Origin of the sequence: Cupriavidus sp. CuC1 (genome assembly GCF_044627735.1) — a bacterium.
Taxonomy (GTDB): domain Bacteria; phylum Pseudomonadota; class Gammaproteobacteria; order Burkholderiales; family Burkholderiaceae; genus Cupriavidus; species Cupriavidus ulmosensis.
In genome coordinates this window covers 53956-101141 of sequence record NZ_JBIUHC010000016.1, presented here as the reverse complement: position 1 = coordinate 101141, position 47186 = coordinate 53956, and the positions used below count along the sequence as shown (strand labels likewise).

Sequence of the window (47186 nt, the reverse complement as noted above, 5' to 3'; positions counted from 1 at the left end):
CTCAGAGCACGCCTTTCGGACGCCAGGCTAGCAACGAAATTCGCGTCAAATTGTGTTCTCGACGTGCGGAATGTAAGACAGGGCGGCCAGCGACAGCAATAACGAAAGATCGGAGCGTTTCATTTCCTGGCACCTCATGGGGATGACAGGGGCAGGATAAGACGGCAAACTGGTACTAGAAAAGAACCAGAAACAAGGAAGTTTATGGATCCAGAGTTCGCCTTCCCGATCCGCTTGCCGGCACCCGGCTCGCGCCATTTGCTGCGCAGCCTGCACGGCCAGCTCAAGGGGGCGATCCTGGACGGGCGCCTGCGCCCCGGCCTGCGCCTGCCTGCCACGCGTGCGCTGGCCCAGGCTTGCGGCGTGTCGCGCAACACGGTGGTGGCCGCCTACGACCTGCTGCTGAGCGAGGGCTATGTGGTGGCGCGCGATCGTGGCGGCACCTATGTGGCGGGGCTGCTGCCCGCGCGAGAGCCCGCCCCGCAGCATGGCGCGCCCGAGGCCGACCGCCGGCTGGCCGCGTTCTGGCGCGCGCCGCCCTTGCCGCCACGGGAAGCTTCGCCGATGGTGCCGCGCTTTGATTTTCGCGTGGGCGTGCCGGGCCTGTCGGCATTCCGGGCGGACCTGTGGGGGCGCCTGACGGCGCGCACCATGCGGGCGATGGTGCACGCGCCGGTGGCCTATGCCGATCCGCAGGGGCAGCCTGGGTTGCGCGAGGCCATTGCCAGCCACGTCTCGTTTGCACGCGCGGTCGCATGCCAGGCTGGCGACGTGGTGGTCACGGCGGGCGCGCAGCAGGCCTTCGACCTGCTGGCCCGCGTGCTGGTGACGCCAGGGCGCACCGTGGTGGCGGTGGAGGACCCGGGCTACCCGCCGGCCCGCGCCGCCTTTGCTGCCGCCGGCGCCAGGATCGTGCCGGTGCCGGTGGACGCGCAAGGTCTGGTGGTGGAACGGCTGCCCGCCGATGCGCGGGTGATCTACGTCACGCCATCGCACCAGTTCCCCCTCGGCCATGCCATGTCGGCGGCGCGGCGCGCGGCCTTGCTCGCCTTCGCGCAGGCGCACGGCGCGGTCATCGTCGAGGACGATTACGACGGCGAGTTTCGCCACGGCGAGCGCCCGCTCGACGCCTTGCAGACGCTCGACCGCGCCGAATCCGTGTGCTACGTCGGGACCTTCTCCAAAAGCCTGTTTCCGACGCTGCGGCTAGGCTTCGTGGTAGCCCCCCGCTGGGCGCGGCAGGCGCTTACGCTGGCCAAGCAATGCAGCGACTGGCATTGCGCTGCCACCGCGCAGGATACGCTCGCCGCCTTCATCGCCGAAGGGCACCTGACGCGCCACGTGCGCAAGATGCGCCGGCTCTACGGCGCGCGCCGCCAGCTTCTGCTGGATACGCTGCGCGCGGATTTCAGCGGCCGGCTCGATCCGGTGCCCTGCGCCGCGGGCCTGCACCTGGCCGCGCTGTGCGTTGACCATGCCGATCCCGAGCCGCTGGCGCAGCGCGCGAGGGCGCAGGGCATTGGCGTCTGGGCCACGCAGGAGTACTACCTCGGCCCGCTGGATCGCGCGGGCTTGCTGTTCGGCTTCGGCGCGATAGACGAGGCGGGCATCGCGGCGGGGCTGAAGGCGCTGCGCAAGCTTTGGTGAGCACCTAAGCTGTCAATGCTCGGCTCGCGAGCCTCTCACGGCGTGAGCATGACCAGCGCCGATGGGGCTAACGCCGCAGTGATTGCGGCGTCTTCTTCGCTCGCGCTCCAAGGGCGCCGGACGCGGCGGCCTGCAGGATGCGACGGAAGGTGGGGCATTCCATGTGGCTCGGTGCGGGGCAGGCAGCGGCGTGCCGCAGGCCGTCGCGCATGGCGCTCAGTTTGCGGATCGTCTTGTCTAGCTCTTCTGCCTTGGCCGCGAGCATCTGCCGGTCGATGCGCGGCTGCCCCTGCGGCGCGAACATGAGCGCAATCTCATCGAGCGAGAACCCGGCGGCGCGCCCCAGCGCGATCAGCGCCAGCCGTTCCAGCACGCCGGAATCGAACAGGCGGCGCAGCCCTCGCCTGCCGGTAGAGGCAATCAGCCCCTTTTCCTCATAGAACCGCAGCGTCGATGCGGGAACGCCGGATTGTTGCGCCACTTCGGCTATGTCCAGGCTTTTCACCCTCTTGACCTCAAGTCGACTTGAACTGGCACAGTGTAGCTTCCGCTCCCTGGGGGCAGCAAAGGAAAACGATCATGGATGTCACGCAACGGACCGAAAGCGAGCAGGCGGTGCTTTGGCGGGGCCGCTCTGGAAGCGCCTGGGTCGAGGCCCAGGCGCTGCTCGACCACATGTTCAAGCCGTTCGAAGACCTGCTTGTCGATGCGGTCCGCACCGGCTCCGGGCTACGGGTGCTCGACGTCGGCTGCGGTACGGGCAGCACGACGCTCGCCGTGGCGCGGCGGCTCGGCGCGACGGGCCTTTGCATCGGCGCCGACATCTCGGATCCTATGATCGCCGCCGCCCGGGCACGCGCAAAACGGGAAGACACCACGGCAAGCTTCCTCCACGCCGACGTGCAGAACCACGCTTTCGAGCGCGCGAGCTTCGACTTGATCGTTTCGCGCTTCGGCGTCATGTTCTTCGACAACCCGGTCCGGGCCTTCGCGAACCTGCTGCGTGCCGCAAGGGACGAGGCCGAACTCCGGTGCATCGCCTGGCGCGGTGCCGCGGAAAACCCGTTCATGACGGCGGCCGAGCGCGCCGCGGCACCGCTGCTGCCGAACCTTCCCGCGCGCCGGCCAGACGCGCCGGGGCAGTTCTCCTTCGCAGACCGGCATCGCGTTTCTTCCTTGCTGGAGAACAGCGGCTGGGCCGAGATCGACATCCGGCCGATCGATGTCGACTGCACCCTGCCAGAGAAGGAGCTGCTCGGCTACCTCACGCGACTCGGTCCCGTTGGCCTGATCCTGCAAGAGGCGGACGAGCGCACGCGCACGCGAGTCAGCGAAGCTGTCCGTAGCGCCTTCGATCCCTACGTGCACGGCACCGAGGTTCGCTACACCGCTGCCTGCTGGATGGTCAGCGCCCGGGCGCCGTCTGCGGCGGCCGCGTCGAAGGAGGCAGGCCGTGTCTGATGCAGTGGACTTGGTGATGTGCGTGCTCCTGATCGGGGCGGGTGCGACCGCCGTGATGGATATCTGGGCCGCTGCCCGTAAGCGGCTGTTCGGCATTGCGTCATTGGACTATGCCCTGGTAGGCCGCTGGCTCGCCTATCTGGTGCGCGGGCGCTTTCGCCACGACCCCATTGGCGCTTCGCCGCCCGTACAGGGCGAACGCGTGACCGGCTGGATCGCCCACTATCTGATCGGTATTGCTTTCGCGGCCGTGCTGCTCGCTTTCCGGGGCCTGGACTGGGTCAGTCATCCGACGCTCGGCCCCGCACTGATCGTCGGCATCTGCAGCGTGGCGGCTCCCTTCTTTTTGATGCAGCCAGGCATGGGCGCCGGCGTCGCCGCCAGCCGCACTCCGCGTCCCGCCGCCGCGCGCTTTCATAGTCTTGTCACGCACGGGATATTCGGCCTGGGCCTTTACGGGGCCGGCTGGGTGACAAGCTGGTTGGCCACGTTTCAATGGCGGAGCTTCTGGTAGCGGCGCCAAGCGCGTTTTTTCCCCCAATCCTTACGCTCTCCCCCCCAAAAGCGATTCAGCGGTTTATTCGCTCAATCCATCGAAACTATCCATTTACCTTATATTGCCGCGCTCCCTACACTTTGTGCCAACGCCCCCCTTAGCAGGGCGTACGACAAGAGAGGAGCAAGTATGGAGACCACCTTGGCGCGCCGCATGGCGGCGCTGGCGCTAGCTTTGCCGTTGATCGCCTGCGGCGGCAACGATGACAGCCCAAGCACGGGCGCCCCCGCGGCGTCCACGCCGGCGGCCACCCCGGGCATGACGCTGACCATCACCGCACGGGAAGACATGCCCGGCACCTACGGCAACGTGGGCGCCTATGAAAAACTCACCGGCACGCTAAAGGGCGAGGTCGACCCCGCCGATGCGCACAACGCCATCATCCAGGACCTGGCGCTGGCGCCGGTGAATGGCCGCGGGCTGGTCGAGTACACCACAGAGTTCGTCATGCTCAAGCCCAAGGACATGAGCAAGGCCGGCGGCGTGCTGCGTTACGACGCGCCCAATCGCGGCAATATCCTGACCATGCCGAATCCCACCGCGGTGCCGGGGGATTCGCTCTACTTCGAGCGCGGCTATGTGCTGCTGTACTCGGCCTGGCAGGGCGACGTGCCGAAGAGCTCGGCGGCACGGCTCACGCTGGCGGTGCCGGTGGCAAAGAACAAGGACGGCAGCAGCATTACCGGCCCGTACGCCGCGGAGCTGATCCCGAGTGTTGCCAGCCCGTCGATGAGCTTGCCGGGCGGTGTGTTCAACAGCACGATGATTCCCTATGCGCCGGCCAGTCTCGACAACACCCTGCCGGGCTACACGCTGACGCGGCGCGTGAACGAAACCGACCCGCGCGTGTCGATTCCCGCAACGGACTGGAAGTTTGCCACCTGCGATAACGCGGGCAATCCGTTCCCGGGCAAGTCCGACGCCGCCAACATCTGCCTAAAAGGCGGTTTCGTGCCGGGCTACCTCTACGAGATCACCTACGTGGCGAAAGACCCGAAGGTGATGGGCGTGGGCCTGGCGGCGCTGCGCGACACCATCACGTTCTTCCGGCATCAGGCCGCGGATTCGGCGGGCACGCCTAATCCGGTGGCGGGCGCGGTGCGCTTTGCCATCGGGCAGGGCACCTCGCAATCGGGCAACGCGATGAAGACTTTCCTGCATCTTGGCTTTAACCAGGCGCTGGATGGCAGCAAGGTGTTCGACGGCATCTACGCGCATGTGGCCGCGCGCCAGACCAACATCAACACGCGCTTCGCCGTGCCCGGCGGCGGCGGTGGCTTGCGCACCGACCATCGCGCCTTTGGGCAGACCGCGCCGCGCGGGCTGGCCGCCGACTACCAGGACCCGCTGGCGGGCCGCAGCGGCGGCGTCATGCAGCGCTGCACCGCTACGCAGACTTGCCCGAAGTTCTTCCTCGGCCTGTCGGGCACGGAGTTCTGGCAACTGCAGGGCTCGCCGGTGCTGACCGATCCCTACGGCTTTGCCGACCTGAAGCAGCCTGACAACGCGCGTATCTACTACTACGCCAGCACGCAGCATGGCGGCAAGTCGCCACTGATCAGCTACGCGCCTGCGTCCACGGTGTACCCGGCGGGTTCCATGGTCGATTTTGCCGATACCTTCCGGGCGCTGTTCGTCGCGCTGGAAGACTGGGTGGCTCGCGATGTCGCGCCGCCGGCCAGCCAGGTTCCGGCCATCGCCGATGGCACGCTGGTGCGGCCCGATCAGCTGGCCTTTCCCGTCACCAAGGGCATTACCTGGGCCGGTGCGGGCACCAATGCCGCGATTCCCACGCTGCAGTACCTGGCGCGCTACAACGGCTTCCCGCTGCTCGACTACGGTCCGACATATCGCCCGCAGGATGAGTCCGGCATCCCGACCTTGCTGCCGCCGTCGTATATGGGACGGGACTACGCCATCATGGTGCCGCAGGTGGATGCGCAGACCGGGCTGACCAAGGCCGGCATCCACTCCGTTGACGTGGACGCGCCGGTGGGCACCAGCCTGGAGTTCAACTACGTGGCAGCGCCGGGCATTGTGGATCTGGTCAACCTGAGCGGCAGCTACATTCCCTTCCACAAGACCGAGGCCGCGCGCATTGCGGCTGGCGATACGCGGCCTTCGCTGGAGTCGCTCTACACCGACCAGGCCGGCTATGTGGCCAAGGTGCAAAGCGTGGCCGCCGGGCTGGTGGCCAAGCGCTTCTTGCTGCAGGCGGATGCTGATCGGCGCGTGGCCAGCGCGCAGGCCAATCCTGTGTTGCCCTGAGCGATGTGTCCGTGATGCGGCGGGCGGGGCAGTGTCACCCCGCCCGGCCCGCAAGGCCCGCCGTGGCTCCGGTGCCTTGCCAGCCGGGATCCGCGGCGAAGCGCTCCGCGAGGAAATCCAGCATGGTGCGCAGGATCGCCGGCATTTGCCGGCGCGATGCGTATACGCCATGGATGCCCAGCGCCTGCGGCTGCCACCCGGGCAGCAGGGCCACCAGTTGCCCGCTGCGCAGCAGCGGCGCGGCAGAGTAGAGTGGCTGCATGGCAATGCCGGCGCCAGCCACCACGGCGGCCAGCAGCACCGTCGATTCATTGGCGCTGAGGTTGCCCTGCACCGGCACTGACAGCGTTTCCCCCGCGCGCTCCAGTTGCCATAGGCTCTTGCCGAAGTACGAGTAGGTCAGGCAGTTGTGCATGGCGAGGTCCTGCGCTTTGCGCGGCATGCCGTGGGCGGCGAGATAGGCGGGCGCGGCGCAGATCACCGAGGCGCAACTCGCCAGCGGGCGCGCAATCAGGTTGGGATCGAGATCGTTGGTGATGCGGATCGCCAGGTCGATGCGTGCCTCCACCAGGTTGACCGCCTGGCTGCCGATATGCAGGTCGACGGCGGTTTCCGGATAACGCTTCAGGTAGGCCGTCACTGCTGCGGCCAGCACGGACTCGGCCAGCGATTGCGCGCAACTGATGCGCAGCATGCCGCGCGGCATGCCCGCGCGCTCATGCTCGGGCCGCGCCATCTGAGCGGCAATCTCCAGCATCTGGCGGCAGCGCGCCAGCGTTTGCTCCCCGGCGGGCGTCAGGCTCAGGCTGCGCGTGGAGCGGTGCAGCAGGCGCTGCTCGGCCCAGGTTTCCATCTGCGCGAGATAGCGGGTGACCATGGCGCGCGACATGTCCAGCACCTCGGCGGCTGCCGTCATGCTGCCGCGCTCGGCAATGGCTACGAAGACTTCGGCGGCGGTGATGCGGTCCATGGGATGGCGGGTGATGTTGGCGTATCTTGTTGCCCTATTTGATCGATTGGCGCAACAAAGATGTTTATTCTATGGGGTTTTTGTACCGGCCTGCGCAAATTAAGCTGGCGGTCTCCTTGATTTCCAGCACCGTGAGACTCCCAATGCGCTCCAGCCTGACCCTGAACCGTTTCCTGCGCGGCCTGGCCGCCGCCTTGTGCCTGGGCATCGTCGCCAGCACGCCCGCAGTGGCCGCATCCGCGCTCAAGCTGGACGTCTACAACCCCGGCGCCAAGAGCATTTTCCCGGTCTCGTCCGAACTCGTTACCGGCGCGCACGACGCGGTGCTGATCGACGCGCAGTTCCAGCGCAACGACGCCGAAGCCCTGGTTGCGCGCATCCGTGCCAGCGGCAAGCACCTCACCACCATCTACATCAGCCACAGCGATCCGGATTTCTACTTCGGGCTGGACGTGCTCAAGGCCGCATTCCCGGCGGCCAGGATCGTCGCCACGCCGCAAACGGTGGCGGCCATCCAGGCGTCCATGGCGGGCAAGCAGGCTTACTGGGCTCCGATCCTGAAGGACAATGCGCCCAAGGCGCTGGTGCTGCCCGAGCCGCTGGCCGGCAATACCATCGAGCTCGAAGGCAACAAGCTGGAAGTGCTGGGCCTGGACGGCCCGGCGCCGGAACGCACGGTAGTGTGGATTCCGTCGCTCAAGACGGTAGCCGGCGGCGTGGTGGTCTTTGGCAAGAGCCACGTCTGGGTGGCCGATACGCAGACACCGGCTTCGCGCCAGCACTGGATCGCCATGCTCGATCGCATCGAGGCAAGGAAGCCGGCGCGGGTCGTGCCGGGGCATTATCTGGGCGATGCGCCGCAGACGCTGGCGTCGGTGCGCTTCACGCGGGATTACCTGCGCACGATCGAGCAAGAGGCGGCGCGCGCGCCGGATGCCAAGGCGCTGAGCGCGGCGATGCAGAAACGCTATCCGCAACTGGGCGGCCTGGACTCGCTCGAGCTGAGCGCCAAGGTCATCAAGGGCGAGATGCAATGGCCTGCAAAATGACGGCTTTGTGCCAGAGCGCGGTTCGCGATGCGCATAACGCCAGCCACAAATCCCAGGAAGCACTGATCATGTCCGGTCTCACCCTGCATTACATCTATGACCCGCTGTGCGGCTGGTGCTACGGCGCCGCGCCACTGGTGCGCGCCGCGCGCGCCGTGCCCGGCCTGGCGCTCGCGCTGTACGGCGGTGGCATGCTCACGGGCGCCAACCGCCGCCGCATCACGGCGCAATGGCGCGACTACGTGATGCCGCACGACCGCCGCATTGCCGCGCTCACCGGCCAGCCGTTCGGCGAGCGGTATTTCGAAGGCTTGCTGCGCGACGAAAGCGCGGTGATGGACTCCGCACCGCCCACCACCGCGATCCTGGCCGCGCAGGCGCTGGGCGGTGTGGAGGCCGCCGCGGATCTGCTGGCGCGCCTGCAGCATGCGCACTATGTGGACGGGCTGCGCATTGCCGATGCGCAGGTACTCGCCGATATAGCCGGGCAGGCCGGGCTGGATCCGCAGCGCTTTGCCGACCTTTGCCTGGACATTGGCGGTGACAAGACGCAGGCGCATATGGCCGCCAGCCGTACGCTGCTGAACCGGCTGGGCGGGCACGGCTTCCCCACGTTTGCGCTGCAAAGCGGCGCCGATCGCTTCGCCGTGCTCGACGTGGGCCCGTTCCTTGGCGATGCGGGGGCCTGGCAGGAGAGCCTGGCGTGCGCGGTTGCGCAGCAGGGCGGGAGCATGGAAGCGGATAGTGTGGGTAGTGCGGGAGGCCCGGCTTGCGACGCGCAGGGTTGCGCTTTGCCAGCGCGAGGGTAAACTTCGCGCCCGCGTTGCCGTTATACCAATCGACGTCCCGGCACACAGGCCGCGCCGGTTCCGTCGATAGTCGTGCGCGCGCAGCTTGTCCTTTCACCCGGACGAGCACTGCACGAGACGGCATCGGCTCTACACCCGTACCCTCCATGCCTCACATCCAAGGCCCTCCCGGCGAGACCGAACTTTTTCGCGCGCTTGTACTCGGCGTGACCGATTACGCGATCTACGCGCTGGATCCCGCCGGGAGCGTGAGCAGTTGGAACCCCGGCGCGCAGCGCGCCAAGGGATACACCCGGGATGAAATCCTGGGCGCGCATTTCTCGTGCTTCTACACGCCTGAGGATCGCGCCGCGGGGCTGCCCGAGCAGGCTTTGCTGCAAGCGCGCGAGGCGGGCCGCTTCGTGGCGCAAGGCTGCTGGCGCTTGCGCAAGGATGGTTCCCGCTTCTGGGCCCACGTGCTGATCACGCCGATCTTCGATGGCAAGGGCAAGCAGCTTGGCTATGCCAAGGTCACGCGCGACATGACGCAGCAAAAGGCCGACGCCGAGCGCATTGCCGAGGTGACACGCACGCTGGACCTGGCGCTGGAGAACATGTTGCAGGGGCTGTGCCTGTTCGATTCGCATGGCGCGATCCTCCTGACCAATCGCCGCATGGAAGAGATCTTCCGCGGCGCGGGCGCAGCGCTGGCGCCAGGCGCGGATTTTCTGGCCCTGTGCCGTACCATGGCTGGCGTGCGCGAGAGCGAAATCGCGGCGCCGAGCGCGCCGGCCGGCCGCCTTGGCGGCGATGCGCAGGCCGAGGCGGGCCAGCCCGACGGCCGCGCCGAGCAATACGCGCAGGCGCTCTGCGAACGGCACCGCGAGATCCTGCGCCGCCACAAGCACTGGCGTAGCGTGGAAGCGCTGCCCGATGGGCGCGCCATTGCACTGTCGCACAGCACCATGGCCGACGGCTCCTGGGTGACCACCTGCGAGGATGTCACCGAGCAACGCCGCATCGAAGCCAAGATCCAGCACATGGCGCGCCACGACGGGCTCACCGGCCTGCCCAACCGCAGCTATTTCAACGACTACCTGGACGAGGAACTGCAGCGCGCGCGCAAGCAGGGCTGCCGGGTGGCCACGCTCGGCATCGACCTGGACCGCTTCAAGGAAATCAACGACCTGCATGGGCATGCGGCCGGCGACACCGTGCTGCGGGCGGTGTCCCAGCGCATCGCCAGCCAGCTGGAGCCGGGCGAGTTCATCGCCCGCATCGGCGGCGATGAGTTCATTGCCGTGAAGCGTTTCGAGCGGCAGGCCGAGCTGAGCGACTTCAGCGCGCGCCTGGTGACTTGCCTGAGCGAGCCGGTGCGGCTCGAAGGCTTCGAGCTGACCACGGGCGCAAGCATCGGGATTGCGATCTATCCCGGCGACGGCACGCATCGCGACCAACTGGTCAGCAATACCGACCGGGCGATGTACCGCGCCAAGGGCAGCTTGTCCGAATCGATCTGCTTCTACGAAAGCCGGATGGACGAAGCCGAGCGCGAGCGGCGCGCGCTGGCCGGTGAGCTGTGGACCGCCATTGCCGCCAACCAGTTCGTGCTGGACTACCAGGTGCAGACCGCCATCGCCAGTGGCGAAGCCATCGGTTGCGAGGTGCTGCTGCGCTGGCAGCATCCCGAGCGCGGGCTGATCGCGCCCGACAACTTCATCCCCCTGGCCGAAGAGTGCGGCGCCATCCTGCCGATCGGCGAGTGGGTGCTGCGCACCGCATGCCAGGAAGCCGCGCAGTGGACATTCCCGCGCAAGATCTCGGTCAACCTGTCCCCGGTGCAGATCACCCACGGCAACCTGGTCACGCTGGTGGCGCATGTGCTGGAGGAAACCGGGCTGGCGGCGGGACGGCTGGAGCTCGAAATCACCGAGTCGGCCATCATCGGCGACAAGGAGCGGGCGCTGGACATATTGCGCCGCATCAAGGCGCTGGGCGTGACCATCGCCATCGATGACTTCGGCACGGGCTACTCCTCGCTCGACACCTTGCGCTCCTTCCCGTTCGACAAGATCAAGCTGGACCGTACCTTTATCGCGGAGATCTCCGACAGCCAGCAGGCCAAGGCCATCATCCGCGCCATCCTGGCGCTGGGCCAGAGCCTGGCGATCCCGGTGCTGGCCGAAGGCGTGGAGACCGACGAACAGCTCAGCCTGCTGCAGGCCGAAGGCTGCGACGAAGCGCAGGGATTCCTGCTGGGGCGCCCGCAGGCGCTCGAGCATTTCCGTCGCGCCCACGCCGTGCTCGGGCCGCGACTGGTGACGCCGACACCGGAACCCTAGGCGGCGCATCCGGCGCATCCGGCGCGTGCCGGGAGTATGTGCCTTTAGCGCGGCCCCGACCAGGCGCGGCGCCTTTGCGCGGCGGTGGAACTCGCCCGCCAGCCAGCCACTCTCATTTGTTGTCGGCAGACTCCCGCGTTGCCGCAAGGGTAAGAAAAGGGAGGGGCAGTGGCACCACGCATCACCATCGGAGGCGGCGGCCCGGCCGGCCAGCCCCACGTACGCGAGGTGGGCGACCCCACCGGCGGCCAGAAACTCGTCCCGCACCGCTTGCCCGGCTGCGCGCACGCCGATCCGCTCACGCCCGCCGATCGCTACCAGGAGTTGTTCGTGGCGGTGCAGATGGGCCGCATTTTTCCCGACAGCAAGACCTTCACCGACGCCATGCCGCGCCAGGATCCGGCAACCATCCTGGCCGCCTACCGCGCTCGCGCCGGTGAGACCGGCTTTGACCTTGCCGCCTTCGTGCACGAGCATTTCGTGCTGCCTGAGGTGCCGCGCAGCTGCTACGAGTCCGACCCCAACCAGCCTCTGGCCGACCATATCGACGGGCTGTGGGCGGTGCTGACCCGGCATCCGGCGCAGCACCCGCCGCAATGCTCGCTATTGCCGCTGCCGCATGCCTACGTGGTGCCGGGCGGGCGCTTCTCCGAGCTCTACTACTGGGATTCGTACTTCACCATGCTGGGCCTGGCCGCCAGCGGGCAGGGCGGCTTGCTGCGCGGCATGGCGGACAACTTCTCCTACCTGCTCGACACCTATGGCGTGATTCCCAACGGTACCCGCAGCTACTACCTGAGCCGCTCGCAGCCGCCGGTGTTCGCGCTGATGGTGGAGCTGTTCGAGGACCACGGCGTGCAGCCCGAACTGGCCTTCTTGCCGCAGTTGCGCAAGGAGTACGCCTTCTGGATGCGGGGCGCCGACCACCTGGCGCCGGGGCACGCGTGCCGGCGGGTGGTCAGGCTGGCCGATGGCAGCCTGCTGAACCGGTACTGGGACGAGCGCGACACCCCGCGCGAGGAAGCCTTTATCGAAGATATCGGCACGGCCGCATTGTCGGGGCGGCCAGCCTCCGAGGTATTTCGCGACCTGCGCGCCGCGGCCGAATCGGGCTGGGACTTCAGCTCGCGCTGGCAGGAGCCCGGCGGCGGGCTGGAGAGCATTCGCACCACAGCGATCCTGCCGGTGGATCTCAATTGCCTGCTGTTCAAGCTGGAGCGCAAGCTCGCCGAACTGGCGCAGGCCGCCGGCGATGCCGACGCACCGGCCTTTGGCCAGCGCGCGCAGGCGCGCCGGGAGGCCATCGACCGCCTCATGTGGCGCGAGGCCGAGGGCGCCTACTTCGATTTCGACTGGCAACGGGACCATGCCCGCGCCAACCTGACGGCGGCCACCGTGGTGCCGCTCTACGTAGGCGCTGCCACCCCCGCGCAGGCGGCGCGGGTGGCGCAAACCGCGGCAGCGCGGCTGCTGCAGCCCGGCGGCATTGCCACCACGGAACACGTCAGCGGTGAGCAATGGGACCAGCCCAACGGCTGGGCGCCGCTGCAATGGCTGGCGATCGGCGGGTTTGCGCATTGCGGGCAAGCCGCGCTTGCGCACGAAATCGCGCATCGCTGGCTATTGACCGTTGCCAGCCTTTACGAGCGTGAATACAAGCTGGTGGAGAAGTACGCCCTGCATCCCGCAGAAGACGGCGCGGTAGGCGGCGCGGGCGGGGAGTATCCGCTGCAGGACGGCTTTGGCTGGACCAACGGCGTGGTGCGCAGGCTGCTGCAGCGGCACCCCACGCATGCGGCGTGCCGCTGCCGCGCCGGTGTGAAATCCGTGAAGTTGTGAGGTTGTGAAGTCGTGAAGTTGTGACGGCGCGGTTTCAGCGTTGGCGCAGGCCGGATGCCCCCAGCCATCGCGCTAGCGTGGCGGCCAGCCAGGCCGGATCGTCGTGCGGCAAATCGTGCCCTGCCCAGGGATGGCGGCGGTGCTGCGCGCCCCATGCCTCGGCCAGGCGCGCAGAGCACACCGGGTCGACCAGATGATCCGCCGCAGAAGACAGTACCAGTGTCGGGCAGGCCGGCGGCGCACCCGGTGCGCGATAGCGCGCCGCGGCCCATAGCTGGCGCAGGGCATTGGCCCGGCTCACCGGCGCGCTGCCGCGGATCGCGCACCATTGCGCCACATCCGTCGCGAAGGCCGCGCTGGCGTTGCAGGTCAGCCGGTAGATGATGCGCTCGCAGTAAGGGGCGTTGTGCCAGCGCAGTGCCATGCCCAGCAGTGCCGGCCAGTTGCGCGGCGGCAGCCGCTCGGCCACGCTGCAAAAGGGCCGCATGCTGGTGTTGACCAGCACCAGCGCGCCGATCTCTTCCGGGTGCCGCTGCGCCCACTCCGCCGCCACCATGGCGCCCAGCGACATCGCCAGCAGCCGGTACGGCCGCGCCAGCCCCTGCCTGGCGGCACGCTCGCGCAGGAATGCCACCATGGCAGCCACGCCGGCCGGCGCGTGCGCCGCCGCCTCCACGCCATTGCCAGGCAGGTCCAGCATGGCGACGGGCCCGATACCGGCGCTGGCCTGCAGCACCCCCGGCAAGACGCCCCAGTGGCGGGTCTCGCGCGTCAGGCCGCGCAGCAGGATCCAGTCGCTCATCCAGGCGGCCCCCAGGCCCACTGGGCGTTGGCGCGGTCAAGCAGTTCCTGGCGGCGTTCCCCGCTTGGCAGCCAGCGCTCGGGCGCGTAGGCCACGCGGGCCAGGAAATCCAGCAGGTTGGCATGCCGGCGCAGCACGCGCGCGGTGCGATGCGCCTTGACCGGGTTGAAGAAGCCCTGGCGGGAGAACAACTGGCGGGGGTTCTTCTTGATCCACAGCCAGGAGCCCAGCTCCAGCGTCATCGGCAGGAAGATGTTGCCGGGTGGCGTGTGGTCGTAGGCCCAGTCCCACAGGTCGCCGTGCAGCAGGTACTGGCGGCTCTGCGGCTCGAAGGCATAGCCGTGGTGTGGATGCGCCTGCTCGAACATGGTCTTGAGGGCAAACATCTCGGCCAGGTGCGGCATGGGCGCGGCGGTGCGCGCGTAGGGAAACCAGATGCTGTCGCCCCAGCCGTAGCCCGAGTGGCAATCCAGTGCGAAGCTCAAGGGCCGGCACTGCAACTGCTGCTCCACCACTTGCAGCATGGCTGTGCTTTCCACCTCCATGGGCGCGCCGCGCTTGCCGCGGTACCACGGCAGCCACGCCCCCACGCGCTGGCCGCCGGCCAGCAGCGGCACCCGGCCAACCGCATCCTGCGGTGCGTTGCGCATCAGGTCCACGCCATTGGGATTGGCGCGGGTTGAGGCCCACATGCCGCCCGGGTTGACAATCGGCATGAACAGCAGCCGCACGGATTGCAGCTGGCGCTCCAGCAGTTCGTCCCACTCCAGGCGCCACAGCAGCATGCGCATATAGTCGAGCAGCAGATGCGTGCCGATGCGCTCCAGGCCATGGATGCCGGCAAAGAAGCCGATGGCGGGCGCGCGCGGATTGTTCGACCCGATGCTGGCGGTGTAGAGGGGAAAGCGCTGGCCGCCCGCTCGCACCTCGCCGACGCGGCAGGCATCCAGGCGGCTGGCGCCGGCTTCCAGGATGCTCTCCAGTTGCTGCATTTCAGCGAAACTGCCTGCGTTGGGTGGCTGCGCCATGGGCGAGGGCGGCTCCTTGGGGGGGGCGATGCGATGGTCGATTGTCGGGTCGTCAACGTCAATATAGGCGCTGGCGGCCGGTCAGGTTACAAAAGCGTGCCCGCCATCGTCCCCCAGTTTTGTGAAAGCCCCATGACTGGCGCCGGACGTCAGGCCGTGGTCAGCGCCGGCGCCGGCTCGGCCGAAGCAAACAGCATCAGCAGCGGCCAGCCGCGCGTGTCCGCCAGTGCGCGCAGCGCGGCATCCGGGTTGATGGCCACGGGGTGGCTCACGGCTTCGAGCAGCGGAATATCGTTGCGCGAGTCGCTATAGAACACGGTGCGCTCGAACTGCTCCCAAGCCATGCCGAGCGATTCCAGCCACTGCGCCACGCGCGCGATCTTGCCGGCCCCGAAGCTCGGCACGCCTTCGACCGCGCCAGTGAAATTGCCCGAACCGTCGCGCCCGGCCTCTACCGCCAGCAGGTGCGCCACGCCCAGTGCCTCGGCGATCGGCTCGGTGACGAAGCGGCAGGTGGCGGTGACGATGCAGCAAAGATCGCCGGCGTCCTGGTGCGTGGCCAGCAGCGCGCGCGCCTCGGGGCGGATGGCCGGCGCGATCACGTCGCGCATGAAGCCGCTGCGCAAGGTCTCCAGCCGCGCGCGCGGATGGCGCGCCAGCAGGCCCAGGGCAAAGCCGGCATGGCGGTAGAAGTCCAGGCGCCCGGCGGTGTATTCTGCCAGCCACAGCGCGTTGTTGGCCTCGACTTCGCCGGCATCCGCCGCGCCGGCCTGCACCAGGTAGCGTGCCCATTCATATTCGCTATCCAGCGGTAGCAAGGTGTGGTCGAGGTCAAACAAGGCAAGGCAGGACATGCGCCGTCTCCGGTCGGAAAAGCGGCAAGGATGCCCACCGGCAATGACCCACGGATGAAGCGCGGCGCAAGAATCCCGATACGGCTATCAGGGATTTTTGCTGGCGTTGCCGGCGTTGTCGGCGTTGCAGATACCGCCTACGCCGCCTTGCGCGGCGCGAGGCATTCCAGGAAGGCGCCGATCAGGCGCGTATGCGTGCGGCCCTGCAGGCAATAGAGGTATTCGTGCAGCACTGGCGGCTGGCAGGCAAACGGCACCACGCACAGCGCCGGGTCGCGCGGCACTTCGCCCAGCGGCACCACGCTCGCGCCTAGCCCCTGGCGGATGGCTTCGTAGATGGCTTCGCGGCTGCCGATCACGGTGCTGGCCGGCAACGGCAGGCCGGCGTCGTCCAGCGCGGTCTCGGTGGCCTTGCGGGTCATCGAGCCGTGCTCGCGGATCAGCAGGTGGCAGGTTGCCAGCTGCGCCAGGCTGACGCTGGGCGCTCGCGCCAGCGGGTGGGCGGGGTTGACCACCAGCACCATCGGGTCGGAGGCCAGGGTGATGCGGGCCAGGCGATCGTCATCGACGGCGTGCGACGACACCGCCACGTCGATGCGGTATTCGATCAGCGCATCCAGCATCTGCTGCGAGTTGCCGATATCGATGCTGATCTCGATGGCGGGATAGCGCTCGCGAAACGCGGCCACGCTCCTCAGGATGTAATAGGGCCCGGTAGCGCCGATGCGCAGATGGCCGAGATGCAGGTTGCCGGCATTGCGCAGCAGGAAGTCCGCGCTGCCTTCGTGCTGCATCAACTGCTCCACCACCGGCATCAGGGCCACGCCGACGTCGCTCAGGTCGACCCGGCCAGCGCGCCGGTAGAACAGCTCCACGCCATAGTTCTCTTCCAGCTGGCGGATGCGGCCGGTGACCGTGGGCTGGCTTACGCGCAGCTGCTTGGCGGCAGTGGTGATGCTGCCCTGCCGTGCCACTTCATAGAACGTCGTCAGCAGGTCGCCGAGCATGGGGGGATTTCCGTGGGGATTACGCAAGCGCGCCAGTCTAGCGGCGATTTATGACAGTTCCTCGCCGCGCGGCCACGGACGCGGCGGCGCGGCGAAGAAGCAGGGATAGCAGGCAAGCCCGGGCCGGCGAGCGCGGCCCGGGCCGCGTTCAGGGCACGGCCCGGGCGGGCTTGCCCTGGGCGGGGTCCGAGACCGAGTCGGCGCCCGTCTCCAGCCGGCCGGCAAAGCGGCGCCGGAAGCTGCCCTGGGTGGTGGTCACGACGAAGTCGTACCAGTTGCCCTGCAGGCCCAAGGGCCAGTGCTGGTCGAGCTGCTTGCCAGCCGGGATGTCGAAGGTCCAGGGGCCGTCGGCGCGATAGGCGGCGGGCGTGACGGTGAAGGTGCAGGCGTTGCTGCCGGTATTGATCATGGTCAGGTAGACCGCGGCATTGGCGATGTCGTAGCACACCCGGATTTCCGGCGCGGTGCCGCCGGCTGCCGTCACGGTGCTGACGTCGCCCTGGAAGCCGCGATGGAAGCCGTTCGGGCCCAGCACCCAAAGGTCGTACTTGCCGTTGTCAGCGGTGAAGACGTCCCAGCTATCGTTGACCTGCTTGCCCGGCTCGACCGCATAGCGGCGCGGCACGCGGTCCAGGTGCAGGCGGTCGTACACGTGGAAGACCGCGGCGGCCGTGCCGGTGTTGCTCAACAGTAGCCACATGGCCTTGGCGCCCGGATCCTCGCGCCCGCTCACGTGCAGCTCGTAAGGCAGCGCGCGCGACGGCCGCGTGCCCGCAGGCTGGGCGGCGGGGTTGGCGGTCTGGAAGGCGACGGTCGGCAGCGCTACCTGTGCCTTGCCCTCCTGCGCCGTGCGCACGGTGTCGGCAGCGGCCTTGGTGCGATTGGGGATCACAGGCAGGGCCGCGCTGTTCGGGCTGACAAAGTTGAACGCCGACAGCATGTCGCCGCAGATGGCGCGGCGGTACGGGCTGATATTGGTCTCGGCGACGCCAAAGCGTGCCTCCAGGAAACGCAGCACCGAGGTGTGGTCGAACACCTGGGAGTTGACCCAGCCGCCGCGGCTCCACGGCGAGACCACGTACATCGGCACGCGCGGGCCGGGGCCATAGGGATGCATGTCGGTGTGGTATTCGCCGTCGGTGGCGACGGTGGACTTGCCGGCGAGCACGCCGCCGTCATAGGCCGGCGCGCACGGCGGCGGCACATGGTCGAAGAAGCCGTCGTTCTCGTCGAAGTTGATCAGGAGCACGGTCTTGCTCCAGACGTCCGGATTGGCCGTCAGCGCATTGAGCACTTCCTGCGTGTACCAGGCACCTTGCACCGGGCTGGACGGCCCCGGGTGCTCGGAGTAGGTGGCCGGCGCCACGATCCACGAGACCTGCGGCAGGCTGCCGGCCGCGATGTCATCCTTCAGCGCTTGCAGGAAGCCGCCGTCCGGCATGGTGTTGCCGATGCCCTTGATGAGCGGGTTGATGACGTCGTCGGCAATGGTGTAGGCCGGGTAGGGGCTGCCGTTGGACGTATTGCCTCGCGCCTCGTTGGCCTTGCGGTACTGCACGAAGCCGGCCAGCGGATTATCGGTGAAGTTGTCCGGCATGTTCTGGTACAGCTTCCAGCTCACGCCGGCCGCCTGCAGGCGTTCCGGATAGGTGGTCCAGCGGTAGCCGCTGGTGGAGGCGCCCATGGAGTCGCCGCTGTTGTCGATCACGGGGCCGCCGTTGGCGCCGGTGGGGTCGTTGGTGCCGGTCCAGTGGAACAGGCGGTTGGTGTTGGTGCCGCCATGGAAGCCGCAGTGGTAGGCGTCGCATAGCGTGAAGGCATTGGCGAGTGCGAACTGGAAGTCCAGCTCGGCCTCGGTGTAGTAGCCCATCGACTGCGTCTGCTTGGCAATCGGCCACTTGCTCATGCGACCCAGGTCCCACGCGTTCTGCGCATCGGGGTAGCTGTGCGGCGTGCCGCTGACGCGCTGCGCATTGCCGGCGCTGCTGTCGAGGTGGTACGGCTGCACGATGCGGTTGGTGAAGGTCTGCTGCCAGACGTTGAGGCCGCCGGCCAGCGGGATCGTAAAGCGATCGCTAAAGCCGCGCACGCCCTGCAGCGTGCCGAAGTAATTGTCGAAGGAGCGGTTTTCCTGCATCAGGATCACCACGTGCTCCACATCGCGGATGGTGCCGGTGGCGTTGTTGGCGGGAATCGCCAGCGCGCGGCGGATCGACGGCGGGAAGGCGGCGAGCGCCGCGGTGGCGGCAGCGCTGCCGCCGGCCATCTTGAGGAATTTGCGTCTGCTGTGAAGGCTCATCTTGGTTTTTTGCTGGACTGTCCGGTTCGTGCGGGGCGTTGGGCATGCCCTGCGGTGCGCTACTGTTAGCGACTGTTCGTTATGGCGCGCAGCGCAACTGCGGCGTGACTGCGGGCGGCTGCCCGGGCTGCGCCGGATCGGCGGGCTTGCTGTCGTTGGAGTCGCCGCCGCAGGCCGCCAGCGTGGCGCACAGCGCCAGTGCCGCCAGCCAGCCCGGCCGCGCGAAGAAAGAGATCGAAGGCTTCATGGTCACGTTTGCTCTCGGGGGAAGTGGGTATCAGGGGTTGAGCGTGGACAGCGGCTGGCGCGAGCCGGCGATGGTCTGCAGTTCGGCCAGGCTGAGCTGGCGCGTCCACATGGCCAGGTCGTTGAACTCCATCACGCCCTTGAGCGCGCCGGAGTTGTTCGGCACATAGGCATGCGTGGCATCGTCGTTGATGCCCCAGACCTTGGTGGCCAGGCCATTGAGCTTGGTCACGTCGGTGTTGGCGATGGCCTTGTTCTCGGTCTTCTGCAGGCCGAGCACCGGGTCGATGATGTAGGCGCTGAAGGTCTTGGCCGTGGCGTTGACCGACAAGGCCACGTAGGCCCACTGGTTGGCGCTGAACTTCATGCCCTGGATGTCATCGCGCTTGCCGGAACCACTGCCCATGTTGAAGCGGATCTCGCAGCTGCTGAACAGGCCAAGGGCAATGCCCGGGTTGGCGCCCGAGACATAGTTCTTGTTCGACAGGATCGGCTCGCCCGTGCCATTGCCCTGGTTGCAGTCGGACCTGAACCAGAAGCCGATGGTGAACTGCGGGCTGAGCGCGATATCGGCGCCGCTCTGCGTGAGCTGGTAGGCATCGATCACCGAGTTGACCTTCAGCGACTTGCCGCCGAAGTTGTCGCTGCCAAGCGAGCCGCCGTCGGTGCCGGCTACCCACGGGCCGATGGTGGTGGTGCCTTTGGTGTCCACCGCCGGCAGGGTCTCGAAGCTGTAGTAGGCCGCGAGGTTGTTGCGCAGCGTGTCGGCCAGCACGATCGGCTTGACGTAGTTGATCTGCGCCAGCAGCGAGGTGGGCATGCTGTTGCGCACCAGCGTGTAGTTGAAGCGGTACACGCCGCTGGCGGGCGCGGTGATCGTCTTGTCCTCATAGGTGGACGTGCCGCTCGGCAGCGTGGCGATTTGCACGCCGTCGCGCAGCAGCGTCATGTCGCCGGTGGCGGTGGTGGGGTTTTGCCATGACAGCACCACCGAGGTGTTGGTGCTGCCCACCACCGACTGCATGGCGCGCACGCCCGCATTGCCGGTCAGGGCCGAGCCGTCGATCTGGTACGCGGCGGCGGGCAGGGCCACGCCCACGTACGCGAGCACGGTCGGCAGCAGGTCGGCCTCGGTCGGCAGTGCTGCCAAGGTATCTGCCGTGGTGGGCGCCGCCGGCAGGTTGCTGGCCACCGCCGCGTTGAAGGGCTTGTTGAGCGCGATGAAGGTGGTGCGGTTTTGCACCGTCGGCAGCGTGGTGGTCGAGCCGGTTGCGTCCAGGCCGTGGCTGGTGGTCACGGCTACCAGCCAGTCTTCGCCGGCGTTGGCCTGGCGGCGCGCCTGCACGGCGGCCAGCAGCTTGCCGAGCGCCTGGTCGAAGCCGGACAGCGCGGTGGCGTAGTAGCCGCCGTTCTGGAAGCCTTGGGCGGCTGCGGCCCGGTCGGGTGCGCTGAACTGGGTGAAGACCACGTCGTAGCCGGACTGCACCAGCTTCACGCCTTCTTGCGTCACGCAGTTGTCGTCAGCGGTACAGTCGCGCATCGAATCGAGATTGCCCGCGGCCACGTCAGCCTTGAGCAATGCCGGCAGCACGGGCGCGCTGGTAGCGACGCCGCGGCGCAGCCGGCTCGAGCCGGCGCTGGCGCGCAAGTACTGGAACAGGCTCGGCGTGCGCAGGCCGGCGGCCGCGGCTACGTCGTCGCTGACACCGTGGCGGTTCGCCCAGTTGCCGGCGAGGACCGTGGCCCAGCTCGGGCCGGCAAGCGGAACCTGCTCGGTGGTGGTGCCGAGCTTGCCGCCGGTCGACGCCGGCGTGATCGAGAGCGTGGCCAGGTTGGGCAACGTGCCCTGGGCGATGCCGTTCTGCAACTGGCTATAGGTCGCCCCATCCACGCCGACGAGCATCACTTTCTTGCTGGTAACGGCGCTGCCGCCCGTGTTGTTCTGATCGGGGGCAACCACTGCCGGCGAGTCGCTGCCGCCACCGCCGCATGCCGCTACCGTGCCCGCCAGGGCCAGGCCACATGCCATGCGTGCCCGCTGATTCCATGCCATATCCGGTTCCTCTTTTCTGTTGTCCAAAGCGGCGCGCCGCTCCGGCGGCGCGTCCGATCACGCTCCCCGTGACGCGTTGGCAGAGTAAGAAAAGGGGTTGTCATGCGGGTGACAGGGAGGCAAAGAATGCTGATGCGCCTATTTGCATTCTTGATGGGACAGGCACGCGAAAGGCATATGCCCTGCCGGGATGGCAGGCTGGCGGACGAAGAATGCGAGGATTACGCGGCTTCAGGAATGACCGCGGAAGACGACGAAAGGCGAGGAAGCTGCGGGGGAAACCAGGAGGAAGCGAGGAGTATGGCGGGGATCAAGCGTGCTGCGTTGCCCTGGCCATGGTGACGGGGGCAACGCAGCGGCGGCGAGCGCCGCGGACGTCAGGCCTTGGCCGCTTGCGGGGCCGTGGCGCTGGCCTGAGTGCTCGGGCGACGGACCATCAACGCCAGCAGCGCAGCCGCCACGCACGCCGCGCCGGCGGCGTACAGCGCCGGGGTGTAGGTCAGTAGCAGGGTGCGCGTCAGGCCCGCGCCAAACGCGGCGGTGGCGGCACCGACCTGGTGGGCGGCAAAGATCCAGCCGAACACCATTGGCGCGCGCTCCTTGCCGAACACCGAGCCCGCCAGCTTGACCGTGGGCGGCACCGTGGCGATCCAGTCCAGGCCATAGAACATGGCAAAGATGGACAAGCCGTACAGCGTGAAGGTGGAGTGCGGCAGCCAGAACAGCGACAGGCCGCGCAGGCCGTAGTACCAGAACAGCAGCTTGCGGCAGTCATAGCGGTCCGAGAGCCAGCCCGAGAGAATGGTGCCGACGAAGTCGAACGCGCCCATCATCGCCAGCGCGCCGGCGGCCGGCACGGCGGCCATGCCGAAGTCCGCGCACAGCGAGATGAAGTGCGTCTGGATCAAGCCATTGGTGCTCAGCCCGCAGATAAAGAAGGTGCCGGCCAGGATCCAGAAGGTCTGGTTGCGGGCGGCGTCGCGCAACACCACGAAGGGGCCGCGCAGGGTCAGCGGCGCGGGTGCGCTGGGCGGTGCCGGTGCGGCGTGAACGTGCACGGGCACCTCGCCAAACGCAGCCAGGCCCACGTCGGCGGGGCGGTTGCGCATGAAGCAGAACACCAGCACGGCCAGCAATGCGCATGCGAGCAGTACCGGCAGCACGGCGGTGCGCCAGCCCATATGCTCGATCAGCCAGGCGGCCACGGGCAGGAACGCCAGCTGGCCGGTTGCCGAGCTGGCGGTCAGGATGCCGATCACCAGCCCGCGGCGCGCGCTGAACCAGCGGCTGGCGACCACGGCCGCGAGCACCAGCGCGGTCAGGCCGGAGCCGACGCCGAGCATCAGGCCCCAGGCAATGAACAACTGCCACAGCTCGGTGGCCACGGTGGCCAGCGCCATGCCGCCGGCAATCAGCGCCAGCGCGGCCCACACCACGTTGCGCACGCCGAAACGCTCCATCAGGATCGCCGAGAACGGGGCCATCAGGCCGAACAGCGCAAAGCGAAACGCGAGGATGGATGAGATCTGGTCGGTGTCCCAGCCCATCTCGCGCGTCAGCGGCTTGAGAAAGGCGCCGGGCAGGCCGAGCGCGGCCGAGGTGGTCAGCATCACGCAGAAGGTGATGGCGGCGATCAGCCACGCGTAGTGGATGCCGCGCCGATCGAGTCGGCTGGAAAGCGCTTGAGCGAACATGGGTGGAGTTCCGGGGGGGGCGTTGGTTTGTCGTGGGGCGTCGTCGGCCGTTCTTGTTACTGCGAATTCGGGCCCAGCAGCATGTCGCGCGCCGCGGCCAGGATGTCTTCGGAAAGGGCATCGCCCTCGGTGGCCCGTGCCAGCGTCATGGCGCCCACCAGCGTGGCCAGTTGCCCCAGCGCCAGCTTGCGGCGCTCGGCCGGGTCGGCGTGCTCGACCGTCTTCATCCAGTCCTCCACCATGACCTTGAAGCCGTCGATGTAGACCTGGCGCACTGGCTTGTCCGCCGGCTCGCGGGCAACGTCGCCGGCGAGTGCCGCCGCCGCGCAGCCGTCGCCGGGGCTGCTGCAATGCTCGGCGGTGAGGTAGGGCTCCACCAGGCTGGCGCGCATCGCCCGCTTGTCGCCTTCGGCGCGCTCGATGCGGCGCGACCAGCGCCTCGCGGATTCCTCGAAGGCGCGCTTGCTTGCCAGCGCGGCCAGTGCGTCTTTGGACGAGAAGTGCCCATAGAAGCCGCCGTGCGTGAGGCCGGCGCCGGCCATCAGCTCTGCCACGCTCACGCCGTTCAGGCCGCGTTCGCGGAACAGCCTGGAGGAGGCCTGCTCGATGGCTTCCCTGTGCTTGTCTGCCTGCTCTCGTGATGCGCGCGCCATATCGGACTCTCTTGCTGAAACTTTGCTTGACCGGATTTTAGATGACAGCCATAATTTATTCAATAGATGTTGAGCATCATTTAAGCGGGCGGCGCTAAAGCATCACCGATGCAGGTGGCGTTGCCCATCTTTCCGCTCTCTTCAGGAGAATCAGTCATGCAGAACTTGTTCGATCTCACCGGCCGCGTTGCCGTCCTCACCGGCTCCACCAAGGGCATGGGCCTGGAAATGGCCCGTGCGCTGGGCGCCTCCGGCGCCGCTCTCGTGGTTTCCGGCCGTGACCAGGCCACTTCCGAGGCGGTTGCCGCCGCGCTCGAAGGCGAGGGCTTCGAGGCCAAGGGCATCGCTTGCGATATCGGCAACGTGGAGAGCATCCAGGCGTTTGCCAGGCAAGCTTTGGACGCCTACGGCCGCGTGGACGCGCTGGTGCTGAACGCGGCGGGCAGCGGCACGGCTGGCTCGTTGCTGAGCCAGGGCCCGGAGGTGTTCGAGCAGGCCATGGCGGGCAATGTGCGGGGCAACCTCGTGCTGGTCAATGCGCTGGCGCCGCAGATGATCGAGCGTGGAGATGGCGCGGTCATCTTCATGTCGAGCATCGCCGCCAAGCGCGGCTCTGCCATGCTCGGCATGTACAGCATCACCAAGGCCGCGACAGATGGCGCGGTGCGCAGCCTGGCGCTGGAACTCGGGCCGAAGGGGATCAACGTGAATGCGATCAACCCCGGGCCGGTGCGCACGGAATTCTCGCGAGAGGCGCTATGGGGTAACCCGGAACAGGAGGCGCGCCTGGCCGCCGCGATTCCGATGCGGCGGATTGGCGAGGCGAAGGATGTGGCGGGGCTGGCGGTGTTGCTGGCGTCGCCCGCCGGGCGGTTTATCCACGGCCAGAGCATCGGCGTGGATGGTGGTTTGTCGGCGTAAGGCAGGGGCAGGGGTAGGGGTAGGGGTAGGGGGGGGTCAATGGCCTTCCCGCCCTGCTGCCCTTTGCGGGACAAACAAAATGTAAAGTAAAGAAAAATGAGATCACCTCGAGCTCGCCCGCGCCCGGCCAGCCTCTCAGCTATGCATGCCGGCCAGCCGCATCAGCAAGCGCAGCGCCAGCGCCGCGACACCTAGCGCGGCCACGCTGGCCACCCAGATCAGTACCATCCAGCCGACCCGCTTCAGCCACGGCCTGGGCGGATCATCGGAGGGGCGCCGGCGGTGTTCCGTCGCAGCCATCAGTGATACCCCTCACCACGTTTCACCTTGCCCCGGAACACGTAATACGCCCACACCGTGTACATCAGGATGAAGGGAATGATGAACAGCGCGCCCACCAGCGCAAAGCCCTGGCTCTGCGGCGGCGAGGACGCGGCCCAGATCGAGATATCCGGCGGCACGATATTCGGCCACACACTGATCGCCAGCCCGCTATAGCCCAGGAACACCAGCGCCAGCGTGTACATGAACGGCGCGAGGTGCGCATGCTGCTGCAAGGAGCGGATCAGCCGGTACATGGCAAACGCCACCAGCAGCGGCACTGGAGAGAACCAGAAAAGGTTGGGCAGGCTGAACCAGCGCTCGGCGATGCGCGGCTGCGACAGCGGCGTCCAGATGCTGATCGCCAGGATCACCGCCAGCAGCACCCAGGCCAGCTTGCCGGTGAGTTCCAGCATGCGCTCATGCAGCTTGCCCTCGGTTTTCACGATCAGCCAGGTGCTGCCCAGCACGGCGTATGCCACCACCACGCCAACGCCGCAGAACAGCGGGAAGGGCTGCAGCCAGTCCAGCGGCCCGCCCGAAAAGGTGCGCCCGGTCACCTTGATGCCGTCGATGTATGCGCCCAGCGAAACGCCCTGGAAGAACGCCGCCACCAGCGAGCCGCAGATAAACGCCTTGTCCCATACGTGGCGCTCGCGGTCATTGGCCTTGAAGCGGAACTCGAACGCCACGCCGCGAAAGATCAGCCCCAGCAGCATGAGGATCAGCGGCAGGTAGAGCGCGCTGAGCACCACCGAGTAGGCCAGCGGAAACGCGGCCAGCAGGCCAGCGCCGCCCAGCACCAGCCAGGTCTCGTTGCCGTCCCACACGGGGGCCACCGTGTTCATCATCACGTCGCGGTCATGACGGTCCGGCACGAAGGGATACAGCATGCCGATGCCCAGGTCGAAACCGTCCATCACCACGTACATCATCACGCCAAAGAAGATGATGACGGCCCAGATCAGAGAGAGGTCGATGCCCATGATGATCAGCTCCTGCTGTCGGCCAGGCGGTTAGCGGAGGCGACCGCATTCGGTACGTCGCCGGGATCGTCCACGGCGGACAATGGCCTCGCGGGCGTGCCCTCCACGGCGTGGCCGCCGTCGGGTTCCGGATCGCCCTCATGCTCGACCGGGCCCTTGCGTACCAGCCGCATCATGTAGGCGATGCCCACGCCGAAGACGAAGAAATAAGCCACCACGAAGAGCGCAAGCGAGAACGCCAGCTCAGGCACGCCGTGCGGCGAGACCGCGTCGGCGGTGCGCATTACGCCGTAGACCACCCACGGCTGGCGCCCGATCTCGGTGGTGAACCAGCCGGCCAGGATCGCGACCAGCCCGGTCGGGCCCATCCATAGCGCCATGCGCAGGAACGCGCGTGAGTGGAACAGCTTGCCGCCCCGGCGCAGCAGCAGGCTCCAGAGGCCGAGCAGGATCATCAGCGTGCCCAGCCCCACCATCACGCGAAAGCTCCAGAAGATGATGGTGGAGTTCGGGCGGTCTTCCGGCGCGAACTCCTTCAGGCCCTGGATCTGGCCATCGAGGCTATGGGTGAGGATGAGGCTGCCCAGGCGCGGAATTTCCACCGCGAAGCGGGTTTCCTCGCGCGCCATGTCGGGCCAGCCGAACACGATCAGCGGCAGCGCCTCGTCGCCGCGATTTTCCCAGTGGCCTTCAAGCGCGGCGATCTTGGCCGGCTGGTGCTTGAGCGTGTTGATGCCATGCATGTCGCCAATGACGGCCTGGATCGGCGCCACGATCAGCAGCATCCACATCGCCATCGACAGCATCTTGCGGATGGCCGGGTTGTCGCGCCGGCGCAGCAGGTGCCAGGCGGCGGAGGCGCCCACGAACAGCGCGGTGGCGAGGAAGGCCGCCACGCTCATATGCACGAGGCGGTACGGGAACGACGGGTTGAGGATGACAGCCAGCCAGTCCACCGGCACCACGCGGCCATCGACGATCTCGAAGCCCTGCGGGGTTTGCATCCAGCTATTGGAGGCCAGGATCCACGTGGCCGAGATCAGCGTGCCTAGCGCCACCATCAACGTGGCGAAGAAATGCAGGCCGGGGCCGACCCGGCTCCAGCCGAACAGCATCACGCCCAGGAAGCCGGCCTCCAGGAAGAACGCGGTCAGCACCTCGTAGGCCAGCAAGGGGCCGGTCACGCTGCCGGCGAAGTCCGAGAAGAAGCTCCAGTTGGTGCCGAACTGGTACGCCATGACCAGCCCCGACACCACGCCCATGCCGAAGTTGACGGCAAAGATCTTGGACCAGAAGTGATAAAGGTCGCGGTATACCGTGTTTTGCGTGCGCAACCAGCAACCTTCCAGCACGGCCAGGTAGCTCGCCATGCCGATGGTGATGGCCGGGAAAATGATATGGAAGGAAATCGTGAAGCCGAACTGGATCCGTGCCAGGTCGAGCGCGCTCAAACCAAACATGTCGTGACCTCCGGGATGCGCGTCGCTGTGGCGCAGGTCATCAGATTAGACCACTGTGCGAGCGTATTGGGCGGCTCTTTTTTTTGGGGAAGTGGCGGTGCCGGCAGGTGGCGGTGTACGCCAGCCGTGGCAGAACTTGACCGGGCGGGCAGGGTTGAAGCGGGGATGTCCATGAGCATTGCCGGAAGATTGGGCACGGCGGCCCGGTCGGGCGATTCGCATTGTGTGCGTTTCGCGCCGGGCGCATGCCATGGACACCATGCTACCGGCAGGAGGCGGAAGATAACAGAAGCAACCGCCGACAAAAAGACCGTATCAGTTTTGTCGGCCGGACGTTGGTGGCTAGACCGCAGACACCGACGACGCCTGCCCCGGCGCCTTGCCACCCAGCGCCGGCGGCGCGGTGACGATGGACTTCAGCCCAGGCTGGGCCGCGCGCAACTGATCCAGGCGCGGCAGCGGCCGGCGCAGCGCCTCCGACCCCGCAAAGGCTTGCTCCATGGCATGCGCCACGCCCAGCGTGTGGTGATCGGCGCGGAAGCGTCCCACCACCTGCAGGCCGAACGGCATGCCGGCATGGTCCAGGCCGCAGGGCAGGCTGATGGCGGGGTGGGTGGTCAGCGTGACCACATAGGTGGGGGCCAGCCAGCGGTAGTAGTTCTCCTGCTTTTCGCCGTTGATGGTCTCGGCGTAGAGGCTGGTCCAGGGGAACGGCGAGACCGGCGTGGTCGGCGACAGGATCACGTCATAGTCTTCAAAGGCGGCCTGGAAGCGGCCCAGGATGCGGGTCTGCTCGGCCTGCGCCCAGGCGCTGTCGCTCAGCGACATGGCCGCGCCCATCTCGTAGTTGGCGCGCGTGTTCGGGCCCAGGCTCTGCGGATCGCGCTGGTAGGCCTCGTGCATGCCGGCGACAAAGCTCTCGGCGCGCAGCACGTCGAAGCAGCGGTGCGCCTCGCCCAGGTCGAACTGGATTTCGTCGCAACGGCGGAACAGGTGCCGCATGGCGGCGATCTTGTCGCGAAAGACCTGCCGGATCTGGTTGTCGACCGCGCACACGCCGAAATCCTCGGTCCAGCCCACCCGCAGCGTGCCCAGGTCGACATTGGCCGGCAGCAGGAACGACATCGGGTCGAGCGCATAGGTGAGCGGGTCGCTGGCCGACACGCCGGCCGAGGCCGCCAGCTGCAGGCAGGCATCGGCCACGGTGCGGCCCATCGGGCCGACCACGGAGATTGGCGTCCAGCCCAGCAGCTTGCGCGAGCTGGGCACGACGCCGGGCGACGGGCGGAAGCCCACCACGCCGCATTTGGCGGCGGGGATGCGCAACGAGCCGCCGGTGTCCGAGCCGGTGCAGACCGGCAGCATGTCGGTCGCCAGCGCGGCAGCGGAGCCGCCCGAGGATCCCCCTGCGTTCAGGTTGGGGTTGAAGGGGTTGCCGGTGGCGCCCCACACCGCGTTGCGAGAATTGGCGCCCGCGCCCATCTCCGGGATGTTGGTCTTGCCGGTGACGATGGCGCCGGCCGCGCGCAGGCGGGCTACCAGCACGTTGTCGGCGCTGGGCACGTTGTCGCGGTACAGAGGCGAGCCGTAGGTGGTGAGCAGGCCTGCCGTGGCTTCCAGGTCCTTCACGCCCAGCGGCAGGCCGTGCAGCAGGCCCAGCGGCGCGCCGTCGAGCACGGCGCGCTCGGCCGCGCGGGCTTCTTCGCGGGCGCGGTCATAGCAGGTGGCGGTGATGGCGTTGATGAAGGGGTTGACCGCCTCGATGCGGGCGATGCACGCCTCCAGCAATTCGACGGGCGAGATCTCCTTGCTGCCGATCATGCGGCGCAGCGCCACGGCGGATTGGGCTAGCAGGTTATCGGTCTGGGTCATGGTGAAATTCTCTGGCATTGTGGTGAAAGCGGCGCGCCGGCATGGCAGGCGAGGCGCCATTGCAGTCGGATTGGCTACATCGCGCGGCTAGCGGCTCAGCCCGCGCGCCGACACCGGCCACAGGCAGGCCACGGCCTGCCCGCGCACCCCCACGATCTCGTCGTACAGGTTGAGGGTGGGGTCGCAATGGCCCGGCACCAGCAGCACCTGGCTGCCGAGGTCCGGCAGGCCGGCCGCGCCGGTTCCGGGGAGCGGCTCGACAATGCCGTGCTCGTCGTTGGCCGCCACATAGGCCAGCGCGCGGTCCTGGCCGTGGGCGCCCCACACCAGCGGCAGGCCGGAGTCCACCGCCATCGATTTCAGGCCCGCATCCAGCACGACGCGAGGCGAAGGCTGCGTTGCCGCCGCCACGCTCATCACGGTGGTGGCGATAAACAAACTGTGCTCGAAGCGCAGCGCGCCGCTGTATTCGTTGCGGCCGTAGTCGGCGTCCATGAAGACATAGGAGCCGGGCTGGATTTCCGTATAGACGCCGCTGCGCAGGTCGAACTCCACGCTGCCGCTGCCGCCGCCGGTCACCGTGGCACAAGCCACGCCAGCCTCGGCCAGTTCGGCGACGATGGCGGCGGTACGCGCCGCGGCATCGGCCGCTGCCTGCCGGCGCGCAGCGTAGTCGCGCACGTGCTGGATGCCGCCGTGATACGCCTGCAAGCCGCGGAACTCGAGTTGCTGGTGCGCGCCGATGGCTTGAACCAGGCGCAGCGCGGCAGCCGCGTCGGCCACGCCGCAGCGTCCCTGGCCCACGTCGATTTCCACGAACACGCCAATGCGGCTGCGGGCTTGCCCGGCGGCCGCTGCCAGCGCGTCGACCTGTCGCGCATCATCCACGCAAACGCTCATCCGTGCATGCAGCGCCAGGCGGGCCAGCAGCGCGGCCTTGGCCGCACCGGCAATCTCGTTGCTGATATGGATGTCCTTGACCCCGGCCTGCACGAACGGCAGCGCCTCGCTGACCTTCTGGCAGCAGATGCCGACCGCGCCGCGCGCGATCTGCGCCAGTGCAATCTCCGGGCACTTGTGCGCCTTGGCATGCGGGCGCAGTTGCATGCCCGCCTTGTCGGCGGCTTGCTGCATCTGCGCCAGGTTGCGCTCGAAGGCGTCGAGGTCGAGCATCAGCGCCGGCGTGTCGATGGCGGCGGCGGGTTGGCCGACGACGGCACAGGCGCCGAGCCGCAGGGTGGCTGAAGTGGAATCAGGGAGCGTCATGTGTCGGACTGTCTCGGGTTGTCTCGGATCGTTCTGGATGGCATGGCGCCGCCTCGGGGGCGGCTGTGCTTGCGATGATGTGGGCTGGAGGCGGGCGCTGTCAAACCAGGCCCGCCTCGGGCCGTTTGCCTGCGTTCAGTCCGCCGTGATATTGGCGCGCTGCGCAATGGCGCGCATGCGCGGCAGCTCCTTGGTGATCAGCGCGGTCACCTCCGCGCCCGTGCCGTAGGACGGTTCGAAGCCATTGTCCAGCAGCTTCTTGCGCGTGTCCGGATCGGCCATGGTCTCGGCCAGCGCCTTTTCCAGCTTGGCCTTCACCTCGGGCGGCAGGCCGCGCGGTGCTACCACGGCCAGCCAGGTATCCATATCCGTACCCGGGTACCCGCTTTCCGCCACGGTGGGCACGTCGGGCAGCAGGGACGAACGCTTGGCGGTGGTGACCGCGATGGCCTTGACCTTGCCGGCGCGGATCTGCGGCACGGCCGCCGAGACGGTATCCACCGAGAACGGGATCTGGCCGCCGATCAGGTCGGTCATGGCCGGCGAGCTGCCACGGTAGGGCACGTGCAGCATCTTGATGCCGAGATCGTTCAGCAGCATCTCGCCGGCGAACTGCGCGGTGGTGCCCGTGCCGAACGAGCCGTAGGAGAACTTGCCGGGCGTAGCCTTCACCGCCGCGGCGAGCTGCTTGAGGTTGTTGATGGGCACATCGCGGTTGGCCAGCAGGATCAGGCCGGTGCGCCCGGTCAGCCCGATCGGCTCGAAGCTTTTGAGCGGGTCGTAGGGCAGCTTGGGATGGATCGCCGGATTGACCGTGAACGTGGTGCCCGAGCTGACCAGCAGCGTATAGCCATCCGGCGCGGCCTTGGCCACCATGCCGGCGCCCACAATGGTGCCGGCGCCCGGCCGGTTGTCGATCACCACGGTCTGGCCCAGGTGGTCGCCGAGCTTCTTCGCCAGCAGCCGGCCAATGACATCGGTGGCGCCGCCGGGCGGGAAGGGGATCACCATCTGGATCGGGTGCGTGGGGTAGGCCTGGGCCAGCGCACTGCCGGCAGGCACCGCCAGGCAACAGGCGGCCAGGCATGCAAGCTTGAAGGTGTGGACGGGTTTCATGCTGACTCTCCTGCGTTCGACGATGAGGGGGATGGCTGAAAGCGGTGAGCGGATCAGATTGCGCGCGCCGCCGCCTTGTCCAGAAAGCCTTGGTACTCCGCCTGCGGCACGAACAGCCCGCCGGTGGTCCATACCAGGTGCGTGGCTTGCGGCATGGCGGCTTCGAGCTGGTGACGGGCCAGGTAATCGCGCCCCGCCGCGCTTTCGCACAGCATGCGCGGCCCGCTGAAGCCGGCAGCAGCCGAGGGCTCGATGCGCAGTCGTTCCGTGCGCCATGCCAGGGCCAGGTGTTCGAACAAGGTATCGTCCGCCACCGTGAACACGCCGGACAGCAGCGGGCGCATGACGGCAGCGGCCAGCTCTGAGGCGCGCGGCACGGCTAGCCCATCGGCCTCCGTGCGGTTGCTCAGGCCATAGTCATAGACGGACGGATTGCCAACGCCTGCCATCATCTGCACCAGGAAGCAGGGCGACTGGGTCGGCTCGGCAAACACGCAGTGCACGTGCGGCCCGAACAGTTGCCGCATGCCGAAGGTGATGCCGGCCGGCGCGCCGCCCACGCCGCAAGGCAGGTAGACGAAGAGCGGGTGCGCGGCATCGACGTGGATCCCATGGGCGGCGAGTTGCTGGCGCAGGTGCAGCGCCGCGGCGCTATAGCCCAGCAGCAGCGACAGCGAGCGCTCGTCGTCCACAAAGTAGGTGAACTCGTCGCGCTGCGCCTGGCGGCGGCCGGCGGCAACGGCTTCCTCGTAGTCGCCGGCGTGCTCCACCACCTCCACGCCACGGTTGCGCAGCCGCGCCTTCTTCCATGCCTTGGCATCCGACGACATATGCACGGCCGCGCGAAAACCCAGCGCCGAGGCCATCACGCCAATGCTCAGGCCAAGGTTGCCGGTGGAGCCCACCGCCACCTGGTAGCGCGCGAACAAGGCGCGGGCCGCGGGCTCCCTCAGTGCCAGGTAATGCGCCGGCCCGTTGCGGCCGGGGCCGAGCAGGCCGTGGCGCAGCGCCAGGCTCTCGGCAAATTCCAGCACCTCGTGGATGCCGCCGCGCGCCTTGATGGAGCCCGCGACCGGCAGGCTGTGGTCGGCCTTGACCCAGAGCCGGCCCTGGCTCTGCGCCAGCCCAAGGGCCGCCTGCATGGACGGCACGGCCACCAGGGGCGACTCGATGACGCCATGCGTCTCGGCCAACTCGGGAAACAGCGCCGGCAGCAGCGGGGCAAAGCGGGCAAAGCGCGCCTGTGCGGCCTCGATATCAGCTAGACTAATGCTGCGCTCGCCAGCGGCCTGGGCGGGTGGGGGCGTGCCGGCGCGCGCCGGATTGCACCAGAGCAACGGCGTGGCTGCCGCCAGGCTGGCGCGCAATGCTGCTGCATTTTCCGGGTTGGCGGCGGGTGATGCGTTCATGGCAGAAGGCTGGTTCATCGGAAAAGGATAGGCTGCTGCGGGTTCCAGGGTGTCTGCATTGTTGGCCCGCACGGCACAGCTGGCAATCCATTTATATTTAGCGGGGCATTAGTGTGACTAATGGCAATCTGGGGGTGGATATGGGTATCGGCGGCCACTTATGAGTACCTTGTTATCGTCCTCCTTGCTGAGCTGGCTGCGATGCTTCGAGGCGTCGGCGCGCCATTGCAACTTCACCCACGCGGCCACGGAACTGTGCGTGACACAGGGCGCGGTCAGCCAGCAGGTGAAGCAGCTGGAGCAGTGGCTGGACCGGCCCTTGTTCCTGCGCACACCGCGCGCACTGGTGCTGACGCCCGAAGGCGAGCGGTTGCGCTTTGTGCTGCGCGAATCCTTTCAGGCCATCGAAAGCACGCTCACCCAGCTACGCAAGCCGCGCGAAGCCGGCCCCATTGCGCTGAGCTGCGCACCATCGTTTGCCATGCGCTGGCTGACCCCGCGGCTGGGCGATTTTTTCCGTGATCACCCCGAGGTGGGGCTGCGCGTCTACGGCGAATTCCACGCGCTGGACTGCACCCGGATGGTGCGTGATGGCATCGACGCGGCCGTGCGCTTCGACCTGGGCGGCTATGACGACCTCAAGGCCCGGCTGTTCCTGGACGAATGGCTGCTGCCGGTGGCGAGCCCCGCCTTCCTGGCCGCACATCCCGGTTTGCGCACGCCCAAGGACCTGAAGGGCGCCTGGCTGCTGCACGATGTGAGCCCGTGGGACGGCGCGCAAGCGTTCGAGGAATGGCGCCACTGGCTGCAGGCGGCGGGGGTGGAGGCGGACGTGGGCGAACTGGACGCGGGGCAGCGCTTCAACCTGTCGCAGCTGGCCGTGGGCGCTGCGCTGGCCGGGCAAGGGGTCGCGATGGGGCGCTCGGCGCTGGTGCTGGAAGATATCGAGGCCGGCCGCCTGGTCGACCTGTTCGGCATCCATGCGCGCTCGCAGGCGTCTTATTTCTTCGTCTGCGCGCATGGGCAGACGCCGCATATCGCCATGGTGGAGGACTGGCTGGCGGCCGAGGGCGCGCGCTTCGACGCGGCACGGGCCAAGGTGCTCGACGTGCAGGCACGCGGCGTGAAGGCCGCCGGAAGGTGACAAACCGTTCAATCCCCGGCATAGTTTGCGGCTTTCGCGCGGTATGGCGTGGTATAGCGCGGCATAGCGTGGCTTTCGGGCATTCGCGTTACCGATGGAATTTCCTGTCCTGATCCTGGCGCTGGGCGCCATCGTGGCCGGCTTCGTGCAAGGCTTGTCCGGGTTTGCCTTCGGCATGGTGGCCATGTCCTTCTGGGTCTGGACGGTGGAGCCGCGCCTGGCCGCGACGATGGCCGTGTTCGGCTCGCTGACCGGGCAGGTGGTGGCGGCGGTGACGGTGCGGCGCAGCTTTTCGCCTCGGCAGTTGCTGCCCTTCGTGGCCGGCGGCATCCTGGGCATTCCTATTGGCGTGGCGATCCTGCCGGCGCTCAACCCCAGCGTGTTCAAGGCTTGCCTGGGCGGGCTGCTGGTCATCTGGTGCCCGCTCATGCTGATGTCCAGGCAACTGCCGCATATCCGGGCCGGCGGACGCGTGGCCGACGGCGTGATCGGTGCGGCCGGCGGCATCATGGGTGGCATCGGCGGCTTTACCGGCGTCATCCCCACGCTGTGGTGCACCCTGCGCGGGCTGCCCAGGGACGAGCAGCGCGCCATCATCCAGAACTTCAACCTGGCCACGTTGGCCGTGACCATGGCCACCTATGTCGGCACCGGCATCGTCACGCGCGACATGCTGCCCATGTTCCTGGTGGTGGGGCCGGCCATGCTGGTGCCCAGCATCCTGGGCGCGCGGCTGTACATCGGCATCAGTGACATCGCATTTCGCAGGATCGTGCTGAGCCTGCTGACCGCATCCGGCGTGGCACTGCTGTCTGCCTCGCTGCCGAAGCTGCTGGGGACGTTGCACTGATAGTCCTTAGCCTGCGCGCGGTGCGGCTCAGGTGTGAAAGGTCTCAGTCTGCGTTTCCGCCTCAGCCTGCACCGGCGCATCGACGCTGCTGCGCTCGAACTCCGCGATCACCTGCGCCCCGAGCAGCAGCAAGGTGGCGGCAATCTCCAGGCTCAGCAGCACGACGATCGCGGTGGTCAGCGACCCATACACCACGCTCACCTGCGACAGCGTGGCGAAGTACCAGACCAGCAAGTGGCGCGAGATCTCCCACAGCAGCGCGGCGCTCACCGCGCCGATCAGCGCATGGCGCAGCGACAGCCGGCCCACCGGCATCACCAGGTAGATGGAGGTCAACAGCAGGATCTCCCCCGCCAGCCCGAGCAGGTAGAGCAGGGTGCCGGAGATCCGGTCCAGCGACAGGTCATGCCCCAGCACTTCCACATGCCGCTCGCCAAACGCCTGCAGGCTGCCCGAGACCACCGTGACCAGCAACAGTCCGATGCTGAGCACGACGATATAGCAGTACGGCAGCACCGCCGACACCAGGAAGTGCCGGCGGCGTATCGCCACCCGGTGCACAAAGATCACCGACATGGCGTTCTCCAGCACCGTGAACGCCAGCGAGCTGAAAAAGATCATGCTCACCAGCAGCACCCAGCCGATCACCCCGCGGTTTGCCAGGAAGTTGGCCAGTTCGCCGACCAGCGCGCGGGATTGCCCCGGCACCAGCCACTCCAGGTAGCGCGACAAGGTGGCCAGTAGCAACTCCGGCTCGATCACATGGGACAGCGCGATCACCATCAGGATCAGCAGCGGCACGATCGACAGCAAGGCGTAGTACGCCACGGCCCCAGCCAGCAGCAAGCCCTGGTTGGCACGGAAATGCCGGAGAGTGCGCAGCACGAAGCGCCATGGGTGCCTCAGCACCAGTCGGGCGCGCGCATCGAGTATCTGCATGGCAGAGGATGGGTCAGTTCGTCATTGCAGGGACGGCGGGAGAAAGTGCGGGCCACGACGCGTTGCGGGTCGGGAAGTCCCTTTCACGGCGCATCCGTGTTCTCTCAATGTGGTGCATCGCGAGCCGCGCGGCAAGCCGTGGTTGTCCTACACAGGCTTGCGTCATTCTCCGACAGAAATGCAGGCAGGCAAGGCTATGCTTGCATGAAGCATGGCGCGCGCTGCGCGCATATGCTTCCCTCGCCGGCACCCACGCGGCACTCACACGACCATCACGCGACCATCACGACAGGAACCGCAATCCCATGGCTGATCTGAACGCCGGCCCCGCTGCGGCCAGCCAGTCGTCTGTCCCCGCGGATGCCATTGGTGGCGTCGGCGAAGGCCGAAAAGCGCCCTCAGCCAGCCAGCCGCCGGCGCCTGAAGCCGTAGCTGCGGGCGCTCCGGCGGCCCAGCCGGCCGCGGCCGCAACCGTTCCCGACCCGGGCAGGCGCGGCGAACTGGCACTGACCATCCTCGCGGTGCTCGCTTCGCTCTACACGCTGCACCTGGCTAGCGCTTTCGTGATCCCCGTGGTGCTGGCGGTGGTCGTTGCCTATATGCTCGATCCGCTGGTCACGGTGCTGTGCGGCCGCCGCATCCCGCGCGTGCTCGGCGCCTCGCTGGTGCTGCTGGCGTTGCTGGCCGGCGTGGTCTGCTGTGCCTACCTGCTGCAGGATCAGGTAGCCGGCCTGATCGACCGTTTGCCGGAAGTGGCCACCAAGCTGTCGCGCTCCGTAGGCGCCTTGCTCAGCGGAGACGACTCGATGGTGCAAAAGATCCGGCGCGCCGCCACGGTACTGAGCGGCACCGGGCAAGGGCCGCCCGTGCGCGGCTCCCGGATCGTGGTGGAGCGCGCCGGGGATTCGCTCAACAATATCCTGCTGGCCGGTTCCGTGGGCGTCTTTGCCGTCGCCGGCCAGGTGGCGGTGGTGTTGTTCCTCGCCTTCTTCATGCTGGTGTCCGGCGACATGTTCAAGCGCAAGTTTATCAAGATGGCGGGTACCACGCTGTCGCAGAAGAAGATCAGCGTGCACATGCTCGATGAAATCAACCGGCAGATCCAGCGTTACATGGTGATGCTGCTGGTCACCAACGCGATGGTTGGCTTGTTGACCTGGTTCCTGCTGAAATGGCTGCACGTGGACAACGCCGGCACCTGGGCCCTGGCCGCTGCCGCCTTGCACCTGGTGCCTTACTTCGGCGCGGTGCTCATTGCCGTTTGCATCGGCCTGGCTGCCTTCATGCAGTCGGGCGACTTTGCCCTGGCGGCAATGGCGGCAGGCGGCTCGTTGCTGGTCGCCACGCTGATCGGCGCGCTGGTGACCACCTGGATGACGGGGCGCATGGCCAAGATGAACGCCGTCGCGGTGTTCGTCGTGCTGCTGCTCTTCACCTGGCTATGGGGCACCTGGGGCGTGCTGCTGGCCATTCCCATTGCCGTGATCGCCAAAGTGGTGGCGGACCATGTGGAGGGGCTGGAAGTGCTGGCGGAGTTTCTGGGCGAGTGAGGGTGGCTCAATCCGCAGCCGCAAAACGCGTCACCACCGCCGCCACCTCGGGCGGAACCGTGTCCGCCGCGCAAGCCAGCAGATGCAGCGTCTGTCCCGTGCGCAGCGTCAATGTCGCATCTCGCTCGCCGAAGCGCAGCTTGCCTTCGGCAAACACGCGCTCCTGGCAGTCGCCCTGGCTCATTGACACAAACTGCAACGGCAGCGCTTGCCGCGGGCTATTGCCCGTGTTACCCGTATTGTCCGCGGCTACCCACAGCCACTGGTATTTACGCGAGCGCGGCGCGTCGGCGGGCAGGCCGAGGCGCTTGATTTCCAGCACCGTGCCTGCGGCTGCGGTGAAAGCGAAGAGAACCTCGTAGGCAGGCGATGCTGGCTGGGTTTGCGTCATGGCTTGCTGAATATCCGCAGGAAACAGGAGCGCGATTCTACCCGCAGCCGAGAACGCCCGCGTCGCGCACGCCATGCATATCGATAGGCGAACACCTTCATTCCATGCCCAAAGCCGCGGCGCTAACATCGCTGGCAAGCGAGCCGGCATCACAAGTGCCGGTCGCGCCTTGATAACAGCGGCCAGCTTGCGCGCCGCCGCGCATCGGCGTGGCGCGCGAAGCGCCGCAACCATGAGTGTGGAGCCTGCATGCAACGCCGTAGTCTATTCAAATCCATCACCCTGGCCGCCGCCATGATCGTGCTGCCGGCCGCGCACGCCGCTGACCAGGTGGTGCGCCTTGGCACCATGAGCGGCCCCGACGCGCAGATCTGGGAGGTTGTGCGGACCGTGGCCAAGCGCAGTGGCCTGGACGTGAAGATCATCGAATTCAACGACTATGCCCAGCCGAATGCCGCGCTGGATGCCGGGGACCTGGACGCCAACGGCTTCCAGCACCAACCTTTCCTTGACAGCCAGATCGAGGCGCGGCGCTACAAGATCGCCAATGTTGGCTTGACGTACGTGGCGCCGATGGGCTTTTACGCGAAGAAGCTCAAGTCGCTGAAAGACCTGCCGGACGGCGCCAGGGTGGGCATCCAGAACGATCCGTCCAATGGCAACCGCGCGCTGCTGTTGTTGCAGAAAGAGGGCCTGATCACGTTGCGCGATGGCGCCGGCAAGAACGGCAAGAACGCCACGCCGCTCGATATCAAGGCCAATCCCCGCAAGCTGAAGATCGTGGAACTGGACTCGGCCATCCTGCCGCGCTCGCTCGATGACCTGGCCGTGGCTTCCATCAATACCGACTACGCGGTCAAGGCGGGCCTCAGCCCGACCAAGGATGCGATTGCCACCGAAGACCTGCGCGGCCCCTATGCCAACCTGATCGCGGTGCGCACGCAGGACAAGGACAGGCCGTGGGTCAAGCCGCTGGTGGCGGCCTACCAGTCGCAGGAAGTGCGCGACTTCCTGGCCACGCAGTTCAAGGGCGCGATCCTGCCGGCGTTCTGACCGACCGCGCTTTGGAGGATAGCGCTGGCTATGCGGCCAGCGCTTCCTCGACAAACAGCAACCGGTCATTGCCCCAGAACAGTTCGTCACCGACGAAGAAGCTTGGGGCACCGAACACGCCGCGTGCTACCGCGGCCTCGGTGGCCCGCTTCAGGGCATCTTTCACCGCTGGGTCATCGATCATCCCCAGCACCTGGCGCGCGTCGAACCCGGCGGCCGTCAGCACGGCGCCAATCTCGGCGGGGTCGTTCAGGTTGCGCTGCTGTTCCCACATGGCGGCGAATATCGCTTCCACATAGCGGTGGAACGCGGCCTCGTCCTGCAACTGGAAGCCGACGGCGGCGCGCATCAGCGCCAGCGTGTTGACCGGGAAATGCGGATTCTGCTGCAGGTTTGCACCGTACCGGCGCGACCAGCGCGCGGAGTCGGTCTTCGACCAGCGGCCCTTGGCGGGGATCTCCGCGGGGCTGTGGTTGCCGGTGGCCTTGAACACGCCGCCTAACAGGATGGGCCGCCATACGATCTGCGCGCCGGTGCGCTGCGCCACGCGCGGCAATTCCTTGTAGGCCAGGTAGGAATAGGGGCTGCCGAAGTCGAAATAAAACTCCACTTGCCTGCTCATGTCGTTGTCTCCGCTTGGTATCGTGACGCGTTCTCGATGCTGCTTTTCGTTCATGCCCTGCGCGCTTACCAAGGCTCGATCCACGGACGGATGTCCAGCTCGTGCGTCCATGCGTCGCGCGGCTGCTGGTGCAGCATCCAGTAGGTATCGGCGATGTGCTCCGGATTGACGATGCCGTCGTCCTGCTTGGTGGCGTAGCGGTCGGGGAAGTTCGAGCGGATAAAGTCGGTGTCGATGGCAGCGTCCACCACCAGGTGCGCCACGTGGATATTCTTCGGCCCCAGCTCCCGCGCCATGCTCTGGGCCAGCGCGCGCAGGGCATGCTTGGCCCCCGCGAAGGCGCTCATGCCATCGCGCCCGCGCAGGCTGGCGGTAGCGCCGGTGAAGAAGATCGAGCCGTGGCCGCGCGGCAGCATCACGCGGGCGGCCTCGCGCCCCATCAGGAAGCCGCCGAAGCAGGCCATCTCCCAGACCTTGAAGTACACGCGGGATGTGGTTTCCAGCACCGAGAACCGCACATTGGCGCCGATATTGAAGATCGCTACCTCCAGCGGCGCGATCTCGCGCTCGATGCGCTCGATCAGCGCCACTGTCTCGTCCTCCTTGCGGGCATCGCAGGCAAAGCCGTAGGCCTCGCCACCCTCGGCCCGGATCTGCTCGACCAGCGGCGCGAGCTTGTCGGCACTGCGGCGCGTCACGCAGGCGATATAGCCCTCGCGAGCAAAACGGCGCGCAATGGCGCCGCCCGTGGCGTCGCCGGCACCCACCACAAGGATGGCTTTCTTGTTGGACATGGCTTGTCTCCAGTCTTGGAATGATCCGCCCGGCGTGGCCGGACGGGCTTTCTGCGCTCTTGCCCACGCTGGCCGCTTTCCTCCGGAGCCGATCCGGCGTAAGCTGAACGATCGTTTAGCAAACGAACGTTATGGTATGTATGCAGGTCGCGTCAAGCGGCATCTGCCCCAGGACAATCTCAGGAACTGCAATGCGTTATTCCGCCACTCACAAAGCTGCCACCCGCGAGCGGGTGCTGGAGGCCAGCGGCGCGCTGGTCAAGCGCGAGGGCTTTGCGTCGACGGGCGTTGACCAGCTGATGGGCGCCGCCGGCCTGACCGGCGGGGCGTTCTACAGCCATTTCGATTCCAAGCAGGCATTGCTGCGCGAGGTGATCGAGCGCGAGCTACAGCGCAGCCGGGAGCTATTGCTGCCCGACGGGCAGGGAGACGACGGCGCCTGGCTGGCAAGGATGCTGGATTGCTACCTCACCATGGGGCATGTGCGGCATCCGGAAACAGGCTGCCCGTTGCCCAGCCTGGGCGCGGAGATCGCCCGGGCCGATGCCCACACGCGCCAGGCCTGCGAGGACGGCATGGTGGCCATGCAGCGGGAGCTGGCGGTACGGCTGGGGAGCGGTGAAGCGGCCTGGGGCGTCATCTCCCAGTGCGTTGGGGCGTTGATGCTGGCGCGCACGGTGGCCAACCAGGATGTGGCCAGGGAGATACTGGCGGGGGCACGGGCGATGCTGGAGCAGGCTGGCGGTCTTGCGGGTGACTTGGGGATGTAGCGCAATGGCGTTTGCTTTAACATGCCATCTGCATGCGACGGGACATTCGGGCACATTCGGGCACATTCGGGCACATTCAGGCACATTCAGGCACATTCAGACAGGACCCCCACCGATGAGGAACGTATTCCTGATTCCCCTTGTTTCGGCATTGCTTGCCTTTGGCAGCGCAGCCCGTGCCCAGGTCGATGACCAGTCGAAGCCGCAGGCGCTGATCCAGACCGTGACGCAGCAGTTGCTGCGCGAAGTGCGCACCCGCGCGGTCGCGCCAGGCGATATCCCGCGCATTACCACGATCGTGAACAAGGACATCCTCCCGTACACCGATCTGAACCGCACCGCGCAACTCGCCATGGGCCGCTACTGGCGCACCGCAACGCCGGCACAGCAGCAGCAAGTGGTGGAGCAGTTCAAGCTGCTGCTGATCCACACCTATGCCGGCGCTATCGCGCAGCTCCGCCCGGACCAGCAGATCGAGTATCCGCCGTCTCGCATCGAGCCGTCCGACACGGACGTGGTAGTGCGCACCGTCGCCACCAATATGAAAAGCGGCCAGCCAGTGCAGATCGACTACCGGCTGCACAAAACGCCGGAAGGCTGGCGTGTGTATGACCTGAACGTGCTGGGCGCCTGGCTGGTGCAGACCTACCGGCAGCAGTTCAACGAGCGCATTCAGCAAGGCGGAGTGGAGGGGCTGATCCAGTCGCTGACTGAGCGTAATGAGCGGCTTGTGTCTGGCAAGCAGTAGAAGGCTACAACCGCGCATTGCGCGACGCGGGCACACCGCACGGCACTCGCATTGGCTAACAAGTACGCGCGCATTTTCCGCCCGCTGGCTCCCCGGACAGGGCCAAGTGGGGCGGCACAATGCGGGACTGCGTGAAATTCCCACCTGCAATCATCTCAGCGCGTTCTCATGCCGAGTTCGAGCAGGCTCCAGGCCGCGCCGATCAATGCCTCTGGACTCACGGATTCCGGCCGCATCGCATCTTTCCGCAATGCCAGGCAAAGAACCCCATCCATCATGGCCTAGAGGGCATTGGCGGTGCTTTCAGGGTTGAGGCCTGGATTGATCGGCTTGCGCGGCAAACCTCGCCCTTTTCAGGGCGGGGAAGGATAGCGCGGACGGCGTAGCCGTCCTTTGGGCCCTTAGTGTGGCGTTCGCTGCTGCTCGATGTACTGGCGGATCACGTTGATCGGTGCGCCGCCGCAGCTTCCGGCGAAGTAGATCGGCGACCAAAGCGCACCGCCCCACAGCTTACGCCGGATGCTCGGATAGTTCTTTTTGCGGATCATCCGGCTCGAAACGCCCTTCAGGCTGTTCAGCCTTCAAGGAACGTGAACAGTGCTTGGCGGGCCTCGTCATACGACGCCCCAGACTCCTGACGGCTGGAGCGAGGAAGTGCAAACGTGAGTTGACAGATTTCTTTCGGACCCACGCGAATTGACACTTTTATTGCGCTTCGAGTAGAAGGAAATGTGTCAAAACAGCGGCACTAAGGCGCATCAGACCACGGCAAGGGTGGCGACAGAATTAATACACTCTACGCCAGTCGGTTGCAGAGCAGAGTGCGAATGTCGGAGCGGGGTCGGAAGCCGTCGATGACCGCCGTCGGCCCTCGAATGGTGAGCCGATGTCAGAGTTCGGCCATGAGGCGTCGTTCGGTATCGCTGCTGCGTGGATCGAGAGCCAATAGGGCGGAGCCCTCTCACCGAATAGGGCAATCCCCTAGCCTCTTTTCGGAAAGATTCCTGATTTATACGACCATCCGCAGGACATACAGTGCTCTTGTACTGTTGGATGCCGCGCCCCTTGGACAGGGGCAGAGCACGCGCTAAGCCATTGCTGCAGCCCAGTGAAGAGAACCCCCGCTTCACCGGCAGCGCATTAGCGGGCGCGGTACTCGATCATCGAATCGCGCCGTCGAAGGATGGCAAGTGTCTCCTGCAAGAAAAGGAATGTCGGGGATGTCATGAGAACCTCAGATTGGCATTGCGCCCGCGGCCTGTGGCGGCTGTGTAGATGGATCACGACTGCGTGTATCTTCGCGAGTCATGCGCTGGCTGCCCACGCAGATGGAGGGATCACGGGCGCGGGCTCGAGCTTCTTCGATCCCCTGATGCAGAAATGGGCTGTCTCCTATCACGATAGAACCGGCCAACAGGTCATGTACCAATCTACTGGCTCAGGGGCTGGCATCGATCGGCTGAAAGCGGCCACAGTGAATTTTGGCGCCTCCGACATGCCGCTCAGACCAGACGAATTGCGCGCATCCGGACTCATACAGTTTCCGGTGGCGGCGGGCGGCCTCGTACCGGTGGTCAACCTGGATGGCATTGCCCCGGGGCAGCTTCACTTGACGGGTTCGCTGCTGGCCGACATCTACCTGGGCAAAGTCACCAAATGGGACGATCCGGCGGTCAAGGCCGTCAATCCCGGCCTCCTGCTCCCTCCCCTGAATATTGTTGTGATACATCGCGGTGATCGGTCCGGGTCGACCTTCACATGGACGAACTACCTGTCCACGGTGAGTGCGCAATGGCGGGCACAGGTGGGGAGCGGCATAAGGGTCAATTGGCCCGTCGGGGTGAGCGTCACGAGCAGCCAACTTGTCGCCGCTTACGTCAAGCGGATCAAGGGCGCAGTCGGCTACGTAGAACTGTCTTACGCCGCGCCGGCGCACCTGCCGTATGTCATCGTCCAGAATAGAAGTGGCGCGTTTGTAGCACCCTCGGCCGTGAGTTTCAAGGCTGCGGTGGAATCCATGAACTGGGGCCGTGAGAACGATTTCTATCGAATCGAGTCCGATCCGCCGGGCTACCAATCCTGGCCGATTCCCGGCGTCGTATTCATCTTGATGGAAGCCAGCTCCAAGGACAAGGCTGGCGCGGCTGCCGCGCTGGCGCTTTTCCGCTGGGCCCTCAATGAGGGCCAGAAAGAGGCCGCCGCTGAGAACTACGGCACACTGCCGACAGACTTGATAGGAACAATAGAGACGTATCTGGCCGAGAACCTGTCTAATGGGCAAGTGAACGGAGTCGCCAACCTCGCCTTGCCCGAGAGCCGTGAAAGCGTGGTTCGCGTGAACAGACCCAGACTGGAGCAGCGAGGATATTGATTCAGCGGCAGCGGCACGCATTGCCTGCTGGCGATGGTCAAATCGCAGCTCGATCAGACTGCCGGTGGCCAGGAGCGGTCGTTGGAAGCTGGCGCGAAATTTGGTAGGGAGCGGACGTTCCGGCGGCTACGCCGCGCCTGCCCCGCGCCCCGCGTGGGCCAGCGCCAGCGCCAGCCTTGCCCCTACTTCGGCGTTGTGTTTCACGAGCGCGATGTTTGTCGCCAAGCTGCGTCCACTCGTCAGCGCCTTGATGCAAGCCAGCAGGAAGGGGGTCACGGCCTTGCCGTTGATTCCTTGCGCTTTGGCCTCGGCGAGCGCCTGCTGGGTCAGCGCGTCGATCTCCTCGAACGTCATCGCTGCCGCATCCGGCACCGGAGTGCTCAATACCACGCCGCCCGCGAGGCCCAAGTCCCACTTGGTACGGATGAAGCGTGCCTGCTCCGCCGCATCGTCCAGCCTGAAGTCCGCGCGAAAGCCGCTGTCGCGCGTGTAGAACGCCGCGAAATTGTCTTGCCCGCAACTGAGCACCGGCACGCCGTGCGTTTCCAGGTATTCCAGTGTGAGCCCGATGTCCAGGATGGACTTCGCACCGGCACAGACCACCGCCACTGAGGTCTTCGCCAGTTCCTGCAGGTCGGCCGAGATGTCAAAGGTCTCCTGCGCGCCGCGGTGCACGCCGCCAATGCCGCCGGTGACGAAGACCTCAATGCCGGCCAGCGCGGCACATATCATCGTGCCAGCCACTGTCGTGGCGCCGAGCCCGCCGGCGGCCAGCACGGCCGGCAGGTCGCGGCGGCTAACCTTGTGTACCTGGTCCGAGCGGCCGAGCAGTTCCAGTTCGTCGTCCGAAAGGCCGATGCGGATTCGCCCACCGATCAGCGCGATCGTTGCGGGCTCGGCTCCCAAGTCGCGGATCAAGGCCTCCACTTCGCGCGCAGTGCGAACATTCTCCGGGTAGGGCATGCCGTGAGCGATGATGGTCGATTCCAGCGCCACGAGCGGGCGGCCAGCGGCCTGTGCAGCGGCCACAGGCGCGCTGCAGGTCAACCAGGAGTGGGCAAGGTCGGCAACCATGTCGATGCTCTCGGCGGTGTGATTCACTTGAGTGTGCAGCACAAGGCTGGTCCACGGCGCTGCTGTGCAAGCGCGGGGCGCCGTTTAAAGCGCCAATGGTGCACGAATCGCACGGCTGACTCAAGCACCCACTGAATCGCCGCAGCAAGCGCGCTTGACTTCAGTCAGCCAATACCCGCCAGCCTCCAGGCGTCGACAATCATGTTCGCGCCCAGCACCAGCAGAACAGCGCCCATGGCCCAGCGTTGGGCCAGCAGGAGTCCCGGCCGGCGGGACAGGAGCGTTGCCATGCCGCCGGAGCAGATTGCCACGGCGCCATTGACGCACGCGAATGCGACAATCAACGACGACCCGAGCACGAGCGATTGCTGGAGAACGCTGCCGTTCCGATAGTTGATGAACTGGGGCAAGACCGACAGAAAGGTCATCGCCAGCTTGGGATTCAACAGGCTGGTGGTTGCGCCCATCGCAAACAGCCGGCGCGGCCGCTCGTGGGGCAGGTCGCGGACTTCCAGCGGGGAGCGGCCACCAGGCTTGACTGCCTGCCACGCCAGGTAGAACAGATAGAGCGCGCCAACGGCGCCCAGGATGCAGCTGGCATAGGGCACGCTCAGGAAGAACGCCGTGATGCCAAACGCCGCGCCAAACATGTAGAAGAGGTATCCGAGCATGACGCCAGCGAGGGATACCAGCCCGGCCTTGCGTCCTTGTGCGATGGAACGCGACATCACGTAGACCATGTTCGGGCCCGGCGTGACGGCTAGCATTCCTCCGATCGCCAGAAATCCGTAAATCGATTCCGTACCTTGCATGCTCCGTGTTCCCCAGTGGACATTGGCTGTAGTATCCACGTGATGAATGCCCGAGTAAAACGCGTTAAACTGAAGCTTTTGTTCAGCTTTTCTGATTAATATGAAGAAGCTCGATCTGGACGTGCTGGAGATGGTGGTCGCGGTCGCCGACACCGCCTCGTTTGCTCGGGGGGCGCAGACCGTGCACCGGTCTGCATCGGCGGTGAGCATGCAGATCAAGGCGCTTGAGGAGGCGCTTGGGAAGCCGCTGTTCGTGCGAACCACCCGAAACGTGACGATTACCGCCGAGGGAAAGACGCTGCTGGACTATGCCCGCCGCATGCTTGCGATGCGGGAAGAAGCATGGGCATCGGTAGTTCGCCCGGAGATGAAGGGCCGCGTCACCATTGGCGTGCCTGACGACTACGCCTCTTCATTGCTGCCGTCCGTGCTCAGGCAGTTCGCCATGGCTCACCCGCGCGTAGAGATTCGGGTGATCGGCATGCCCAGCAGCGCGCTCGTGCCATTGCTCAAGGACAATACGCTTGACCTGGCCTGCCTCACCAAAGCCAAGGGCATTCCCGGGGAATTCATCCGGTTCGAGCCGATGGTCTGGGTGGGGGCGGCCGTGAGAAAGGTTTGGAATGAGCGCCCGCTGCCCATCGCCGTTTTCGCCCACGGCAGTACGGCGCGAGCCAATGCCATCAGCGCGCTTGCGCGCGAGAACATCAAATACCGCATGTCCTATGAAAGCCCGAGTTTATTGGGTCTTGTCAGCATGGTCGAAGCGGGGCTTGCGGTAGCTCCGCTCGCAAGATGCAGCGTACCGGGGCATCTTGTGCAGTTATCCCAGAATGACGGCTTGCCACCGCTGGCTGATCTCGAAATTGTCCTCGCCCGCAGTTCCCGGTCCGCGCGGCCGCCCTGTGACTATCTCGCTGAACGGATTCTGGTTGAGTTGAGAACCTGAACGAGCCGCATGGCGAGGCGTCCATCGACGAATGGCGAGGGTGTGAGGAAGGTCAGTCCGTGGCTGGCGTCAGCGGCGGCAGCTTGTGGGTGATGGCTCAATCGTCCGCTACCTTGCGCGAGCGCCAGCGGCCGTCGCTTTGCTTGCAGAACCAGCCGGTCCAGTTGTCTTCCTGGTCCGCCCGCGTGAGCTGTAACTTCAGTTGCCGGCAG

At 66.7% G+C, this 47186-nt stretch carries 42 protein-coding genes and 1 pseudogene (1 of these 43 running past the window's edge); 17 read left to right on the top strand and 26 right to left on the bottom strand.

All coding sequences use genetic code 11. From position 1 onward, the window contains the following. Window positions 1-204 precede the first annotated feature (204 nt). On the top strand, window positions 205-1647 hold the full coding sequence (locus tag ACGLHR_RS09940) for a PLP-dependent aminotransferase family protein (RefSeq protein WP_400093549.1): 1443 nt from the start codon (window positions 205-207) through the stop codon (window positions 1645-1647). A gap of 67 nt (window positions 1648-1714) precedes the next feature. Here ACGLHR_RS09940 and ACGLHR_RS09935 read toward each other — a convergent pair whose 3' ends face one another. Then, window positions 1715-2152, bottom strand: coding sequence for a helix-turn-helix domain-containing protein (locus ACGLHR_RS09935; protein WP_400093548.1), 438 nt, complete (start codon window positions 2150-2152; stop codon window positions 1715-1717). 74 nt (window positions 2153-2226) lie between these two features. Between ACGLHR_RS09935 and ACGLHR_RS09930 the strand changes: the two genes are divergently transcribed. The 3 genes from ACGLHR_RS09930 to ACGLHR_RS09920 all read left to right on the top strand — a co-directional run bounded on the left by ACGLHR_RS09930 (window position 2227) and on the right by ACGLHR_RS09920 (window position 5932). Next, the gene (locus ACGLHR_RS09930; protein ID WP_400093547.1) at window positions 2227-3108 is read left to right on the top strand and encodes a class I SAM-dependent methyltransferase; all 882 of its coding nucleotides are present in this window, start codon (window positions 2227-2229) and stop codon (window positions 3106-3108) included. Next, entirely contained in the window at window positions 3101-3622 is a 522-nt protein-coding gene (locus ACGLHR_RS09925; RefSeq protein WP_400093546.1) for a DUF2938 domain-containing protein, read from the top strand. The genes ACGLHR_RS09930 and ACGLHR_RS09925 overlap by 8 nt, the downstream gene beginning before the upstream one ends. Window positions 3623-3793: 171 nt before the next feature. Beyond that, complete coding sequence (locus tag ACGLHR_RS09920) at window positions 3794-5932, top strand: alpha/beta hydrolase domain-containing protein (protein ID WP_400093544.1); 2139 nt, start codon at window positions 3794-3796, stop codon at window positions 5930-5932. A gap of 34 nt (window positions 5933-5966) precedes the next feature. Here the strand turns inward: ACGLHR_RS09920 and ACGLHR_RS09915 are convergent, their stop codons facing one another. Then, a complete protein-coding gene (locus tag ACGLHR_RS09915) occupies window positions 5967-6902 on the bottom strand; it encodes a LysR family transcriptional regulator (RefSeq protein ID WP_400093542.1) in 936 nt (311 codons plus the stop codon). Window positions 6903-7045: 143 nt separating this feature from the next. Here ACGLHR_RS09915 and ACGLHR_RS09910 point away from each other — a divergent pair, with 143 nt between their 5' ends. The 4 genes from ACGLHR_RS09910 (at window position 7046) to treF (ending at window position 12920) form a co-directional block, all read left to right on the top strand. Further along, window positions 7046-7951, top strand: coding sequence for an MBL fold metallo-hydrolase (locus ACGLHR_RS09910; RefSeq protein ID WP_400093540.1), 906 nt, complete (start codon window positions 7046-7048; stop codon window positions 7949-7951). Between the two features lie 68 nt (window positions 7952-8019). Beyond that, complete coding sequence (locus ACGLHR_RS09905) at window positions 8020-8760, top strand: DsbA family protein (RefSeq protein ID WP_400093538.1); 741 nt, start codon at window positions 8020-8022, stop codon at window positions 8758-8760. 146 nt (window positions 8761-8906) lie between these two features. Then, complete coding sequence (locus ACGLHR_RS09900; protein ID WP_400093537.1) at window positions 8907-11081, top strand: putative bifunctional diguanylate cyclase/phosphodiesterase; 2175 nt, start codon at window positions 8907-8909, stop codon at window positions 11079-11081. Between the two features lie 168 nt (window positions 11082-11249). Continuing rightward, window positions 11250-12920, top strand: coding sequence for an alpha,alpha-trehalase TreF (treF, locus tag ACGLHR_RS09895; RefSeq protein ID WP_400093536.1), 1671 nt, complete (start codon window positions 11250-11252; stop codon window positions 12918-12920). 34 nt (window positions 12921-12954) lie between these two features. Here treF and ACGLHR_RS09890 read toward each other — a convergent pair whose 3' ends face one another. From ACGLHR_RS09890 to ACGLHR_RS09850, 9 genes are all read right to left on the bottom strand, one after another. Continuing rightward, window positions 12955-13722 carry an alpha/beta fold hydrolase gene (locus tag ACGLHR_RS09890; RefSeq protein WP_400093534.1) on the bottom strand — a complete coding sequence of 256 codons (768 nt, stop codon included), beginning with the start codon at window positions 13720-13722 and terminating at the stop codon, window positions 12955-12957. After that, on the bottom strand, window positions 13719-14750 hold the full coding sequence (locus ACGLHR_RS09885; protein ID WP_400093532.1) for a M14 family zinc carboxypeptidase: 1032 nt from the start codon (window positions 14748-14750) through the stop codon (window positions 13719-13721). The genes ACGLHR_RS09890 and ACGLHR_RS09885 overlap by 4 nt, the downstream gene beginning before the upstream one ends. Window positions 14751-14899: 149 nt before the next feature. Then, window positions 14900-15604, bottom strand: coding sequence for an HAD family hydrolase (locus ACGLHR_RS09880; protein WP_400093531.1), 705 nt, complete (start codon window positions 15602-15604; stop codon window positions 14900-14902). A gap of 137 nt (window positions 15605-15741) precedes the next feature. Further along, the gene (locus ACGLHR_RS09875; RefSeq protein WP_318232716.1) at window positions 15742-16611 is read right to left on the bottom strand and encodes a LysR substrate-binding domain-containing protein; all 870 of its coding nucleotides are present in this window, start codon (window positions 16609-16611) and stop codon (window positions 15742-15744) included. 148 nt (window positions 16612-16759) lie between these two features. Then, window positions 16760-18910, bottom strand: coding sequence for a phosphocholine-specific phospholipase C (locus ACGLHR_RS09870; protein ID WP_400093530.1), 2151 nt, complete (start codon window positions 18908-18910; stop codon window positions 16760-16762). Window positions 18911-18989: 79 nt separating this feature from the next. Continuing rightward, window positions 18990-19157, bottom strand: coding sequence for a hypothetical protein (locus tag ACGLHR_RS09865; RefSeq protein ID WP_400093528.1), 168 nt, complete (start codon window positions 19155-19157; stop codon window positions 18990-18992). 30 nt (window positions 19158-19187) lie between these two features. Beyond that, a complete protein-coding gene (locus ACGLHR_RS09860; RefSeq protein ID WP_400093527.1) occupies window positions 19188-21209 on the bottom strand; it encodes a hypothetical protein in 2022 nt (673 codons plus the stop codon). 377 nt (window positions 21210-21586) lie between these two features. Then, on the bottom strand, window positions 21587-22903 hold the full coding sequence (locus ACGLHR_RS09855; protein ID WP_318232712.1) for an MFS transporter: 1317 nt from the start codon (window positions 22901-22903) through the stop codon (window positions 21587-21589). A 56-nt stretch (window positions 22904-22959) separates the two neighbouring features. Then, complete coding sequence (locus ACGLHR_RS09850; protein WP_400093526.1) at window positions 22960-23556, bottom strand: TetR/AcrR family transcriptional regulator; 597 nt, start codon at window positions 23554-23556, stop codon at window positions 22960-22962. 156 nt (window positions 23557-23712) lie between these two features. Here ACGLHR_RS09850 and ACGLHR_RS09845 point away from each other — a divergent pair, with 156 nt between their 5' ends. Next, entirely contained in the window at window positions 23713-24477 is a 765-nt protein-coding gene (locus ACGLHR_RS09845; RefSeq protein ID WP_400093525.1) for an SDR family NAD(P)-dependent oxidoreductase, read from the top strand. Between the two features lie 135 nt (window positions 24478-24612). On the opposite strand, the gene ACGLHR_RS09840 is transcribed toward ACGLHR_RS09845, so the two are convergent. From ACGLHR_RS09840 to ACGLHR_RS09810, 7 genes are all read right to left on the bottom strand, one after another. Further along, a complete protein-coding gene (locus ACGLHR_RS09840; protein ID WP_318232709.1) occupies window positions 24613-24777 on the bottom strand; it encodes a DUF2474 domain-containing protein in 165 nt (54 codons plus the stop codon). Beyond that, window positions 24777-25784: a cytochrome d ubiquinol oxidase subunit II gene (cydB, locus tag ACGLHR_RS09835; protein ID WP_400093524.1), complete on the bottom strand. Its 1008-nt coding sequence runs from the start codon at window positions 25782-25784 to the stop codon at window positions 24777-24779. Before cydB ends, ACGLHR_RS09840 begins: the two co-directional genes overlap by 1 nt. Window positions 25785-25789: 5 nt before the next feature. Further along, the gene (locus ACGLHR_RS09830; RefSeq protein ID WP_400093523.1) at window positions 25790-27244 is read right to left on the bottom strand and encodes a cytochrome ubiquinol oxidase subunit I; all 1455 of its coding nucleotides are present in this window, start codon (window positions 27242-27244) and stop codon (window positions 25790-25792) included. Window positions 27245-27586: 342 nt separating this feature from the next. Next, window positions 27587-29116 (bottom strand): amidase, encoded by a 1530-nt coding sequence (locus ACGLHR_RS09825; RefSeq protein WP_400093521.1) that lies wholly within the window; start codon window positions 29114-29116, stop codon window positions 27587-27589. Between the two features lie 87 nt (window positions 29117-29203). Then, on the bottom strand, window positions 29204-30382 hold the full coding sequence (locus ACGLHR_RS09820) for a DSD1 family PLP-dependent enzyme (RefSeq protein ID WP_400093519.1): 1179 nt from the start codon (window positions 30380-30382) through the stop codon (window positions 29204-29206). Between the two features lie 135 nt (window positions 30383-30517). After that, the gene (locus tag ACGLHR_RS09815; RefSeq protein WP_318232704.1) at window positions 30518-31498 is read right to left on the bottom strand and encodes a tripartite tricarboxylate transporter substrate binding protein; all 981 of its coding nucleotides are present in this window, start codon (window positions 31496-31498) and stop codon (window positions 30518-30520) included. A 53-nt stretch (window positions 31499-31551) separates the two neighbouring features. Next, window positions 31552-32907, bottom strand: a complete 1356-nt coding sequence (locus ACGLHR_RS09810) for a D-serine ammonia-lyase (protein WP_400093517.1) — start codon at window positions 32905-32907, stop codon at window positions 31552-31554. Window positions 32908-33067: 160 nt separating this feature from the next. On the opposite strand from ACGLHR_RS09810, the gene ACGLHR_RS09805 reads away from it, so the two are divergent. Together ACGLHR_RS09805 and ACGLHR_RS09800 are read left to right on the top strand one after the other, a co-directional pair. Then, complete coding sequence (locus ACGLHR_RS09805; protein WP_400093516.1) at window positions 33068-34051, top strand: LysR substrate-binding domain-containing protein; 984 nt, start codon at window positions 33068-33070, stop codon at window positions 34049-34051. 94 nt (window positions 34052-34145) lie between these two features. Continuing rightward, window positions 34146-34901: a sulfite exporter TauE/SafE family protein gene (locus ACGLHR_RS09800; protein ID WP_318232701.1), complete on the top strand. Its 756-nt coding sequence runs from the start codon at window positions 34146-34148 to the stop codon at window positions 34899-34901. Between the two features lie 27 nt (window positions 34902-34928). Here ACGLHR_RS09800 and ACGLHR_RS09795 read toward each other — a convergent pair whose 3' ends face one another. Beyond that, window positions 34929-35840: a YihY/virulence factor BrkB family protein gene (locus tag ACGLHR_RS09795; RefSeq protein WP_400093514.1), complete on the bottom strand. Its 912-nt coding sequence runs from the start codon at window positions 35838-35840 to the stop codon at window positions 34929-34931. 305 nt (window positions 35841-36145) lie between these two features. Here ACGLHR_RS09795 and ACGLHR_RS09790 point away from each other — a divergent pair, with 305 nt between their 5' ends. Then, window positions 36146-37390 carry an AI-2E family transporter gene (locus ACGLHR_RS09790; RefSeq protein WP_400093513.1) on the top strand — a complete coding sequence of 415 codons (1245 nt, stop codon included), beginning with the start codon at window positions 36146-36148 and terminating at the stop codon, window positions 37388-37390. Between the two features lie 7 nt (window positions 37391-37397). Here the strand turns inward: ACGLHR_RS09790 and ACGLHR_RS09785 are convergent, their stop codons facing one another. Further along, window positions 37398-37781, bottom strand: a complete 384-nt coding sequence (locus ACGLHR_RS09785; protein WP_400093512.1) for a hypothetical protein — start codon at window positions 37779-37781, stop codon at window positions 37398-37400. A gap of 249 nt (window positions 37782-38030) precedes the next feature. On the opposite strand from ACGLHR_RS09785, the gene ACGLHR_RS09780 reads away from it, so the two are divergent. Continuing rightward, complete coding sequence (locus ACGLHR_RS09780) at window positions 38031-38834, top strand: MetQ/NlpA family ABC transporter substrate-binding protein (protein ID WP_400093510.1); 804 nt, start codon at window positions 38031-38033, stop codon at window positions 38832-38834. A gap of 28 nt (window positions 38835-38862) precedes the next feature. On the opposite strand, the gene ACGLHR_RS09775 is transcribed toward ACGLHR_RS09780, so the two are convergent. Together ACGLHR_RS09775 and ACGLHR_RS09770 are read right to left on the bottom strand one after the other, a co-directional pair. Then, window positions 38863-39456 carry a 2-hydroxychromene-2-carboxylate isomerase gene (locus ACGLHR_RS09775; RefSeq protein WP_400093508.1) on the bottom strand — a complete coding sequence of 198 codons (594 nt, stop codon included), beginning with the start codon at window positions 39454-39456 and terminating at the stop codon, window positions 38863-38865. A gap of 65 nt (window positions 39457-39521) precedes the next feature. After that, window positions 39522-40250, bottom strand: coding sequence for an SDR family oxidoreductase (locus tag ACGLHR_RS09770; protein ID WP_318232695.1), 729 nt, complete (start codon window positions 40248-40250; stop codon window positions 39522-39524). A gap of 191 nt (window positions 40251-40441) precedes the next feature. On the opposite strand from ACGLHR_RS09770, the gene ACGLHR_RS09765 reads away from it, so the two are divergent. Both ACGLHR_RS09765 and ACGLHR_RS09760 read left to right on the top strand, forming a co-directional pair. Further along, complete coding sequence (locus tag ACGLHR_RS09765) at window positions 40442-41020, top strand: TetR/AcrR family transcriptional regulator (protein ID WP_400093507.1); 579 nt, start codon at window positions 40442-40444, stop codon at window positions 41018-41020. 115 nt (window positions 41021-41135) lie between these two features. Further along, window positions 41136-41768: a phospholipid-binding protein MlaC gene (locus tag ACGLHR_RS09760; protein ID WP_400093506.1), complete on the top strand. Its 633-nt coding sequence runs from the start codon at window positions 41136-41138 to the stop codon at window positions 41766-41768. A gap of 401 nt (window positions 41769-42169) precedes the next feature. On the opposite strand, the pseudogene ACGLHR_RS09755 reads toward ACGLHR_RS09760, so the two are convergent. Then, a pseudogene (locus tag ACGLHR_RS09755) lies at window positions 42170-42346 on the bottom strand (transposase); the annotation flags it as partial. A gap of 647 nt (window positions 42347-42993) precedes the next feature. Here ACGLHR_RS09755 and pstS point away from each other — a divergent pair. Further along, window positions 42994-44139 (top strand): phosphate ABC transporter substrate-binding protein PstS, encoded by a 1146-nt coding sequence (pstS, locus tag ACGLHR_RS09750; RefSeq protein ID WP_400093505.1) that lies wholly within the window; start codon window positions 42994-42996, stop codon window positions 44137-44139. A 126-nt stretch (window positions 44140-44265) separates the two neighbouring features. Here pstS and ACGLHR_RS09745 read toward each other — a convergent pair whose 3' ends face one another. Further along, window positions 44266-45213 (bottom strand): pseudouridine-5'-phosphate glycosidase, encoded by a 948-nt coding sequence (locus ACGLHR_RS09745; RefSeq protein WP_400093552.1) that lies wholly within the window; start codon window positions 45211-45213, stop codon window positions 44266-44268. A gap of 164 nt (window positions 45214-45377) precedes the next feature. Next, window positions 45378-46025: a LysE family translocator gene (locus tag ACGLHR_RS09740; protein ID WP_400093503.1), complete on the bottom strand. Its 648-nt coding sequence runs from the start codon at window positions 46023-46025 to the stop codon at window positions 45378-45380. Between the two features lie 100 nt (window positions 46026-46125). Between ACGLHR_RS09740 and ACGLHR_RS09735 the strand changes: the two genes are divergently transcribed. Further along, a complete protein-coding gene (locus ACGLHR_RS09735; RefSeq protein WP_318232689.1) occupies window positions 46126-46974 on the top strand; it encodes a LysR substrate-binding domain-containing protein in 849 nt (282 codons plus the stop codon). Window positions 46975-47071: 97 nt separating this feature from the next. Here ACGLHR_RS09735 and ACGLHR_RS09730 read toward each other — a convergent pair whose 3' ends face one another. Beyond that, window positions 47072-47186, bottom strand: partial view of a hypothetical protein gene (locus ACGLHR_RS09730; protein ID WP_400093501.1) — the 3' end only. It continues 128 nt past the right edge of the window; the window shows 115 of its 243 coding nt (coding positions 129-243); the start codon falls outside the window, past its right edge — the gene reads right to left on this strand; it ends in the stop codon at window positions 47072-47074.

Coding starts and splice junctions, on each gene's coding strand:
- ACGLHR_RS09940 (WP_400093549.1), top strand. CDS start 205: ATGGATCCAGAGTTCGCCTTCCCGATCCGCTTGCCGGCACCCGGCTCG.
- ACGLHR_RS09930 (WP_400093547.1), top strand. CDS start 2,227: ATGGATGTCACGCAACGGACCGAAAGCGAGCAGGCGGTGCTTTGGCGG.
- ACGLHR_RS09920 (WP_400093544.1), top strand. CDS start 3,794: ATGGAGACCACCTTGGCGCGCCGCATGGCGGCGCTGGCGCTAGCTTTG.
- ACGLHR_RS09915 (WP_400093542.1), bottom strand. CDS start 6,902: ATGGACCGCATCACCGCCGCCGAAGTCTTCGTAGCCATTGCCGAGCGC.
- ACGLHR_RS09910 (WP_400093540.1), top strand. CDS start 7,046: ATGCGCTCCAGCCTGACCCTGAACCGTTTCCTGCGCGGCCTGGCCGCC.
- ACGLHR_RS09905 (WP_400093538.1), top strand. CDS start 8,020: ATGTCCGGTCTCACCCTGCATTACATCTATGACCCGCTGTGCGGCTGG.
- ACGLHR_RS09900 (WP_400093537.1), top strand. CDS start 8,907: ATGCCTCACATCCAAGGCCCTCCCGGCGAGACCGAACTTTTTCGCGCG.
- ACGLHR_RS09890 (WP_400093534.1), bottom strand. CDS start 13,722: ATGAGCGACTGGATCCTGCTGCGCGGCCTGACGCGCGAGACCCGCCAC.
- ACGLHR_RS09885 (WP_400093532.1), bottom strand. CDS start 14,750: ATGGCGCAGCCACCCAACGCAGGCAGTTTCGCTGAAATGCAGCAACTG.
- ACGLHR_RS09880 (WP_400093531.1), bottom strand. CDS start 15,604: ATGTCCTGCCTTGCCTTGTTTGACCTCGACCACACCTTGCTACCGCTG.
- ACGLHR_RS09875 (WP_318232716.1), bottom strand. CDS start 16,611: ATGCTCGGCGACCTGCTGACGACGTTCTATGAAGTGGCACGGCAGGGC.
- ACGLHR_RS09870 (WP_400093530.1), bottom strand. CDS start 18,910: ATGAGCCTTCACAGCAGACGCAAATTCCTCAAGATGGCCGGCGGCAGC.
- ACGLHR_RS09865 (WP_400093528.1), bottom strand. CDS start 19,157: ATGAAGCCTTCGATCTCTTTCTTCGCGCGGCCGGGCTGGCTGGCGGCA.
- ACGLHR_RS09860 (WP_400093527.1), bottom strand. CDS start 21,209: ATGGCATGGAATCAGCGGGCACGCATGGCATGTGGCCTGGCCCTGGCG.
- ACGLHR_RS09855 (WP_318232712.1), bottom strand. CDS start 22,903: ATGTTCGCTCAAGCGCTTTCCAGCCGACTCGATCGGCGCGGCATCCAC.
- ACGLHR_RS09850 (WP_400093526.1), bottom strand. CDS start 23,556: ATGGCGCGCGCATCACGAGAGCAGGCAGACAAGCACAGGGAAGCCATC.
- ACGLHR_RS09845 (WP_400093525.1), top strand. CDS start 23,713: ATGCAGAACTTGTTCGATCTCACCGGCCGCGTTGCCGTCCTCACCGGC.
- ACGLHR_RS09840 (WP_318232709.1), bottom strand. CDS start 24,777: ATGGCTGCGACGGAACACCGCCGGCGCCCCTCCGATGATCCGCCCAGG.
- cydB (WP_400093524.1), bottom strand. CDS start 25,784: ATGGGCATCGACCTCTCTCTGATCTGGGCCGTCATCATCTTCTTTGGC.
- ACGLHR_RS09830 (WP_400093523.1), bottom strand. CDS start 27,244: ATGTTTGGTTTGAGCGCGCTCGACCTGGCACGGATCCAGTTCGGCTTC.
- ACGLHR_RS09825 (WP_400093521.1), bottom strand. CDS start 29,116: ATGACCCAGACCGATAACCTGCTAGCCCAATCCGCCGTGGCGCTGCGC.
- ACGLHR_RS09820 (WP_400093519.1), bottom strand. CDS start 30,382: ATGACGCTCCCTGATTCCACTTCAGCCACCCTGCGGCTCGGCGCCTGT.
- ACGLHR_RS09815 (WP_318232704.1), bottom strand. CDS start 31,498: ATGAAACCCGTCCACACCTTCAAGCTTGCATGCCTGGCCGCCTGTTGC.
- ACGLHR_RS09810 (WP_400093517.1), bottom strand. CDS start 32,907: ATGAACGCATCACCCGCCGCCAACCCGGAAAATGCAGCAGCATTGCGC.
- ACGLHR_RS09805 (WP_400093516.1), top strand. CDS start 33,068: ATGAGTACCTTGTTATCGTCCTCCTTGCTGAGCTGGCTGCGATGCTTC.
- ACGLHR_RS09800 (WP_318232701.1), top strand. CDS start 34,146: ATGGAATTTCCTGTCCTGATCCTGGCGCTGGGCGCCATCGTGGCCGGC.
- ACGLHR_RS09795 (WP_400093514.1), bottom strand. CDS start 35,840: ATGCAGATACTCGATGCGCGCGCCCGACTGGTGCTGAGGCACCCATGG.
- ACGLHR_RS09790 (WP_400093513.1), top strand. CDS start 36,146: ATGGCTGATCTGAACGCCGGCCCCGCTGCGGCCAGCCAGTCGTCTGTC.
- ACGLHR_RS09785 (WP_400093512.1), bottom strand. CDS start 37,781: ATGACGCAAACCCAGCCAGCATCGCCTGCCTACGAGGTTCTCTTCGCT.
- ACGLHR_RS09780 (WP_400093510.1), top strand. CDS start 38,031: ATGCAACGCCGTAGTCTATTCAAATCCATCACCCTGGCCGCCGCCATG.
- ACGLHR_RS09775 (WP_400093508.1), bottom strand. CDS start 39,456: ATGAGCAGGCAAGTGGAGTTTTATTTCGACTTCGGCAGCCCCTATTCC.
- ACGLHR_RS09770 (WP_318232695.1), bottom strand. CDS start 40,250: ATGTCCAACAAGAAAGCCATCCTTGTGGTGGGTGCCGGCGACGCCACG.
- ACGLHR_RS09765 (WP_400093507.1), top strand. CDS start 40,442: ATGCGTTATTCCGCCACTCACAAAGCTGCCACCCGCGAGCGGGTGCTG.
- ACGLHR_RS09760 (WP_400093506.1), top strand. CDS start 41,136: ATGAGGAACGTATTCCTGATTCCCCTTGTTTCGGCATTGCTTGCCTTT.
- pstS (WP_400093505.1), top strand. CDS start 42,994: ATGAGAACCTCAGATTGGCATTGCGCCCGCGGCCTGTGGCGGCTGTGT.
- ACGLHR_RS09745 (WP_400093552.1), bottom strand. CDS start 45,213: ATGGTTGCCGACCTTGCCCACTCCTGGTTGACCTGCAGCGCGCCTGTG.
- ACGLHR_RS09740 (WP_400093503.1), bottom strand. CDS start 46,025: ATGCAAGGTACGGAATCGATTTACGGATTTCTGGCGATCGGAGGAATG.
- ACGLHR_RS09735 (WP_318232689.1), top strand. CDS start 46,126: ATGAAGAAGCTCGATCTGGACGTGCTGGAGATGGTGGTCGCGGTCGCC.